This is a genomic window from Asticcacaulis solisilvae, from assembly GCF_017875235.1.
Classification (GTDB): domain Bacteria; phylum Pseudomonadota; class Alphaproteobacteria; order Caulobacterales; family Caulobacteraceae; genus Asticcacaulis; species Asticcacaulis solisilvae_A.
Genome location: NZ_JAGGMI010000012.1, coordinates 1 through 57,671, shown reverse-complemented (window position 1 = coordinate 57,671; position 57,671 = coordinate 1). Strand labels below are relative to the sequence as shown.

The 57,671-nt window shown below is 61.3% G+C and carries 41 protein-coding genes (1 of these 41 running past the window's edge); 20 read left to right on the top strand and 21 right to left on the bottom strand.

Going from position 1 to position 57,671, the window contains the following annotated elements:
• Both J2X24_RS17785 and J2X24_RS17780 read left to right on the top strand, forming a co-directional pair.
• Positions 1 to 61 carry the 3' end of a TonB-dependent receptor gene (locus J2X24_RS17785; protein ID WP_209724592.1) on the top strand. It extends 2,639 nt beyond the left edge of the window, so only the last 61 of its 2,700 coding nucleotides appear in the window; its start codon lies off the left edge, out of view; it ends in the stop codon at positions 59 to 61.
• A gap of 78 nt (positions 62 to 139) precedes the next feature.
• Positions 140 to 835, top strand: coding sequence for a DUF6445 family protein (locus tag J2X24_RS17780; RefSeq protein WP_209724590.1), 696 nt, complete (start codon positions 140 to 142; stop codon positions 833 to 835).
• Here the strand turns inward: J2X24_RS17780 and J2X24_RS17775 are convergent.
• Positions 832 to 2,340, bottom strand: coding sequence for a tryptophan halogenase family protein (locus J2X24_RS17775; RefSeq protein ID WP_209724588.1), 1,509 nt, complete (start codon positions 2,338 to 2,340; stop codon positions 832 to 834). The genes J2X24_RS17780 and J2X24_RS17775 overlap by 4 nt on opposite strands.
• Positions 2,341 to 2,522: 182 nt before the next feature.
• Between J2X24_RS17775 and J2X24_RS17770 the strand changes: the two genes are divergently transcribed.
• Positions 2,523 to 4,796 carry a S9 family peptidase gene (locus J2X24_RS17770; protein WP_245344905.1) on the top strand — a complete coding sequence of 758 codons (2,274 nt, stop codon included), beginning with the start codon at positions 2,523 to 2,525 and terminating at the stop codon, positions 4,794 to 4,796.
• Positions 4,797 to 4,809: 13 nt separating this feature from the next.
• On the opposite strand, the gene J2X24_RS17765 is transcribed toward J2X24_RS17770, so the two are convergent.
• The gene (locus J2X24_RS17765; RefSeq protein ID WP_209724586.1) at positions 4,810 to 6,309 is read right to left on the bottom strand and encodes a glycoside hydrolase family 27 protein; all 1,500 of its coding nucleotides are present in this window, start codon (positions 6,307 to 6,309) and stop codon (positions 4,810 to 4,812) included.
• Between the two features lie 75 nt (positions 6,310 to 6,384).
• On the opposite strand from J2X24_RS17765, the gene J2X24_RS17760 reads away from it, so the two are divergent.
• From J2X24_RS17760 to J2X24_RS17750, 3 genes are all read left to right on the top strand, one after another.
• Complete coding sequence (locus J2X24_RS17760; RefSeq protein WP_209724584.1) at positions 6,385 to 8,385, top strand: glycoside hydrolase family 97 protein; 2,001 nt, start codon at positions 6,385 to 6,387, stop codon at positions 8,383 to 8,385.
• 386 nt (positions 8,386 to 8,771) lie between these two features.
• Positions 8,772 to 11,540 carry a DUF5695 domain-containing protein gene (locus tag J2X24_RS17755; protein ID WP_245344899.1) on the top strand — a complete coding sequence of 923 codons (2,769 nt, stop codon included), beginning with the start codon at positions 8,772 to 8,774 and terminating at the stop codon, positions 11,538 to 11,540.
• 86 nt (positions 11,541 to 11,626) lie between these two features.
• Complete coding sequence (locus J2X24_RS17750) at positions 11,627 to 13,033, top strand: amino acid permease (protein WP_209724582.1); 1,407 nt, start codon at positions 11,627 to 11,629, stop codon at positions 13,031 to 13,033.
• A gap of 243 nt (positions 13,034 to 13,276) precedes the next feature.
• Here the strand turns inward: J2X24_RS17750 and J2X24_RS17745 are convergent, their stop codons facing one another.
• The 3 genes from J2X24_RS17745 to J2X24_RS17735 all read right to left on the bottom strand — a co-directional run bounded on the left by J2X24_RS17745 (position 13,277) and on the right by J2X24_RS17735 (position 16,070).
• Positions 13,277 to 13,939: a GntR family transcriptional regulator gene (locus J2X24_RS17745; RefSeq protein WP_209724580.1), complete on the bottom strand. Its 663-nt coding sequence runs from the start codon at positions 13,937 to 13,939 to the stop codon at positions 13,277 to 13,279.
• Between the two features lie 176 nt (positions 13,940 to 14,115).
• Positions 14,116 to 15,129, bottom strand: coding sequence for a 4-hydroxyproline epimerase (locus J2X24_RS17740; protein ID WP_209724578.1), 1,014 nt, complete (start codon positions 15,127 to 15,129; stop codon positions 14,116 to 14,118).
• Between the two features lie 26 nt (positions 15,130 to 15,155).
• Positions 15,156 to 16,070, bottom strand: a complete 915-nt coding sequence (locus tag J2X24_RS17735; RefSeq protein WP_209724576.1) for a dihydrodipicolinate synthase family protein — start codon at positions 16,068 to 16,070, stop codon at positions 15,156 to 15,158.
• Between the two features lie 80 nt (positions 16,071 to 16,150).
• Between J2X24_RS17735 and J2X24_RS17730 the strand changes: the two genes are divergently transcribed.
• Both J2X24_RS17730 and J2X24_RS17725 read left to right on the top strand, forming a co-directional pair.
• Positions 16,151 to 17,377 (top strand): NAD(P)/FAD-dependent oxidoreductase, encoded by a 1,227-nt coding sequence (locus J2X24_RS17730; protein WP_209724574.1) that lies wholly within the window; start codon positions 16,151 to 16,153, stop codon positions 17,375 to 17,377.
• A 9-nt stretch (positions 17,378 to 17,386) separates the two neighbouring features.
• On the top strand, positions 17,387 to 18,565 hold the full coding sequence (locus tag J2X24_RS17725) for a M24 family metallopeptidase (RefSeq protein WP_209724572.1): 1,179 nt from the start codon (positions 17,387 to 17,389) through the stop codon (positions 18,563 to 18,565).
• Here the strand turns inward: J2X24_RS17725 and J2X24_RS17720 are convergent.
• Positions 18,562 to 19,572: a cupin-like domain-containing protein gene (locus J2X24_RS17720; protein WP_209724570.1), complete on the bottom strand. Its 1,011-nt coding sequence runs from the start codon at positions 19,570 to 19,572 to the stop codon at positions 18,562 to 18,564. The genes J2X24_RS17725 and J2X24_RS17720 overlap by 4 nt on opposite strands.
• Before the next feature lie 138 nt (positions 19,573 to 19,710).
• Between J2X24_RS17720 and J2X24_RS17715 the strand changes: the two genes are divergently transcribed.
• Together J2X24_RS17715 and J2X24_RS17710 are read left to right on the top strand one after the other, a co-directional pair.
• The gene (locus J2X24_RS17715) at positions 19,711 to 22,665 is read left to right on the top strand and encodes a TonB-dependent receptor domain-containing protein (RefSeq protein WP_209724568.1); all 2,955 of its coding nucleotides are present in this window, start codon (positions 19,711 to 19,713) and stop codon (positions 22,663 to 22,665) included.
• A gap of 89 nt (positions 22,666 to 22,754) precedes the next feature.
• Positions 22,755 to 25,049 (top strand): Tat pathway signal protein, encoded by a 2,295-nt coding sequence (locus J2X24_RS17710; protein ID WP_209724566.1) that lies wholly within the window; start codon positions 22,755 to 22,757, stop codon positions 25,047 to 25,049.
• On the opposite strand, the gene J2X24_RS17705 is transcribed toward J2X24_RS17710, so the two are convergent.
• Together J2X24_RS17705 and J2X24_RS17700 are read right to left on the bottom strand one after the other, a co-directional pair.
• Positions 25,046 to 26,086, bottom strand: coding sequence for an Ldh family oxidoreductase (locus J2X24_RS17705; protein WP_209724564.1), 1,041 nt, complete (start codon positions 26,084 to 26,086; stop codon positions 25,046 to 25,048). The two genes, J2X24_RS17710 and J2X24_RS17705, sit on opposite strands and share 4 nt — an antisense overlap.
• Entirely contained in the window at positions 26,086 to 27,840 is a 1,755-nt protein-coding gene (locus J2X24_RS17700) for a DUF885 domain-containing protein (RefSeq protein ID WP_209724562.1), read from the bottom strand. The genes J2X24_RS17705 and J2X24_RS17700 overlap by 1 nt, the downstream gene beginning before the upstream one ends.
• A 110-nt stretch (positions 27,841 to 27,950) precedes the next feature.
• On the opposite strand from J2X24_RS17700, the gene J2X24_RS17695 reads away from it, so the two are divergent.
• The 5 genes from J2X24_RS17695 to J2X24_RS17675 all read left to right on the top strand — a co-directional run bounded on the left by J2X24_RS17695 (position 27,951) and on the right by J2X24_RS17675 (position 36,728).
• Positions 27,951 to 30,344 carry a glycoside hydrolase family 127 protein gene (locus tag J2X24_RS17695; protein WP_209724560.1) on the top strand — a complete coding sequence of 798 codons (2,394 nt, stop codon included), beginning with the start codon at positions 27,951 to 27,953 and terminating at the stop codon, positions 30,342 to 30,344.
• A complete protein-coding gene (locus tag J2X24_RS17690) occupies positions 30,341 to 31,921 on the top strand; it encodes a family 43 glycosylhydrolase (protein ID WP_245344897.1) in 1,581 nt (526 codons plus the stop codon). The genes J2X24_RS17695 and J2X24_RS17690 overlap by 4 nt, the downstream gene beginning before the upstream one ends.
• Before the next feature lie 38 nt (positions 31,922 to 31,959).
• Positions 31,960 to 34,812 (top strand): glycoside hydrolase family 127 protein, encoded by a 2,853-nt coding sequence (locus J2X24_RS17685; RefSeq protein WP_209724559.1) that lies wholly within the window; start codon positions 31,960 to 31,962, stop codon positions 34,810 to 34,812.
• Positions 34,813 to 34,836: 24 nt separating this feature from the next.
• Positions 34,837 to 35,640 (top strand): hypothetical protein, encoded by an 804-nt coding sequence (locus J2X24_RS17680; RefSeq protein ID WP_209724556.1) that lies wholly within the window; start codon positions 34,837 to 34,839, stop codon positions 35,638 to 35,640.
• Between the two features lie 131 nt (positions 35,641 to 35,771).
• On the top strand, positions 35,772 to 36,728 hold the full coding sequence (locus J2X24_RS17675) for a class 1 fructose-bisphosphatase (RefSeq protein WP_209724554.1): 957 nt from the start codon (positions 35,772 to 35,774) through the stop codon (positions 36,726 to 36,728).
• A 96-nt stretch (positions 36,729 to 36,824) separates the two neighbouring features.
• Here the strand turns inward: J2X24_RS17675 and J2X24_RS17670 are convergent, their stop codons facing one another.
• The 11 genes from J2X24_RS17670 to J2X24_RS17620 form a co-directional block, all read right to left on the bottom strand.
• Positions 36,825 to 39,671 carry a DUF4982 domain-containing protein gene (locus tag J2X24_RS17670; protein ID WP_209724552.1) on the bottom strand — a complete coding sequence of 949 codons (2,847 nt, stop codon included), beginning with the start codon at positions 39,669 to 39,671 and terminating at the stop codon, positions 36,825 to 36,827.
• Between the two features lie 244 nt (positions 39,672 to 39,915).
• Positions 39,916 to 40,476, bottom strand: coding sequence for a GNAT family N-acetyltransferase (locus tag J2X24_RS17665; protein WP_209724550.1), 561 nt, complete (start codon positions 40,474 to 40,476; stop codon positions 39,916 to 39,918).
• Complete coding sequence (gene pseG / locus J2X24_RS17660) at positions 40,469 to 41,455, bottom strand: UDP-2,4-diacetamido-2,4,6-trideoxy-beta-L-altropyranose hydrolase (protein ID WP_209724548.1); 987 nt, start codon at positions 41,453 to 41,455, stop codon at positions 40,469 to 40,471. The genes J2X24_RS17665 and pseG overlap by 8 nt, the downstream gene beginning before the upstream one ends.
• 3 nt (positions 41,456 to 41,458) lie before the next feature.
• Complete coding sequence (locus tag J2X24_RS17655; RefSeq protein WP_209724546.1) at positions 41,459 to 42,463, bottom strand: ketoacyl-ACP synthase III; 1,005 nt, start codon at positions 42,461 to 42,463, stop codon at positions 41,459 to 41,461.
• Positions 42,460 to 43,206 carry an SDR family NAD(P)-dependent oxidoreductase gene (locus tag J2X24_RS17650; RefSeq protein WP_209724544.1) on the bottom strand — a complete coding sequence of 249 codons (747 nt, stop codon included), beginning with the start codon at positions 43,204 to 43,206 and terminating at the stop codon, positions 42,460 to 42,462. The genes J2X24_RS17655 and J2X24_RS17650 overlap by 4 nt, the downstream gene beginning before the upstream one ends.
• Positions 43,203 to 44,333, bottom strand: coding sequence for an AMP-binding protein (locus tag J2X24_RS17645; RefSeq protein WP_209724541.1), 1,131 nt, complete (start codon positions 44,331 to 44,333; stop codon positions 43,203 to 43,205). The genes J2X24_RS17650 and J2X24_RS17645 overlap by 4 nt, the downstream gene beginning before the upstream one ends.
• A 2-nt stretch (positions 44,334 to 44,335) precedes the next feature.
• Positions 44,336 to 44,572: a phosphopantetheine-binding protein gene (locus J2X24_RS17640; protein ID WP_209724539.1), complete on the bottom strand. Its 237-nt coding sequence runs from the start codon at positions 44,570 to 44,572 to the stop codon at positions 44,336 to 44,338.
• The gene (locus J2X24_RS17635; protein ID WP_209724537.1) at positions 44,569 to 45,399 is read right to left on the bottom strand and encodes an alpha/beta fold hydrolase; all 831 of its coding nucleotides are present in this window, start codon (positions 45,397 to 45,399) and stop codon (positions 44,569 to 44,571) included. Before J2X24_RS17635 ends, J2X24_RS17640 begins: the two co-directional genes overlap by 4 nt.
• The gene (locus J2X24_RS17630; RefSeq protein ID WP_209724536.1) at positions 45,396 to 46,154 is read right to left on the bottom strand and encodes an SDR family NAD(P)-dependent oxidoreductase; all 759 of its coding nucleotides are present in this window, start codon (positions 46,152 to 46,154) and stop codon (positions 45,396 to 45,398) included. Before J2X24_RS17630 ends, J2X24_RS17635 begins: the two co-directional genes overlap by 4 nt.
• Complete coding sequence (locus J2X24_RS17625) at positions 46,151 to 47,269, bottom strand: aromatic ring-hydroxylating oxygenase subunit alpha (RefSeq protein WP_209724533.1); 1,119 nt, start codon at positions 47,267 to 47,269, stop codon at positions 46,151 to 46,153. The genes J2X24_RS17630 and J2X24_RS17625 overlap by 4 nt, the downstream gene beginning before the upstream one ends.
• Position 47,270: 1 nt before the next feature.
• Positions 47,271 to 48,338 carry a 3-oxoacyl-ACP synthase III family protein gene (locus J2X24_RS17620; RefSeq protein WP_209724531.1) on the bottom strand — a complete coding sequence of 356 codons (1,068 nt, stop codon included), beginning with the start codon at positions 48,336 to 48,338 and terminating at the stop codon, positions 47,271 to 47,273.
• Positions 48,339 to 48,494: 156 nt separating this feature from the next.
• Here J2X24_RS17620 and J2X24_RS17615 point away from each other — a divergent pair, with 156 nt between their 5' ends.
• Together J2X24_RS17615 and pseF are read left to right on the top strand one after the other, a co-directional pair.
• The gene (locus J2X24_RS17615; RefSeq protein WP_209724529.1) at positions 48,495 to 48,716 is read left to right on the top strand and encodes an acyl carrier protein; all 222 of its coding nucleotides are present in this window, start codon (positions 48,495 to 48,497) and stop codon (positions 48,714 to 48,716) included.
• 166 nt (positions 48,717 to 48,882) lie between these two features.
• The gene (pseF, locus tag J2X24_RS17610) at positions 48,883 to 49,578 is read left to right on the top strand and encodes a pseudaminic acid cytidylyltransferase (RefSeq protein WP_209724528.1); all 696 of its coding nucleotides are present in this window, start codon (positions 48,883 to 48,885) and stop codon (positions 49,576 to 49,578) included.
• 17 nt (positions 49,579 to 49,595) lie between these two features.
• On the opposite strand, the gene J2X24_RS17605 is transcribed toward pseF, so the two are convergent.
• Complete coding sequence (locus J2X24_RS17605) at positions 49,596 to 50,504, bottom strand: methyltransferase domain-containing protein (RefSeq protein ID WP_209724526.1); 909 nt, start codon at positions 50,502 to 50,504, stop codon at positions 49,596 to 49,598.
• Positions 50,505 to 50,565: 61 nt separating this feature from the next.
• Complete coding sequence (locus J2X24_RS17600) at positions 50,566 to 51,723, bottom strand: FkbM family methyltransferase (protein ID WP_209724524.1); 1,158 nt, start codon at positions 51,721 to 51,723, stop codon at positions 50,566 to 50,568.
• 848 nt (positions 51,724 to 52,571) lie between these two features.
• On the opposite strand from J2X24_RS17600, the gene J2X24_RS17595 reads away from it, so the two are divergent.
• The 3 genes from J2X24_RS17595 to J2X24_RS17585 form a co-directional block, all read left to right on the top strand.
• On the top strand, positions 52,572 to 55,232 hold the full coding sequence (locus J2X24_RS17595) for a TonB-dependent receptor (RefSeq protein WP_245344887.1): 2,661 nt from the start codon (positions 52,572 to 52,574) through the stop codon (positions 55,230 to 55,232).
• A gap of 253 nt (positions 55,233 to 55,485) precedes the next feature.
• A complete protein-coding gene (locus J2X24_RS17590) occupies positions 55,486 to 56,730 on the top strand; it encodes an MFS transporter (protein ID WP_209724522.1) in 1,245 nt (414 codons plus the stop codon).
• 306 nt (positions 56,731 to 57,036) lie between these two features.
• Positions 57,037 to 57,671 (top strand): sugar-binding domain-containing protein (locus tag J2X24_RS17585; RefSeq protein ID WP_342591099.1); only part of this gene is annotated, 635 nt, incomplete at its 3' end.

The following is a 57,671-nucleotide window of genomic DNA, read 5'->3' as shown; positions in this document are numbered from 1 at the left end:
CCCGATGGGCATGCGGGTCCAGGCCCGGACCATCCAGCTTAGTGCCCGCTTCCGCTACTGATAGCCGGCGGATATGTTAAAGAAGCAGCCTGCCGGAAACGGCAGGCTGTTTGCGTGTCGACGATCAAGGATTAGGCTCATGAAGGTCACCATCCACTCGCTTGGTAACGAAGGCAACAAGCTCATCGTCATCGACCAAGCCGTGCCGGCCGCCGATGGCCTGATCGCCATGGCCGCGATGGGCGAACCGTTTCGCGACGTAACGGCCAGCAGTTATCCGGGTATTCGCCGCGTGCTCAGCCCGGCGCACGAAGCCGAGCGCGACTATGTCAACTTCCTGTGCAACCTCGCCGGGCCGGTCATGCACGATGTGTTCGGCATCAAGCGCTTTGCCGTGGACCATGCGGCGTTTTCACTGATGACCAAGCGTCCGTTGCAGGCCAATCCCCTGACGCGGATCCCGCACTATGATGAGATCACCCAGGTCAAATATGCGCTCCTCCATTTCCTGACTCCGGTATCCCAGGGCGGAACGGGTTTCTATCGCCATCGTCGCACGGGCTTCGAACGCATAACGGCCGACCGCAAGGACAGGTTCCATGAAGGCCTGCGCGAAGATTGGGCGGATTACGGAGATCCTCCCGAAGCCTATATGAGCGGCTCGGACAAGGCCTATGAGCAAACCGGCTATTTCGAAGGTGTTTTTAACCGGCTGCTGATCTATTCCGGCGCGCTTCTGCACACGGCGCAGATACCGGAGGCGTTCGCCTACAGCGCCAGTCCAAGAACGGGCAGGCTTACGGCCAACCTGTTCCTGACCGTCCCACAGCCCTAGACAGGAACGAGGTTGGGCGACGGGCAGGCCTTGGCAAGGTAGGCCTCGTGGCTGGGCATGGCGGCAGCAAGGCCGGCTGTGCCTTCGCGAATCCGGTCCATGCGCCAGCGGAACTCATCCTGCGGCATAATATCGGCGAGCGGATGATACGACGCCGGTTCCATGCCCTGGCCGACCAGGATGGCAAACCAGCTGGCCTCCTTGAAGAGCTCCGCGTCACGCACCAGCGGCTGGTTGTGCGCCTTGAAGGACTCCAGTCGCTGGGCCAGACTATCGGGGATGTCCATGTGCTTGCAATAGGCCCAGAATGGCGTGTCTTCGCGCTCGGTGACCTTGTAGTGCGCGATCAGGAAGTCCTTGACGTTGTCATAGTCGGCAAGCAGATCGTCATTGAAACACTTGCGCTGGATCGCCGTAATGCCGTCGCGCGGGAAGTATTTCAGCAAGGTCATGATGGCTTGCTGGACCAGCCAGATCGAGGTCGATTCCAACGGTTCCAGAAAACCGGAAGCAAGACCCATGGCGACGACATTGCGGTTCCACATCTGCCGGCGATGGCCTGTCTGGAAACGCACGACGCGCGGATCGGCCTGGGCCGGGCCATCGAGCCGTTCAAGCAGCTTTGTCGAAGCCTCATCTTCGGACATGTATTCCGAACAGAAGACGTAGCCGTTGCCCGTGCGATGCTGCAGCGGAATCCGCCACTGCCAGCCGGCTTCACGCGCGGTTGAGGTGGTATAGGGGGCCGCCGGGCCGACCTTATCGCACGGCACGGCCGCGGCGCGGTCGCACGGCAGCCATTTCGACCAGTCCTCGTAGCCGCTTTTCAGCGTCTGTTCGATCAAAAGGCCGCGGAAACCCGAGCAGTCGATGAACAGGTCGCCTGCGATCACCTGGCCGTTCTCAAGGACCACGCCGGTGACATCGCCGCTTTCAGGGTGCTGTTCCACACGGACAATCTTGCCTTCACGCCGAACGACACCCAGCTTTTCCGAATAGGCACGTAAGGTTTTGGCATAGAGCGAGGCGTCAAAATGGAAGGCGTAGTTGACGCGCGGCGCCTTGGGGTTGATCTCCTCGATCCGGCCGAAACGGTTCTGGCGCGCCGCCATGGTCTGGGGATTGAACAGGCCGAAGTCGCCATTACCGCCGGCCTTGCGGTAACGCATCAGATGATGGTTGAAATTGACCCCCATGTCGATGCCATAGGCGCCGAAAGGGTGGAGGTAGTCGCTGCCCTCCGCCGTCCAGTTGACGAAGCGAATACCGAGCTTGAAGGTGCCGTTGACGGCCTTCAGAAACGCGTTCTCCTCGAGGCCCAGCATGGCGTTGAATTCCTGAATCGGCGGGATGGTCGCTTCGCCGACGCCGACAATGCCGATCTCGTCGGATTCGACGAGAGTGATGCTGTAGCCCGCACTGCCAAAGGCGCGCGTCAGCGCCGCCGCCGCCATCCACCCCGCGGTGCCGCCACCGACAACAACGATCCTGCGAACAGCGCCCATGATAAACCTCTGAAGTCCCTGCAAACCTTAGATATGAAGTCATCGCCGGGCCAGTGTCAATCTTACAGTATATCGTATAATTTATTTGACTGAGTTGATATCTATGCGAAAACTCGTCGTGTTGGCGTGGGGCTTGGAACCGCCGACCGAGCATATTTCCACTTAACCGGAAGGTTCCTCCCATGCGTCTCCGCTCCCTGATGTTCGCTGTCTGCGCCACCGCCCTGATGGCGGCGCCCGCCATTACCGCTTTCGGTCAAATCCCGGCGGCTGCGGCCACGCAGGACCCGCGGGCGGCGAAGGCCGAGATGTACATGTCGGGCAAGATCGGCGCGCTGATCACCGACCTCAATATCGGCGCACGCTTTGTGGGCGGCGGCAAGGGCGTGGTTTATCGCCTGGGCAAGCGCGGGGAGGGGCGTTTTCTTCTCGCCGATCCGCACACCGCCACGACGCGCGAACTGGTCACCGAAGCCGTGCTTGTGCCTCTGCTAACCGCACAAGGCGCCAAGATTGACGGTCCCGCCGATATTCGGCTGCAGGACTATGACCTTGAGACCAAGGTGCTGAAGGTATCGGCGTCTGGACGTGACTGGCTCTATGATACCGGCACGGGCGCGTTGAAAGCCGCAGAGGCGCCGGCGAAACCCGACGGCGTCGTCTCGCCTGACGGCAAGTGGAAGGTTGTCGCGCGTAATTACAATCTGTGGCTCATCGAGGTTGCGACAGGCAAGGAAACGGCGCTGACCGTCGACGGCAGCTATGATCGACGGTACGGTCAGAATTATCCGCTGCTTGGCGATATGGTCGCCGCCAATTCCGAGACGCCGTCCAACGACGTGTCGGTGCAATGGTCCCAAGACTCCAAGAAGCTGCTGACCTACCGCCTGGACCGCAACGGCAGCTATATCTGGCATGCCGTCCAGCAGAACCCGGCCGGCAGCCAGTTCGCCCGCGAATTCTCCTATGTCTACCCGACGGCCGGCGCCAAGGACGTGCCGCAGATCCATCCAATCGTCGTCGATCCGGCCGAAGCCATCAAAGGCAATGCCGCCATCACTGCCATCGATGCGCCAGCGCAGTCACTGCTGTGGCCGGGCGATCCGGCGCTCTACTGGGATGAGGGGCGCGTCATCTACGAATGGCAGCAACGCGGCTATGGTGAGGTCCGCCTTTATGAAGCCGATCCGGCCACAGGCAAGGCCGAAATCCGCGTTCGCGAAGCGCTGAAGCCGCTGGTCACCGTGACCTCGACCGCTATCCGCAATACCTCGGAGCTGGGCGGCTATCTGGTCATCTCGGAACGCTCCGACTGGGCGCAGCTCTACTACATCAAGCGCGGCGAAGACCCCGATGGCGGCAAGGCGCTGACCAAGGGCAACTGGGAGGTCACCGAGATCACCCATATCGCCAAGAACGGTCCGATCCTGGTCACTGGTATCGGCCGTGAAGCTGGCGTCAATCCGTACTACAAGAGCCTCTATCGCGTCGATCTGAGCGGCAAGATCGTCAACCTGACACCGGAGCCATTGGATCACGAGACGCGCGTGTCGGATGACGGCCAATGGATCATCGACCGCATGTCGTCACCGATCGAGCCGACGCGCACGCTCCTGCGCCGGGCGTCGGATGGCGCCATCATCATGGAACTGGGCCGCGCCGATCCGGCGGCGTTGCTGGCCACTGGCTTTACAATGCCGGAACCGTTCGAGACTTTCGCTTCCGACGGCAAGACGAAGCTCTATGGCATGATCCACCGCCCGGCCAATTTCAATCCGTCGAAGTCATACGCGGTGATAGAAAACGTCTATACGGGTCCGACGACGCATCGTTTCGGCGAGTCCTATGACGACAACGTCGTCGCGGGCCTGAATGGTTTGGCGCAATGGGGCGCCATCGTCGTCACCATCGATGGGCGGGGCACGTCGCAGCGCGGCAAGGCCTTCCGACTGCCGGCCTATCAGAACCTGGGCGAGGTCGGTCTCGATGACCACATCCACGTCCTGAAGGCCATGAAGGCGAAATACCCCTACTTCGATCTTGACCGCGTCGGCGTCTATGGCGGCTCGGCCGGCGGCTACGACACAGCGCGCTTCGTCCTGCGCCGTCCGGATTTCTACAAGGTAGGCGTCGCCTCGTCAGGCAATCACGACCTTCGCCTCGACAAGGCGTGGTGGCCGGAAGTGTCGATGGGCATCGCCGACGACGCGACCTGGGAGCGTAATTCCAACATCTCCGTCGCCGGCAATCTCAAGGGCAAGCTGATGCTCATCCACGGCGATATCGACGACAATGTGCCGGTCGCGGCGTCGCTCAGGCTATCCAATGCCCTGATCAAGGCCGGCAAGCCGCACGAACTGGTCATCCTGCCGAACACAAACCACGCGGTCATGCAGCCCTATTACTGGAACAAGCTGACCAGCTTCTTTGCGACGCACCTGATCGATGTGAAGTAAGGAAGGTGCGCGCTTAGCGCACCTTCACCAGCACCGCGCCGTGGGTGGGCACTTCGTAACTGAAGCCCGCTCCGGCCGCAGAGTCGGTATGTGCCCATAGGTCGCGCACGTTTGATGCGCCAGCCAAGCCGATATCCGACCAGGCGCCCTTAAGCGTCACCGGCGCGTCGCCACGGTTGAAGAAGCCGACAGCCGTTGATCCGTCGCTCAACTTTTTGCTCCAGATTTCGGTCGTGCCGTCCTTCTTGACTGGCAAGCCTTGCGTGCCGGCGGGGTCCTGGTCGACGGCGATGACTTCGCGATTGGTCAACAGCGCCACAGTTTCCGGCGTCATGGTACGCAAGTCGTTGCCGAGCAATAGCGGCGCCGCCATCAGCGCCCACAGCGACATATGCGTCTTGTATTCGTCGTGTGTCATCCCGCCATTGCCGACCTCGAGCATGTCGGGATCGTTCCAGCCATTGGGGCCGGTGTGGTTCGGCTTGCCATTAGCGTCGAAGCCGATCCACGACATGCGGGCATAGTTGTCTTCGATATCGCCGGTCGTGCGCCACAGATGGCCACCGACATCGCGGCCCCACGACCCGACATCAAAGCGGCCGTATTGGCAGAGGCTATAGACGATATCGCGGCCAGTCGCGGCCAGGGCCTCGCCCATCTGTTGATAGGTGGCGTAGACCGTTTCCTTGGTATTATAGAAGGCCTCGCCGGAGCAGAGGTCGTACTTCAGATAGTCGATGCCCCATGCCGCCCAGGTTTTCGCATCCTGTTCGACATGACCGTAGGAGCCTTCATAGCCGCCGCAGGTCTTTGGGCCCTGCGAGCTGTAGATGCCGATCTTCAAACCTTTGGAATGGACATAGTCGGCCAGGGCCTTCATGTCCGGGAACTTTTCGTTGGGCTGGAGTACGCCTTGTGCGTCGCGCTTGCCCTGCCAGCCGTCGTCGATATTGATATAGACATAGCCGGCGTCGCGCAGGCCCGAACTGACCAGGGCGTCGGCGATTTCTCGCACCGTCTTGTCGTCGATGTCGGTGGCGAACTTGTTCCACGAATTCCAGCCCATCGGTGGCGTGGCGGCCAGGTTTTTTTGCGCAATAACGCGATGCGGGGGCAGGGGATAGGTCGGGAAATCGAGCGCCTTGATCTCAGCTTTCGTGCCCTTATGGGCGGTAATGTCGAAGTCCTGGTACCAGAGCTTGCCGGTCATGCGCAGCCCCTTGTCGTCCTTGGCGATGACGATGTCGGAGGGCGTGAGTCGCGGATTGCCGTTATAGATCTGGAAGATCAGCCGGTCACCATCGGCGCGCAGGTCCTTCATCGGCAGATCGCCGTACCAGCGCGAGGTAATAGTGCCGGCCAGCTTGCCGGCTTCTTCTTTGATGACAACACGGGTAAAGTCAGGATATTTCGGCGAGCTGTCGAAGACATATGCGCCTTCCGGTGGCGCCGCCATGGCGCCGTGCGCCAAAGCCCATCCGCTGATCAAGGTAGCCGTCAAAAGCCCGCGCATCGCGATCCTCCTTTACATCGTCATATCGTATACAGTATCCATATTTATCCATTCGTCCATCCGAAAAAGGTCCGCATGTCCCGCTCCCTGATCCCCCTGCTGTTTCTTATGGCTGCCGGCGGCGCTTCGGCCGAAACCTGGACGGTGACTTCGCCTGACGGCCGCAATGTCGTGACGCTTGATCAGTCGGGCACGGACCTGCCGGCATGGTCGGTAACGCGTGATGGCTCAGCCGTGATCGCGCCATCGGCGACCGGCCTGCGCACCGATGTGACGGGCTTTGGCGTCAAGGGCTTCACGGTCGTCGACGCCAAGACCCGCAAGGTGAACGAGACCTACGCCATTGTGCTTGGCAAGGCGAAGACGGCGCCCGATGTCTATACCGAGACGCAACTGACCTTTCAGGAAAAGGAAGGCGGGCGGGCGATCGGCCTGATCGTGCGCGCCTATGATGACGGCGTGGCGCTGCGCTACGTTCTGCCTAAGCAACCTGGCTTCGAAACCTTCGGCGTCTACGGCGAAAAGACCGAATTTTCGTTCGCGAAGGATTACGACTGCTGGGGCCTGAATATCGGCAAGTACCACAATGCCCACGAAGGCGAGTTCGATCCGGTCAAGTCGTCGCTGATCCGCGACCACTACCTGCTCGACTCACCGCTGGTGTGTAAAACCGGCGAGAAGGAGACGGCCTTTGCCATCGCCGAGTCGGATGTCAAAAACTATCCGGCGACCTTCTACACGCGCAAGGGCGACAACGGGCTGGGTATCGCCATCAAGCTTCCCCCGCGCCTCGACAGCGATTCGATCAAGCCTTACGTCGCCAAGATCACCCAAACCGAGGGCGAATTCCGCACGCCGTGGCGCGTTGTCATGCTGGGCGACAGCGCCCGCGACCTCGTCTCGTCCAACCTGGTGGCGACGCTCGGCGAGCCGTCGAAGATCCAGGACACCTCATGGATCAAGGGCGGCAAGAGCGCCTGGGACTGGTGGAACGGCTTCAATGCGCCGGTCGCCAAGCCAGGCATCAATACCGAAACCTACAAGGCCTATATCGACTTCGCCAGGGAGATGGGGCTTGACTACATCCTGATCGACGAGGGCTGGTACACCGGCTCGTCCACGCGCCCGCGCAACGGTTCGGACGTTACCAAGCCGATCCCGGCCGTCGACATGCCGGCCATCCTCAAATATGCCAAGGAACGCAATGTCCGCGTCATGATCTGGCTGCAGTGGCAACAGCTCGACTGGCAGATGGAGGAGGCGTTCGCGGCTTACGAAAAATGGGGCATTGCCGGGGTCAAGATCGACTTCATGGATCGCTCCGACCAGGACATGGTCGACTATTTCCACAAGGTGCTGTCAAAGGCGGCCGACCATAAGCTGCTGGTCGACCTGCACGGCGCCTATGCCCCAAACGGTCTGGTCCGCACCTGGCCGAACTACATCACCCAGGAAGGCGTGCTGGGCGCCGAGTACAATAAATGGACAACGCGGATCACGGCGCGCCACAATGTGACGCTGCCCTATACGCGCATGATCCTGGGCCCAATCGACTATACGCCGGGCGGCTTCGCCAATCGGACGCCGGAGACGTTTGAAATCCATGAGAACCGCCCGCTGACCATGACGACGCGCGGCCAGGCCATCGCCATGTACGTCGTCTACGACAGCCCGCTGGTCATGGTCTCCGATGCGCCACAAGCCTACAAGAAGGCGGATGGCTCGTGGGAAGAGGGCGTCGATTTCATCCGCGACGTACCGGTGAGCTGGGACGAGACGCGTGTGCTTGCCGGGGATATCGGTGAGTATATTGTTACCGCCAGACGCAAGGGCGATGCCTGGTATATCGGCGCCATGACCAACGAATCCGGCCGCACGATCGAACTGCCCCTGAACTTTCTGGGCGACGGCCAATACGAAGCAAGCGTCTGGCAGGACGGCGCAACGCCGATAACACTCGACCACAGCGCGCAAGCCGCCACACGCGATACGATTATTACCCTGAAGCTGGCGCCATCAGGTGGGGCAAACTTGCGCATCAGTCCAAAGACTAAGATTTTGAAAAATAAGCGCTAAATTCCCATTGCTATAAAATGGTATAATATATACTTGACGCCGACAGGGGGGCATGGTTCTCTTAGTGCGGTCGATACCTCCTCCGGGGTCGTCAAGGTTAGGCTGAAGTGTTTCCGCGGGTGGAGCATCGGCGACGCAAAGCTGTAGAATAATCATTCTGCCGTCGGACTGCGTCGTAAGGTCTTCACCCGCGCGTACGCGTTAAGTTTCGCCTATCCCTGATCTTCGGATCATCGACCCTTGCCGGTTATCCGTTTTGCAACTCCCTGCGGCGGTTTTTCTTGGACGGGATAAACTTCGGCGTCCGTCGTGCATGTCTTATGTCCTGGCATGACGGGCGCTTTTTTATTTCGGGCCGATCCCGCCGGGCCGAAGGAGCCTTTGAGATGACGTCCCCCTTCCGCCTATTCACACCTCTTCTTGCCGCCATGATGGTCGCCTCCACCGGGGGGAGCACGCAAGCTCTGGCGCAGACCGCAAACGCCGTCCTGCCGTGGAATACGCCGGAAGCGCAGACAACGCTGTTCGAAACCAAGGAATTTGACGGCGCCTTCCAGACAAGCTCTCAGACACTGGTGGCGCTGAAGCCGAAGGGGCAGGGCGGATTCGACTACCTGCCGTCCAACCGCTTCACCCAGCGCACCGGTGACGGCTACTACCGCCTGGGCGACCTCGACCTGCGTGTCCGCCTGGCAGGCGACACGGCCTGGCAGGACTATTCGACCGCCTTCAAGCGTGGCGTCATCAAGCCACTGCGGGCCGGCAAGGGCGTCATTGCTTCAGCCGACATCTCCGGTGCCTTCGCAGGGACCCTCCCGCTGAAGGTCGTGCGCACCTGGGCGGTCGACAAAGGCCAACTGGTGCTACGTTTCGCTGTCACGAATCCGGGCAAGACCGCCGTCGAGATCGGCGGCTTCGGCGTGCCGATGGTCTTCGACAATATCATCACCGGCCGCCACCTCGAAGAAGCGCACGACGTCGCCTCCTTCTATGACCCCTATGTTGGCCTCGACGCCGGCTATCTCCAGGTCAACCGCCTGAACGGGAAGGGGCCGTCATTGCTGGTCCTGCCGGACACGCAATCGGCGAAGTTCGAGCTCTATAAGCCGATCCTCAATGAGCGCACGCCCGACAAGGCGATCAAGATCTACAGCGATCCCGAACCGCGCAACATGACCTTCGAAGGCTTCTATAGCTGGATGGTTGCCTCGAAGGGCTTTACCGATGAATGGAAGGACGCCCAGCAGTGGAACGAGACCACCTCGATCACGCTGAAGCCCGGCGCGACTTCCACCTATGCCTTCCGCTTCGTGCTGTCGCCATCGATCCGTGAGATTGAAACGACCCTGACGAAGAATGACCGTCCGGTCGCCGTCGGTCTTCCCGGCTATATTGTACCGACCGACATGCCGGCCTCGCTCTTCCTGAAGGCTAGGCAACCCGTCAAGGCGATCGCCCAGTCGCCCGAAGGCGCGCTCGATATCTCCGCCCCGATCAAGGCGAAGGACGGCTGGCTGAAATACACAGTCACCGGCAAGATGGCCGGCCGAGTGCGTGTGACCCTGACCTATGCCGATGGCTCGCGCCAGGCCATCCACTATCTCGTCACCAAGCCGGAGGCCGAGAAGGTCGCTGACATGGGGCGCTTCCTGACGAACGAGCAATGGTACGAAAATCCCAAGGACCCGTTCGGTCGCAGTCCGTCAATCATGGGCTATGACCGCGATAAGAACCAGATCATCACACAGGACAATCGCGTGTGGATCTCGGGGCTGAGCGATGAAGGCGGCGCCGGTTCGTGGCTGGCCACCATAATGAAGCAGCTCGACAATCCGACACCGGAAGAGGTGGCCAAATTCGAGCGCTTCGCGTCGGAAACCCTGTGGGGCGACATTCAGGTCTCCGAAGGCGAGGACAAGTACGGCGTGCGCAAGTCGGTCATGTTCTATGACCCCGCCACCATGCCCGAAGGCACCTATGACCCGGCACTGAACTGGAAAGTCTGGTCGGCGTGGGACCGCAAGGGCGCCGCGGATCTTGGCCGCTCCTACAACTATCCGCATCCGGCCGCCGCCTGGTGGACGCTCTATCGCCTCGGCCGCTACCATCAGGGCCTGGCGACCAAGGAAACGTGGCAGACCTATCTGACGCGCGCCGCCGAGACGACCAAGACCATGATGACCAAGGCGCCGTACTACACCCAGTTCGGCCAGATGGAAGGCGACGTCTTTGTCTACATCCTCGAGGACCTCAAGCGCGAAGGCATGAGTGATCTGGCCAACGAGGTCCAGGCGCTGATGAAGAAGCGCGCCGACCACTGGCAGACGCTGAAATATCCGTTCGGTTCGGAAATGCCGTGGGATTCGACCGGTCAGGCCGAGGTCTATATGTGGGCGCGCTATTTCGGCGACCAGAAGGCGGCGGATTCAACCCGCGAAGTCATCCTGGCATACGATCCAACCGTCCCGCACTGGGGCTATAACGGCTCGGCGCGCCGTTTCTGGGACTTCCTCTATGCCGGCAAGACGTCGCGCATCGAGCGTCAGCTGCACCACTACGGTTCGTCATTGAACGCTGTGCCGCTGTTCGACGCCTACCGCGCCAATCCCAAGGATTTCCACCTGCTGCGCGTCGCCTATGGCGGCCTGATGGGTTCGCTGACCAATATCGACGATCAGGGCTTCGGCTCGGCGGCCTTCCACTCCTTCCCGGACATGATGAAGTTCGACGGCATGAACGGTGATTACGGTATGAGCTTCTTTGGCCATGCCGTCGCGGCGGCCTCCTACCTGGTTGACCATCCGACCTTCGGCTGGGTCGGCATGGGTGGCATCGTCACGGAAACCCCCGATACCATCACCTTAGCGCCGAAGGACAGCGCGCGCAGCCGCGTCTTCGTCGCGCCGGCCGGGCTGTGGCTGACCCTCAAGGCGGGAAAGATTGAGACCGTCAGCTACAGCCCGTCCACCGGCAAGGTCACCCTGACCCTGGCGCCTGCGACGTCCACCACGCCGCAGGCCTTCCTGGATGTCGAAGTGACCACCAAGGACGGCCACGGCTACGCCCCGGCATCGCTTCAAGCCGGCCCACGCGGCGGCTACGCCATCCCGCTCGGCGCAGTTGCCACCCCGGTGGAGCTGATGCCGCAAAAATAAAGTTACTTTTGAGAGGATCGCGGCTTGGCTGCGGTCCTTTTTTCGTTCACCCTGTCCGTCAAAACGACAAGAAATAAAGGAAACCCATGGGATTGTTCGGACCCTTAAAGCCCTTGCAGCGCGCCGAAGAGGACGGCAAGGCCCTGGCGAAGACCCTGAGCTGGCCACACCTGATGGCGCTCGGCATCGGCGGCATTATCGGCACAGGCATCTATACCCTGACCGGCGTCGGCGCCGGATTGGCCGGACCAGGTGTCATTATCTCGTTCGCGCTTTGCGGACTGGTCTGCGCCTGCGCGGCCCTGTGCTACACGGAGATGTCGACCCTGATCCCGACGGCGGGCTCGGCCTATACCTACAGCTATTCGAGCATGGGCGAGATTGTCGCCTGGATCGTCGGCTGGGCGTTGATCCTCGAATACTCCCTGGCCTGCTCGACGGTTGCCGTCGGCTGGTCGGCCCACCTGATCGGTTTCCTGGAAGAGGCGGCGGGTTTGAAACTCCCCGCGGTCCTGCTGGCCGGCCCCTATGCGGGCGGCCTGGTCAACCTGCCGGCGGTTCTGGTGTCGCTGGCGGTCATGGGCCTGCTGCTGATCGGCGCGCGCGAAAGCGCCACGCTCAACATCCTTCTGGTCATCATCAAGATCGTCGCCCTGGGCGCCTTTATTGTCCTCGGCTTCCCGGCCATCCAGGGCGGCAACTACGATCCCTTCATGCCGTTCGGCTTCATGGCGCATGAGATCGGCGGCGAGAAGTTCGGTGTAATGGCTGCCGCCGCCATCGTTTTCTTCGCCTTCTTCGGCTTCGACGCAGTCTCGACCTCGGCGGAAGAGGCCAAGAATCCTGGCCGCGACCTGACGGTCGGCATCCTGGGTTCAATGGGTATCTCGACCCTGATCTACATGCTGGTCGCGGCCGTCGCCATCGGCGCCGTCGGCTATCAGGACATCTCGTCTTCGGGCGAGCCCTTGCCGCACGTCCTGCGCACCCTGGGGCAGCCGCTTGTGGCAACGCTGGTCGGCGGCGCGGCCATTGTCGCCCTGCCGTCGGTCATCCTGGTCATGATGTACGGCCAGAGCCGGATTTTCTTCGTCATGGCGCGCGACGGCCTATTGCCTAAAGCCGTGGCCGCGGTCAACAGCAAGGGTTCGCCGGCGCTGATCACCCTGATCACCGGCATTGCGGTCGCCCTTGGCGCCGGTTTCGTGCCGCTGAAGAAGATCGCCGAACTGTCGAACGCCGGCACGCTGATCGCCTTTATCGCCGTGGCGCTGTCGATGATCATATTGCGCAACAAACTGCCGAATGAACCGCGCAGCTTCAAGGTGCCGTTGCATTGGGTCGTCGGCCTGATCACTATCGGCGGCTGCGCCTTTATCTTCTCGAGCCTGCCGGTGCAGAGCCAGGGCTTCACCCTGATCTGGATGGTCGTGGGCCTCGTCGTCTACTTCGCCTATGGCCGGTGGAACAGCGTCCTGCGCAAGGCGAAATAGGCCGGTAGGCAAGCAAAAAAGGCTGCGGAGCGATCCGCAGCCTTCAGGCTACTGACAAACCCCCTATCTTTTTTGAGAAGGGCCAATTGCCACAATTTGATTCCGATATGTTCACCGCTTGATTCCGAGACGTTCCGTGAATCAGGTGGCAATATACCGCATGAAAATTGTCCACAGACTTTGTCAGCAGCCTGAAGGCTGCGGAGCGATCCGCAGCCTTTTTCGTATCTGACGATGGCCGACTTACGCCGCCGGGTTCTTCTCAAGCTCGAACTGCTTGCGCAGGTCTTCCAGGGTCGAGTTGATATGATCGTACATCATGCCTTCGACGACCTTGGCCTGGCCGGCCGCCCAGGCTTCGTACATGGCGGTGTGTTCCTCATGGGCGCGGCTGTCGCGACCGGCCGGCTCCAGGTGCTTTCCGACATAGCGTTCGGAAATCAGGTTCAGGCGTTCAACGACCTGGATGGTCACCTGGCGCTGGATCGGGCGCACCAGGGCCATGTGGAAGTTGCGGTTCATCTTGCCGACCTTCGAACGGTCGGAGCCGGCGGCCTCATCGAGCGCCAGCAGGGCGTTATGTGCCACCTTCTTGTCGGCGTCGGTCGCCTTCTTAGACGCCAGGCCCACGGCTTCCGGCTCGATCTTCAGGCGCAGGGCGTAGACCTCCTCGACCTCATCGAAGGACAGGGAGCGGACGAAGAAACCGCGATTGGTGATGTAGAAGAGCAGGCCGTCCTGCTCGAGACGGGCGAAGGCCTCGCGCAGGGGAATCTTGCTGACGCCGAGTTCGGCGGCCAGGGCGTCCTGGCGAATGGCGGTATCCGCCGGCAGGTCACCTGAAATGATCCGGTCGCGGATCAGTGCATAAATTTGCTCGGACAGGGTTTGTACGACAATAGCCATGCTTTATCGGCCTCGATTCATCTGTGCAGTCTGCACCGATTGGTACGCGTTACAATATTATTCAACTGATTATATTGTATACAGATATGTGAATTTTCGTTGAATGCGACATTTCTGACGCGGGAATGAAAAACATTGGAAACTTTTGCGACGGTCGTGACGCCGCGCAAAAAAGTCTAGAGAACCTGAAAGCCCTGCCAGAAGGTGTCTTCGCGGTCGATCCAGATCGTATTGAACCCGGTCGAAATTGCGCTGCCTTCAATCGACGGAATGATCGCGACCTGATCGCCCAGCCTTGTTTCAGCCTCGACCTTGCCGATGAAACGGCTGCAGATATAGCTTTCGTGCACGAAACTCTCGCCGACCTTCAAACGCCCCGTGGCGTGCAGATGCGCGATGCGGGCCGATGTCCCCGTGCCGCAGGGTGAGCGGTCGATGGCGCGTTCGCCGTAGAAGACGGCATTGCGGCCGTCGGCGCCGTCGTGCCTGGGCTTGTCGGCCCACAGGACGTGGCTGACGCCACGAATGGTGGAATCCATCGGATGGATGGGCTCGTAGGCCGCGCGCACCAGCTCGCGAATCGTTCGGCTCAGCTCGATGATTCGCGCCGCGCCCAGGTCGTCCAGGCCGGTGTAGGCGACATTTTTTGTTCCTTTGGCAGGCTCGATAATGGCGTAGTAGTTGCCGCCGTAGGAAACGTCGACTGTCAGCGCGCCAAAGTCAGGCACATCGATCTCGATACCCGTCTTGGCCAGGTAGGCGGGAACATTGGTGATCTTGATCGCCGTGACCTTGGGACCATTGGTCTTGTATGCAATATCGATGACGCCGGCCGGCACGTCCAGCTTGAGGCGTCCCGGTGTGCGCGGCGTGATCAGGCCGTTTTCCAGCGCGAAGGTGACAATGCCGATCGTGCCGTGCCCGCACATGGGCAGGCAGCCCGAGGTCTCGATAAACAGGATGCCGGCATCCGTATCGTCGCGCGTCGGCGGGTACAGAAAGCCGCCGGACATCATGTCGTGGCCGCGTGGCTCGAAGCACAGCCCGGTCCGGATCCAGTCGAAGCGCGTCAGAAAGTCCTGACGGCGCTCTGACATGGAGTTGCCCTTGAGGAGCGGGGCGCCCCCCGCAACGAGGCGGACCGGATTGCCCGCAGTATGGCCATCGATGGCAAAGAAGGTATGGCGCATAGCGGACTCGTGCAGGAAGGTAGATATTACGCCGCTTTTACGATCTTCAGGCTCGGGCGGGAAGCCGCTGCCTTTTCGACCATGGCGGTGACTTCGGCGCGGCGCGCACCGGTCAGCGGCATGCGCGGCATGCGGACGCGTTCCGAACCGCGGCCCATGATCTGCTCGGCCAGCTTGATCGACTGGACGAGGTCGTGCTCGGCGTCGAGGTGCAGCAGCGGCAGGAACCAGCGGTAGATTTCGCGGGCCGTGTCGATGTCGCCGGCTTCCAGCGCCTTGACCAGCATGACCGATTCGTGCGGGAAGGCCGAGGTCAGGCCCGATACCCAGCCCTGGGCGCCCAGAAGCAGGCCTTCGAAGGCGACGTCGTCGAGACCGGCGAAGAGGACATAGCGGTCACCGAAGGCATTGTGCATATCGGTGAAGCGGCGGGTGTCCGGCGTCGATTCCTTGACGGCGACGATGTTCTTGACCGGCTTCAGCGCTTCCAGCACCTCATTGGTGATGGCGACGCGGTAGGCCGTCGGATTATTATAGAGCATGATCGGCAGCTTGGTGGCTTCGGCGACCTGGGTGAAGTGCGCGATCAGTTCTTCAGTGCGAGGCACATAGACCATGGCAGGCAGCAGCATCAGACCGTTGGCGCCCAACGCTTCGGCGTCCCGCGCCCAGGCACAGGCGAGCGGCGTGGTCAGTTCCGACACGCCGGTGACGACCGGCACGCGGCCGGCGACGACTTCGACGATGGCCTTCAGCAGGGTGCGCTTTTCGTCGGCGGTGAGGGAGTTGTTTTCGCCGCAAGTGCCCATGGCAATAATGCCTGTCACACCGTCACGGATAAGGTCGTCAACGACACGCTGCGTATCCGCGTAGTCGATCGAAAGATCTTCCTTGAACTGCGTGGTTACCGCCGGAAAAACACCGCGCCAGTCGATTCTCATTAAAAATGCTCCATGAACCCGTATACAGGTTATACGGTATACTATATGCGATAATGCTGTGCAACAAGGATGATTAAGGTATGGACGTAATTGTGGTCGGCGGCGGGGTGGTGGGCCTCAATATCGCCTTGTCGTTGCAGGCGCAGGGTCAGACGATCACACTGATAGAGCGCGAGCGCAACCGGACGTCCGCAAGCTACGGCAATGCCGGCCATATCGCCATCGAACAGGTCGAGCCCCTGGCGTCGATGGCGATGATTCGCTCCGCCCCCGGAAGACTCTATCCAAAAGGCGCGCTGGCTCTGCCGCTGAGCGCCATTGCGCACTGGTTGCCATTTTCCCTGCGGCTGCTGCATGCAGCGAAGGCGTCGCGATTCGCCGCCGGCAAGGCGGCATTGTCTGCCGTGGTCGCCCAGGCCATGCCGGCGTGGCACAGGCGGATGGCCAATATCGGCGCGACCGACCTGCTGCGCACCGACGGACACTATATAGTATGGGAGAGCGCGGAAAGCGCGCGCAAGGGGAGGGCGGCCTGGACTGCCGCCGACACCGGAACTGCGATCTTTCACGACGCGACGGAAGCGGAACTGCGTGAACTGTCCAGCATAACAAGCACCCCCGTCCATGGCGCGATCCGCTTTGAAAACACCGGTCAGATCATCGACAACCGCCGCCTGCTCGAAGCGCTGGAAGCGGCGTTTGTGGCGCGCGGTGGCGTGATAATCACGGCGGACGTCGCGAACATAACAGACGGTAACGCGCCGCAGGTCCGCTTGAGCAGCGGCGACGTCGTGCCGGCAAGAAAAGTCGTTGTTGCGGCCGGTGTCTGGTCGAAGGCTCTGCTCGAGCCCCTGGGCGTCACCATCCCGATCATCGCCGAGCGCGGCTATCATATCCAATCGCCCGTACATAAATGGCCGAAGGGTCTGCCACCCGTCGTGTTCGAGGACCGGTCAATGATCGTCACCGGTTTCGAAGGGGGCCTACGCGCCGCCAGCTTTGTCGAGCTGGGTCATGTGTCGGGGCCGCCCGACCGGAGCAAGTGGACCCGCCTGCGCCGCCACGTTTCCGAGCTTGGCCTGCCCTTCACCAACCTGTCGAGCGCCGACGAGTGGTACGGCGCCCGCCCGACCCTGCCGGACTACCTGCCGGCGATCGGCAGACTGACGCCTGAGGGCAATGTCTGGTATGCCTTTGGCCACCAGCATCTCGGTCTGACTCTGGCGGCCATCACCGGCGAAATGGCGGCCGATATGCTGTCCGGCACGCCTGCGCCAACCGCCTTTTCGCTAAAGCGCTTCCAGTAGGATATTGTAATGATCGGCTCTTCGACCATTCAACACGAACTCGCCGCCCTGACGCCGCCAGAGCCTGCGCCGCTCATTACGCGCGATGAACGCCTGGCGCGGCTCGACAAGGCGCGACGGTTAACAAGCGAAATGGGCGCCGGTGCGCTGCTGGTCGGGGCAGGGGCGTCATTACGCTATTTCGTCGGCCTGCCCTGGGGCGCGTCAGAACGCCTGATCGGCCTGCTGCTGCCGGTCGATGGCGATCCGATCCTCATCTGCCCCTATTTCGAGCGCGGTTCGGTCGAGGCCGACACGCAGATCGCAATGGACTATCGGCTGTGGCACGAGCACGAAAGTCCCCATGCCCTGATCAGGCAGGCGCTCGGCGACTGGGGCGTGACAAAGCTTGCCGTCGATCCGGCCATGGCGTTCGAAATGGTCAGCCGTCTCGGCAAGGAGACGGGAGCCGAAATCTTTGAGGCCTCGTCGGTCATCAATGGCTGCCGCATGTACAAGTCGCCGACCGAACTGGCCGCCATGCAGCAGGCCAAGTCGATGACGCTTCAGGTCCACCACGCGACGTCGCGGATCCTGCACGAAGGCATCACCGCGGCGGAGGTCACCCAGTTCATCGAGGCCGCCCACCGCAAGTTGGGCGCCGCCGGTAATTCCTTCTGCATCGTCCAGTTCGGGCGTGGCACAGCGTTTCCGCACGGCCTGCCAGGCGTGCAGACCCTGCGGGAAAACGACCTCGTCCTGATCGACACCGGCTGCTACGTCCAAGGCTATTCGTCGGATATCACCCGTACCTACGCTTTTGGCAAGGTGGATGAGGAACACCGCCGCATCTGGGACATCGAAAAGGAAGCGCAAGCGGCCGCATTTGCTGCGGTTAAGGTCGGCGCGCCATGCGAGACCGCGGATTATGCTGCGCGGAAAATTCTTGCGAAATACAAGCTCGGCCCTGACTACGACCTGCCGGGGACGCCGCATCGCACCGGCCACGGCATAGGCCTCAACATCCACGAACCCGCCTATCTGGTGCGCGGCGATAAGACGCCGTTTGCACCCGGCATGTGCTTCTCCAACGAACCGATGATCGTCGTGCCGGATCGCTTCGGCATCCGGCTGGAAGACCACATGTATGTCACCGAAAATGGCGCGAAATGGTTCACGGAACCGCAGGCGGCCATCGACCGGCTTTAATTATTGAGGTTCTGCCGCAGCACGCGTTTGATCTGGGCGATGCGTTGCGGTGTCATCTCACCCAGCGTACCGCGCTCCTGCGGCGTGAGGTGCGCCAGCGGCGCCTCGCTGAAAATGTGATAGTCGAATAACGCCTTCCAGATTGCCTTGCGGGACGACGGCTGATCGCGCAGCGCCAGCACCGCGTGGAACAGCGCGTCATAGGCTTGAGCCGCCGCCTTCGGCGCATCGTCCCACCAGTAGTTGATCATAACGTTGAAGCGCGCCAGCGACCGGACCTGATGCCACCAGCCGAAAGGGATATATAAGACGTCCCCGGCTTCGAGTTCCGCTATCTGGACAGCGTCCTGCGCCAGTGCAAAGCGCGGATAGCGTTCCAGGTCCGGGTTTTCCGGGTCGACCATGCCGACCGGCACGCCGCCGATCGTCCGGTCGAACGGTCCGGGATAGAGGTTCGGCAGTTGCTCGGGCGGATAGAGCATGACGCGACGTCTGCCCGCCACCACGCAGATCAGGTTCTGGTTCAGGTCGTAGTGGACGCGGGTCACCGTCTCATTGCCGATCCAGATGCGCGGCTCGATGCCCGGCGGCAATAGGTCCAGGCGATGCGTATCGCGGACCGCCGGCAGGTAGCGATGCAGTTCCGCTGACTGAATGAAGATGGATTGCGGTGCGGCCGATGATCGCTCGGTCTTCAGGTTATTGAGCACCTGGCGCAGCGGCGCCGGACCAAAGCGGAAGTTCTCGCTGCGGGTGTCGGCGCCGTAGAAGAAGTGTCCCTTGATCTCCGGCGCGCCGACATAGACGCCATAGGGATCGCCGCGATCGTGGGACAACAGGTAATCGATCAGCGCGTCGTCGGAGCCAAATGCCATCATCGGCCAGCCCGAAAGCAGGCCCTTGAGTACGGCGGGCTGATTCGCTGGCTGGATGTCATTGGCGAAACGTTCGGGCGTTACCCCGGAAAACGCAGCGACCACGTTACGCGCCGTCTCATAAGGTGACATAAAAGCATCACACCTTTCATAATTGTATACTATATTCGGAATATTATATAACATATATTGACGTTATATAGGGGTGGTGATTTTCTCCCTCGCATCGCTGCTGCCCTTTGGAAGCAGGCAACCGGGGAAGAGGATACCATGAATAAGAACAGGAAAGCCCTGATATTGGCGGGCGTCGCCTTCACCGCCATAACATCGGGATGGTCCGTCAGCGCCGTGACCGCCACGGCGCAGGAAACAACGGCGGACGCGACCGACGCACAGGTCGTCGTCGTGACGGGTACCCGTATCCGCAAGCCAAACCTGAAAAGCGCTTCGCCGATCACGACGGTCGATGACCGCGAAGTGAAGCTGCAGGGCGCCACCGCCATCGATTCGGTCCTCAAGACCCTGCCGCAGATCGAAGCCGGCAATAACGAAAACCAGTCGAACAATTCCGATGGCACGGCGGGTGTCAACCTGCGCAGCCTGGGCGGCAACCGCGCCCTGGTGCTGATCGACGGCCAGCGCTTCCTGCCGACGCTCGGCGTTGACCTGAACTTCATTCCGTCGTCGCTGGTCGAACGCACCGACGTCCTGACCGGCGGCGCCTCGTCGGTCTACGGCTCCGACGCCATGTCCGGCGTCGTCAACTTCATCATGCGCAAGAAGCTGAACGGCATCCGTTTCGATTCCCAGTATAGCATCTATCAGCACACCAATGACGACGACTATCTGCGCGGCGTCCAGACGGCGGCCGGCATCACGCCCGCCAAGGAAAATGTGTGGGACGGCGCCAAGTACGACTTCAATATCGCCGCCGGCGCCGACATTGCCGACGGCAAGGGCAATGTCACCGGTTATTTCGGCTATCGCAAGATGGAAGCCGTGACCCAGGACGCGCGCGACTATTCGACCTGCGCACTGGAATTCACCGACAGCACGGGCTCTGCCTTCAAGTGCGGCGGGTCCAGCAACCACGCCTACGGCCGTTTCCGTCCGATCACCGGTCCCAACGCCAACAAGGACTTCGCCAACTCAAAGGACGGCACCAAGACCTGGGTCCCCAACGATTCGTCGTTCAATTACAACTACGCGCCGTCGAACTATACGCTGCGCAATTCCGAACGCTACAACGCCGGCGCCTTCGTCAACTATGACGTCAACGAGCACATCGAAGCCTATGGCAGCTTCATGTTCATGGACGACCATTCGGTCAGCCAGGTTGCCCCGTCGGCCATCTGGTCAGGCCGACCGTTCACCGTCAACTGCGACAACCCCTTCCTGAGCGACCAGCAAAAGACCATCCTGTGCGGCTCGACGACCTCGACGGCCGACGCCACGACCCAGGTGGTTTATCGCGCCGCGACGGGTCCCGGCCGCCGCAACGACATGCGTCACACCGACTATCGCCTGGCCGGCGGCTTCCGCGGCGCCATCAACGAGACGTGGGACTACGACGTCAACTATATGTACGCGACCACGATCGGCCAGTTCAACTATCAGAACGACATCAACCAGGACAAGGCGGCGCAGGCGCTGCAGGCCGTCATGGTCAACGGTACCGTCGTCTGTAAGGACACCTCCAAGGGCTGTCAGCCGATCGACGTCTTCAGCGCCAAGGGCCCGTCGGAAGAAGGCTATGCCTTCATCTATGCGCCGACCTTCACACGCAACGAGCAAAGCATCAACGTCTTCAACGCCTTCGTCACCGGCGATCTGGGTGACTACGGGGTTCAATCGCCTTGGGCCAATGACGGCGTCGCCATCGTCCTCGGCGTCGAAAGCCGCAAGGAAGCGATCGACGAGAAGCGCGACCAGACCCAGCTCGACGCGGGAACCGCCGAAGCGCACGGCAAGATCACGGCGGACGAATATTTCGCCGAACTGGAAGTTCCGCTCATCAGCGACAAGCCGCTGATCCGGTCGCTCAGCACTTCGCTCGGCTACCGCTCATCCACTTACAACTCGGAATCGCCGACCGCCAAAGGCGCCGAGAAGAAGACCGAGACCTACAAGATCGAAGCACGCTATTCGCCGACGCCCGACATCCTGTTCCGCGCCAGCTATAACAAGGCCATGCGCGCCGCCAATGTCAGCGAACTGTTCGCTGCCCAGGCCGTCGGCAATGTCGGCCTGATCGACCCCTGCGCCGGCCCGACGCCGTCCAAGTCCCTGAGCGATTGCGCCCGCACCGGCGTGACCTCGGCCTGGTATGGCAATATCGAGCCCACACCCGCGGACGTCGGTTCGGGCCTCGGCGGCGGCAATCCGGACCTCAGCCCGGAAGAGGCCAAGACGACGACCTACGGTTTCGTCTTCACGCCCCAGAACTCGCCGCTGGCCCTCAGCGTCGACTACTTCAAGATCCGCATCGATGGCTATATCGGCTCGGTCGATCCGCAGGTTTCGGTTACCCAGTGCGTCGAAACCGGCAACCCGTTCTACTGCAGCCTGATCGTACGTAACCCGACGACAGGCGCCCTGTTCGGCTACAACAAGGCCAACGGTGGCTACGTCGTCAACACCAATATCAACACGGGCTTCCTGGAAACAACCGGCGTCGATGTGACGGCCAGCTACAACCTCGAAACCGAGCGGATGTTCGGCAAGGACTATGGCGGCATCAGCTTCTCGATGGTCGGCACCGTGCTGAATTCGCTGGAAACCGAAGTGCTTCCGGGCCTCGGCTCCTATGACTGCACCGGTCTGTTCGGCGGGACCTGCGGTCAGCCTTCGCCGAAGTGGCGTCACAACCTGCGCACCACCTGGACCCCGGCATGGGAGTCCATCTGGGCGCCGACCTCGATCTCCGTCAACTGGCGCTACTTCGGCAAGGTCGACCTGGCGACCAACACCGACGACCAATACCTGAGCGGCACCAAGTCCACGCTCAACGCCGAGATCGAAGCCTACAACTATATCGACCTGGCCATCAGTAAGAACCTGCCCAAGGGTCTGGTCCTTCGCCTCGGCGTCAACAATCTCTTCGACAAAGATCCGCCAGCCATCATGGGTGGCCTGCTGGTCGAGAACGGCAACGGCAACACCTATCCTAGCACCTACGATCCGCTGGGCCGGATGTTCTTCATCGGTCTCAGCGGCGCCTTCTAAGGTGTCGGGAGTTTAGAGTCCCCTGAGGCGCTGCCGGTTCGTCGGCGGCGCCATTTTTTTGCCGGGAAGCAAATCTTCAGGAGCACATCATGCCCATCCACCGCCGCAACTTCCTGGCCGGTTCCGTCATCGCCGCAACAGCCGCGGCCGCCGTTCCCGCCATTGCCCTGCCGCGATTGACGCGGACCTTCGACGTCAAGGGCCACACGAAACTTTCCGAATTCGACGGCTGGACCGTCTATGAAGACCAGACCCAGAGGGAGGGGGTCATCACCTTTGTTCACGGCGATGAAGCGCTGGTGCTCACCAAGCGCTTGTCAGCCTGCTTCGACGACATCACACCGCAATATCTGGGCCTGGCGCTCAAGGATATCTGCCTGGCCGATGCCGATCTGCTGGCCGACAAGCTGCTGCAAAACGGCGATCCGGACCCTGAAGAGGTGCGCCGCGCGGCGCCGCCGGCCGGCTGGAATTTCAAGGCGAACGAACTGGGCACACGCATGGCCTGGACCAATTTCGTCGGCACGCGCCAGCAGGGCGACACCATGCCGGTCTTCCCGAACGGCCGGGTGCGCGGCTATCGCCCGGAACACGACTTCCCCGAACTGGTCGGCGACGAGATGGCCAAAAAACGCTGGGAAGGTCTGCTGGGCGGCTGGCTGCCGGCAATCCACAAGATCATCGAGGTGTCGCCGACGCGTTATTACGACCTGCTGATCTTCGCCAATGTCCGCGCCACCGATCCTCTGATCGTCCAGACCTGGCATCGCACCGTTCAGTATGACAATGGCAAGCCGGTCAAGACGGCCTTCGCCCATTCCTATGCGCCATTCCCGCCGCGCCGGACCGTGCCGGAAGCCGCCGCCTTTTATCGCGGCCTGCTCGATTTCGCCGGTTACTGGGAGGCGGAGGTCAAGGACCAGGCGCCGGTTACCCTGCCGGACGAAAGCCTCGGCGACATGGTCACCCACGCCTTCGCCAAGGAGCTGATCACGCGGCCGGGTGGCGATTATCCGAAATATGGTGTGGTCGATCGCGACTATTTCGGCCCGGAATATGACGGCTTCCAGGACATTTTCACCTCGTCGCTCTACGCCAATCTGGAATGGGGCCGGTTCGCGCAGGCCAAGGCCGTCATCGACAACTATTTCGATCAGTTCACGTCTGATGACGGCATGATCAATATGCGCGGCCCGGAAGTGCCGCAATTTGGCCTGAGCCTGAGCCTGCTGGCGCGCTACGGCCTTTACACCGGCGATGTCGCGACCCTGCGGCGAATCTCCGGCAAGATCGCGGGCAAGGCAGCGATCCTGACCGAACTGCACGATCTCAGCCTCAAGAAGCAGGCCAGCGATCCGGGCTTTGGGCTGTTGGACGGCTGGAGCGAATCCGATGCCTGCCTGCACCCTGATCCGTCCTTGTGGTGGAAGCCTTACTGGAACAATTCCGCCTTTGCCGTGCGCGGCTGGCGCGACCTGGCGCGGATCTGGCCATTGATCGATCCGGAGCGCACGGACCTCGCCAAGGATTGGGAGGCGCGTGCGACACAGCTTCAGGCGCAACTGGTGAGAGCGGCACGCGCCAATGTGCGCAGCGACCTCAAGCCGCCTTATCTGGCCGTCCTGCCGGGAACCAGGCTGACCCATCGCGAAGCCTATGCGCAAGCCGCTCAAAAGAAGCAGCGGACCGAACAGGGTTGGGCGCACCGCGTCTATGCCGAAATGCTGCACGCCGATGTCCTGCCGGATGACTTGGCTCAAACCGTCATCGACGCCGTGCGCGGCCATGGCGGCACCTGCATCGGCGTGGTCGCCAACATCACCCGCGCGAACGAAACCCACCGCGATCAGTTGGGCTTCGTCTCGTACGGCTACGCCCAGCAACTGCTGCGGTCAGGGCGGATTGAGGAATACCTGCTGTTCCTGCATTCGCACCGTTACCACTCGCACACGCCGGGGACCTGGGTGGCGGGGGAGGTGACCGGCATTACCGGTGACCTACCGCTCTATTGCATTCCCGCCCAGCTGACCATTCCGAAGCTGGTGCGCTGGATGCTGGTTTTCGAAGACTCCGATCAGGACGTGCTGCACCTCGGCCGCGCGATTCCGCGTGACTGGCTTAAGTCCGGCAAGCCGATTGAGATCAAGGGTGCACCGACGCGCTGGGGACCGGTCGATTTTACCGTGCAAGGCGACGCCTCAGGCAAACTGTCGGCCAAGGTCGCTTTCCACGGCCAGGCCCGTCCGGCGCAGGTCCAATTGCATCTGCGCACACCCAAGCCTGTGCGCAGCGTTAAACTGAATGGCAAGGGCGCGAAGATGCAGGGTGAGACGGTTGCCTTCGCTGCGCAAGGGTCTTCTGCATTCGAAATTACGGCGTCCTAAAAAGGACGGGACGCCGTTTCCGGATCGAGCATTGCCGTTAATTGCTCGTGCAGTTGGCGGGGAATGCTGATCGCGTTGGATGCCGTGTTACGCGCCCGCGCCTCATAGCGCCGCTGCGAAGGCAGGCGTGCCCCTTGACCAAGAATCGCATCGAACAGGGCTTCGGCGCGGCTGGAATGCACAGCGTGCTCAGCGCCCATGAAGATCTTGGGGTCGAAGGCCAGGATCAGCTCGCCGTGATAGGGGGTCGCGCCAGCGCCCTTGTCATAAGCCATGGATTCGAGACTGAGCAGATCGCCGATCATCGGACCCGCCATCAGCTCGATCATCGCCGACAGAGCCGAACCCTTATGCCCGCCGAAGGTCAGCATGGCGCCATTCATGGCTTCGGTCGGATCGGTTGTCGGCAGGCCGTCGCGGTTCAAGCCCCAGCCTTCGGGAATGGGCTTGCCGGCGCGGCGATGCAACTCGATCTCGCCGCGCGCAGCCGCACTGGTGGCAAAGTCAAAGACAAACGGATTGCCGTTTGGCCGCGGCCAGGCAAAGGCCAGCGGATTGGTGCCAAAGACACCCTTGGTGCCGCCGTGTGGCGCGACCCAGGCATGCGACGGCGTCATGGCCATCGCCACCAGGCCTTCATTGGCAATGGCTTCGACCTCGGGCCATAGCGCCGAGAAGTGATAGCAGTGGTTGATGGCCAATGCCGCCAGGCCGGTTTTGCGCGCCTTTTCGATCAGCACTTCGCGGCCGGTCTCATAGGCCAGCAGCGAATAGGCGCCCCGGGCATCGGCGCGGACCAGTCCCGGCGCGACATCGGTGATCACTGGCCGCGCGTCCGGCGACACCTTGCCGGATTTCAGCGTGTGGACGCAGACCAGCAGGCGATAGAGGCCGTGGGAATGGCACTCGTCGCGCTGACAGGCCCAGATGGTACGCGAAATGGCGCGGGCATGATCGGGAGCAAAGCCGTTGGTTTCCAGCACCCGGACGGCGAAGTCGAAGGCCTCGTCGAGCGCGAGGATATGCGTATCAGACATCAGTCGTTATCCGCGTACGGGCTCTTGCCGCCTTCCGCAATAAAGCGGTCGATGCGTGCCTCCAGCACCGGCAGCGGCACCGAACCCAGTTCCAGGACCGTGTCGTGGAAGGCGCGGATATCGAACTTTTCGCCAAGCGCCTTTTCCGCCTTGGCGCGTGCCTTCCAGATGGCCATTTCACCGAGATAATAGCTCAGCGCCTGACCGGGCCAGGCGATATAGCGGTCGGTCTCGGTCGTGATCTCGTGCTCGCTCAAGGCCGTATTGTCGCGCATGAAGCTCATGGCCTGGTCGCGCGTCCAGCCCTTGGCGTGGATGCCGGTATCAACGACCAAGCGGGCGGCGCGCCACATCTGATAGCTCAGCATGCCGAAGTGCTCATAGGGGGTTTGATAGATGCCCATTTCGACGCCCAGGCGTTCGGCGTAGAGCGCCCAGCCTTCGCCATAGGCCGAAATGTACGTATGCTGACGAAACGCGGGCAGGCCCTTGTTTTCCATGGCCAGCGGCATCTGGAAGGCGTGGCCGGGCGCCGCTTCGTGCAGAGTCAGGGCCGGGATCGAATAGAGTGGGCGCGCCGGCAAGTTATAGGTGTTGACCCAGTAACCACCCGGACCGCCACGGCCGCCGGTGTAAAAGGGCGCCAGCTCAGGCGCGACCGGGAAGATGCCGAAACGCATGCGCGGCTGACGACCGAAATAGTCGCCCGACTTGGCGTCGAACAGCTTGGCAGACCACGCGGCGCGGTCGAGCAGGTCCTGCGGCTTGGTGACGTAGAACTGCGGATCGGTGCGCAGGAAGTGGAGGAAGGCCTTGAGATCGCCCTGGAACTTGACCTCCTCCATGACCGCGGCCATCTCGGCGCGGATCTTGGCGACCTCGTCGAGGCCGATCTGGTGGATCTGTTCCGGCGTCAGGTCCAGCGTCGTGTATTCACGACTCTGGGCGGCATAGAAGGCCTTGCCGTTCGGCAGGTCATAGGCGGCAATCGACGATGTCGCCTTGGGACCATATTCCTTGGTGATGAAGGTCAGGACCGACTGGTGCGCCGGAATGACGCTCTTGTCGATCGCTTCCAGCGCCAGCTTGCGCAGTTCTGCCTGTTTGTCAGCCGGAATGCTGGCCGGCATCGACTTGAAGGGCAGGTAGTAGGTGTTGGCCTCGCCCTTGGCGTCAATAACAACCGACAGCGACACGTCACGCCCGACCAGCGACACCTTTGGCACAGTGAAACCGCGCTTCATGCCGGCGCGCATATTGTCCATGTTCTGGGCGAAATAGCGCGGCATATCGTTGAGCTTGACGAGATAGGCGCGGTAGTCCTTTTCGGTGCGATAGGTTTCGCGGCCCATATAGCCGAGGTCACTCCAGAAGGAGGTATCGCCGGCCAGCGGGCGTTCATAGGTCTTGAATTCCTGACCGGCCAGAAGAGTCTCGATTTGAAACTGATAGATCTGGTAATTGACCTGATCTTCGGGCGTGAGCGCCTTGACGTCGATGGCATCGAGCTTCTTTTTGACATCGCGCCAATAGACGAGCTTCTTTTCCTGGCCGGCCTTCGACACATCGGGCAGGCCATTGGTCGATTGCGCTGCGCCGTCCTCACTGGCTGCCTGCTGGCTCGACCGCCAATCCCACTCAGAGGTATAAAGCGCCTTGAAGGCCTCACCGGCGGGAACCGGCGTGGCCGCATGCGCGAGCGGTGAGAGCGACAGAACAGCGACAGCGACGGAGGCGAACAGCAAGGCTTTCATGGCAGCGGCGGTCCTTATTAAAGCGAAGCAAATGGGAGTTGCTTCAAAATAGTATACCGTATATCACTAAGGTGCAATCCCGTTGCACAGCTGACGCACAGAGGTATCCGATGACCGCCGCCCGTTTCACGACTGATCGCCGCAGCCTGCTTCGGGGCACCGCCGTCCTGACCCTCCTCAGCGCCACCGGCGCCACAGCCTGGGCCGCGGAAACCTTGCCGCAGGGGCCCACGCCTATCCGCCTGAACGATGTGCGTCTTCTGCCGTCGCCCTTTCTGACAGCCGTCGAGGCCAACAGCAAGTACTTGATGTTCCTGTCGCCGGACAGGCTGCTGCACAACTATCACAAGTTCGCAGGGCTCCCCGTCAAGGGCGAAATCTACGGCGGCTGGGAATCGGACACGATCGCCGGCGAGGCCCTGGGCCACTACCTGTCGGCCTTGTCGCTGATGTACGCCCAGACCGGCAACACAGAATGCATCACCCGCATCAACTATATTATCGGCGAACTGGAAAAGGTCCAGGCGGCGCATGGTGATGGCTATGCCGCCGGCTTCATGCGCAAGCGCAAGGACGGCTCGATCGTCGACGGCAAGGAAATCTTCCCGGAAATCATGGCCGGCGATATCCGCTCGGCCGGTTTCGACCTCAATGGCTGCTGGGTACCTTTCTACAACTGGCATAAACTGTTCGCCGGCCTCATGGACGTCCAGATTTATGCGGGTATCGACCGCGGTATTCCGGTCGCCGTCGCCTTGGGCGGCTATATCGAAAAGGTCTTTGCCGCGCTCAATGACGAGCAGGTGCAAAAGGTCCTCGACTGTGAACACGGCGGTATCAACGAGTCGTTCGCCGAGCTCTATACGCGCACCAATGACGTCCGCTGGCTGGCCCTGTCCGAGCGCATCTACCACAAGCGCATCCTCGATCCGCTGACGGCCCAGCAGGACAAGCTGGCCAACAACCACGCCAATACCCAGGTGCCGAAGCTGATCGGCCTGGCGCGCCTCTATGAAGTGACCAGGAAGCCCGGCTATCGCGACGCCTCCAACTTCTTCTGGGAGCGCGTCGTCAACCACCATTCCTTCGTCATCGGCGGCAATGCCGACCGCGAATATTTCTTTGAACCCGACACGATCGCCAAGCACATCACCGAGCAGACCTGCGAGAGCTGCAACACATACAACATGCTGAAGCTGACCCGGCATCTGTACAGCTGGTCGCCGAACGCGTCGTGGTTCGACTATTACGAACGCGCCCACCTGAACCACATCATGGCGCATCAGAACCCGAAGACCGGCATGTTCGCCTATATGGTGCCGCTGATGTCGGGCACGGCGCGCGAGTTCTCGACGGAAGAAAACTCGTTCTGGTGCTGCGTCCTGTCGGGTATCGAGAGCCATTCCAAGCACGGCGACAGCATTTACTGGCAGTCAGCCGACACGTTCTATGTCAACCTGTTCATCCCGTCCAAGGTCGAATGGAAGGCCCAGAAGGCCGCGTTCGAACTGACGACGAAATACCCCTATGACGGCCAGGTCGCCTTCAAGGTCGGCCAGCTTTCGGGCGCGAAGACCTTTACAGTCGCCGTCCGCATCCCGGATTGGGCCAAGACGCACACTCTGCTGGTCAATGGCAAGCCCGCTCTCGCCAAAGCCGACAAGGGCTATGCCCTGATCCGCCGCAAGTGGAAGGCCGGCGATGTCGTCACGCTCGACCTGCCGATGGATCTGCGTTTCGAAGGCACGGCCGGCGACGACAAGGTCGTGGCGCTGCTGCGCGGTCCGATGGTTCTGGCCGCCGATCTTGGTGCGTCGGATCAACCGTGGGAAGGCGATGCGCCGGCCCTGGTCGGCGCCGACCTGCTAGGTTCGTTCACGCCGGTCTCGGTCGAAGAGGCCGTCTATAAGACTAACGGCATTGGCCGTCCGGGCGACATGACGTTCCGGCCCTTCTACTCACAATATGAGCGCCGCACGGCCGTCTATTTCAACCGCTATAACGACGCCGAATGGGCAGAGGCACAGGTCGCCTATCGCGCCGAACAGGAACGTCTGAAAGAGCTGGCAGCCCGCTCGGTCGACACCATGCACTTAGGCGAGATGCAGCCCGAGCGCGACCACAACCTCCAGACCTTCGGCAACTCCTATCCGGTCGTCTATCGCAACCGCAATGGCCGCGATGCCCGCACCGGCGGCTGGTTCACCTTCGAGATGAACGTGAAGAAGGACGGCAAGGAGGCCGGCCCGCTGGTGCTGGAAGCGACCTATTGGGGCTCGGAATTCAACCGCAGCTTCACGATCGAGATCGACGGCACGGTTATCGCACATGAGCGCCTGTCGGGCCGCCAGCCAGGCGCCTGGGTCGATGTCGATTATCCGATCCCGCTTGCACTGACCAAGGGCAAGTCGAAGATTACCGTCAAGTTCAACGCCCAGGAAGGCAAGACGGCTGGCCCGGTCTTCGGCGTCCGCCTGTTTACCGCCGCGGCGACAAAGGCATGATGATGCGTTCGTTCTACACCGCCGCGCTTCTGCCCCTGTTGGCCGCCTGCGCTACGGCGACCGCCCAGCCCGCGTTGGAAAGTCGTGCTGTTCACGCCGCGCGCAATCCGATCCTGTCGGACGGTGCCGATTACACGACCGATCCGGCGCCGCTGGTCGCCGATGGCAAGCTGTATATCCTGACCGGCCGCGACATCGCCGAAGATGGCGTCAATGATTTCATCATGCCGGAATGGCAGATGCTGGCGACGAGTGATCCGACCTCGGGTGACTGGACCCACTATCCGCACTTCCTGAAGCCTGACGATGTCTTCAAATGGGCGACGCCCGGCCGCGCCTATGCCGCGCAGATTGTTCAGGGGCCGGACAAAAAATATTACCTTTATGCCCCGGTCATGCAGGCCGGCACGACCAACAAGGATGGCTTCGCGATCGGCGTCGCGGTGTCTGATACCCCGACAGGTCCGTGGGTCGATGCCCACGCATCAGGCCCGGTCGTGTCGCAATCCTATCCGGTCGCCAACACCATCCAGAACATCGATCCGACCGTGATTGTCGACGACGACGGCCGTGTCTACATGTATTGGGGCACGTTCGGCCGCCTCAAGGGCGTCGAGCTCGAAAAAGACATGGTGACCTTCAAAGGCAACATTGTCGACGTCACCACCCTGACCGGCTTTTTCGAAGCGCCGTGGATCTTCAAACGTAACGGCACCTACTACATGGCCTATGCCGGCAACAAGGCGGGGCCGACGTCGGAATGCACCCAGGCCGTCTACTATGCCTGTATCGCCTACGGCACGGCGTCGTCACCGCTGGGACCATGGACGTATCGCGGCGTCATGCTCGATCCGGTATCGTCGACGACATCGCATCCCGGCATCGTTCCGTATAAGGACAAATGGTATATTGCTTATCACACGGCCGATGCGAAGGACGGTGGCCATTTCCGCCGCAGCGTCGCTGTCGATGAGGTCTTGTGGGACGACAGCGTTTCACCTGCCGCTATCAAGAAGGTGGTGACCACGCCCGTCAAGCCGACCATGACGCCGCCACAGCGCAATGCCGCACCGGCCGCCACGGCAGCCTCGTCAAATGAGCCCGTGCCTGTGCAGTACTGGCTGGGCGCGCTGAAAGACGGCAAGGTCCGTCAGACCCCATTGCCACCCGACTATTGGGGCAGCTGGACCGGCAACCACCCCAGGCAGCAGTGGATCGAGTACCGTTGGGAGGAGCCTGTCACGCTTAACGGTTCGCGCATCTGGTTCTTTGCCGACCAGCCCGTCGGCTCCGGTGTCGGTGTCGCCCCGCCGAAGGCCTGGCATCTCGAATACTGGACAGGTTCGGCTTGGACCGCCGTCCGGGCCACGACAGCCTATGGCAATGCGCCTGAGACCTTCAACGTAGTCGACTTCGCGCCGGTGACAACGCGTTGCCTGCGTGCGGTGCTCGACGCCTCGACCGATGGCAAGACTTTCGCCGCATTCGGCGTACAGGAATGGGAAGCCCTGACGCCGGATGCCAAACCCCAATCGGTCCGACCGATGCGCGCAGCCGCCGCCCAAATCTGCAAGTAACCGCCTGTAAATAAGAAAAGACTCTGGAGAGAGACGACATGACCCGACGTGTATTTACCGGCCACACCTGTGTCGCCGAAGCCTGCGATTGTGGGGTCAGCCGTCGCTCCGTGGTTACGGCCATGTCTGGTGCCGCAGCCGCAGCGACATTCGCGACCTGGTCGGCGCCGTCGTTTGCTCAAAACAGCAAGCCGGTGAACCTGGCCAAAGTCGCCACACCGTCGACCTCCTATAATTCCGGCGACACCAAGGTCATCGCCCTGAACGATGGCAGCGTCCCTCGCGATTCCAATGACGTCGAAAAGGGCATGTACGGCAATTGGCCGAAGACCGGCACCGAGTGGGTGCAGTACGACTGGAGCCAGCCGGTCACGACCAGCACAATCGACGTCTATTTCTGGGTCGACGGCCAGGGCGTCGGCCTGCCGAAATCCTATCGCCTGCTCTACTGGGACGGCGCGGCCTTCGTGCCGGTCAGGAATGCCAAGGGATATGGCCTGGGCAAGGATGCGTTTTTTACGACGACTTTCGATCCGGTCACCACGGACAAGCTCAGGCTCGAAATCGTCTCGGACGGCACACTGTCGACCGGCCTCCTGGAATGGCAGGCCTGGAGCCACGGCGCCGTGCCGGCCTTTGCACCGGCTGTCGTTGCCGGCGTCGATCGCATCGTCGTCATGGGCGGAAAGACCTATCTCAACGGCAAGGCGGAATGGCTGACCGAGGGCGGCGATGCCGGTGTCTTGTGGCGCAAGGTTTCGGGCCCCGGCACGGTGACCTTTGCCGACGCCCTGTCGGCCAATACGACCGCGACCGTGTCGGTGACCGGCGACTACGTCCTCGAGCTGACGGCCCACGCCGGCGGCAAGGTCAGCAGCTCGAAACTGCGCCTGCGCGCCACGGAAGCGCCGCCGGCCAAGCGCCTCGATGTTGTCTACACGCGCAAATATGCCATTGATAATCCGCTGTGGAACGCCCGCGCCAAAGCATTGATCGTCAACTGGATTCCACACGTTATCGACTATTGCGAGCGCACGGACCTCAAGATCGGCAACGGCGGCATCGACAACTTCATCGAGGCGGCCAAGAAAAATCGTGGCGAGCCGCACGGCGCGCATAAAGGCTATGTCTTCTCCAACGCCTGGGTACTGCAAAACGTCGAAGCCATGTGCATCGCCCTGATGGTGGATCCGCAGGGCGACGCCGAGATGATTGCTGCGCAGCAAAAGATGCGAAAGACGATCGACCGCTGGATCCCGATCATCCTGGCGGCGCAGGAACCCGACGGCTATCTCCAGACCGCCAAGACGCTGGCGGCGCCTGGCGCCTGGGACGAGCGTTGGGACCCGGCGCACCGCGCTGACCACGAAGGTTATATCGCCGGCTATTTCATCGAGTCGGCCATCAACCACTACACCCTGACCAATGGCCAGGACCTGCGTCTTTATAACGGCGCCAAGAAGCTGGCCGATTGCTGGGTCGCCAATATCGGCCCGGGCAAGAAGGACTGGTACGACGGCCACCAGGAAATGGAGCAGGCGCTGGTCCGCTTTGGCCGCTTCGTCAACGACGTCGAAGGTGGGGGCAGGGGTGACGCCTATGTCTCTCTGGCCCGCTTCCTGCTGGAGTCACGCAGGGGCGGCCAGGAATACGACCAGAGCCACCTGCCGCCGGAACAGCAGTATGAAGCGGTCGGGCATGCGGTGCGCGCCGTCTATTCCTACTCGGCCATGGCCGACATTGCCGCTGAAACCGGTGACGTCGATTACCAGAGCGCGGTCATGTCGCTGTGGGACAACATGGTCAACCGCAAGTACTATATCACCGGCGGCATCGGCAGCGGCGAGACGTCCGAAGGCTTCGGCCCGGACTATTCGTTGCGCAATGGCGCCTACTGCGAATCCTGTTCCAGTGCAGGCCTGATCTTCTTCCAGTACAAGCTGAACCTGGCCTATCACGACGCCAAGTACGCCGACCTCTACGAGCAGACCATGTATAATGCGCTGCTTGGCGCAACCGACCTGGAAGGCAAGAGCTTCTGCTACACCAATCCGCTGGTGAACACCGAACGCACCCTTTGGCACGTCTGTCCGTGCTGCGTCGCCAACATCCCGCGTACGCTCCTGATGCTGCCGACCTGGACCTACGCAAAGGACGCGGAAAGCCTTTACATCAACCTGTTCGTCGGCTCGACCATCACGGTTGATAATGTCGCCGGCACTGATGTCGAGATGGTGCAACAGACGCGCTATCCATGGGACGGCGCCATCGCCATCACCGTCAATCCGAAGCAGAGCAAGACGTTTACCGTGCGTGTGCGCATCCCCGACCGCACGACCAGCGAGCTTTATGAGCTGACGCCTGTCGTCAAGGGCGTGAAGACGCTGAAAGTGAACGGGAAGGCCGTTCAGGCCAGGATCGAGAAGGGCTATGCCGTCATCACCCGCCAATGGCAGAAGGGCGACACAATCGCACTCGACCTGCCGCTGGCGGTTCAGCGTATCAAGGCCGACACCCGCATCGCTGCCAATCGCGGCCGGGTGGCGCTCGCCTATGGACCACTGGTCTACAATGTCGAACGCGCCGATCAGCCTGACATCGAACAGACCTTGGGTGAGGGACCGCTCAAGGCGGAGTGGAAGCCAGATCTGCTGGATGGCGTCATCGCCATCAGCGGCAAGTGGGCCGACGGTTCACCCATGCTGGCTGTCCCCAACTATGCGCGCATGAACCGCGTAGGCCAGGCGGCGGACATCGGCACGGGTGATGTCGACTTCGCCCCGGGCGCGACGACGTCGGTCGCCGCGACGCCTGTCGCCCAGGCCGAGGTGGGGCCAAGGGTCCGTTTCACCGGCTTGCAATCACAGGTTTGGATAAAGGGGCGGGCCTAAGGCCTGGAAGAAAGAGGGGACAATATGATCCGCATACTGACGACCATTGCGGTAACTGCGTTTCTGGCGGTTGCACCGCTGGCAACGGCTCAGCACGCGCCGGCTTCCGCCACGACCGAGACAGAGGTTGAGGATGATTTTAATCCGGTTGTCGTTCAGGTAGCCGGCCCGGGCTCGCTGCGCAAGATGGCCGACAAGGCCGGCTATAGGGGCGCGGCTGCCGCCGAATATCTTTTCGTCGTGCCGCAGGGGGTGAACATCCTGGGCGCGGCAGGTGGCAGGGGCAGCTCACGGGACGGCGGGCCCGCGCTCATCAGCGGCGAATGGCCAGACGACGCGGAAATCTGGCTGCTGGTCCGCGGTAACGTCTATGGCGGTGGCGGAAGCGGCGGTAACAGTGGCTCACCGGTGGCAACGGATGGCGGCAAGGGCGGCGACGCTATCGTGGCGCAAAGCCCGATGACGATCACAATTCTGAAAACAGGCTCGATCAAGGGCGGCGGCGGCGGCGGCGGTGGCGCGGACGGGGCTCCGGGTTACGGCGGCAGCGGCGGCGGTGGCGGTTTTCCCAACGGCGAACCTGGCTTGGGCGGCAGCCCCGAACCCAGCGAAGGCACCTTTGTGGGCGGCGACATGGGGCGGCCAGGGACAATCGCCGGCGGTGGCCAGAGCGGGCGGCGCGGCAATCCCGGCGGTAAGGGCGGTGACGCCGGCATGCCGGGCGAGTCGGCAAGGCGTGTCGGCGGATCGCCTGGAAACGCCATCCGCAAGAACGGCTTTGACGTCACCGTTCTGAATGGCGGCCATATCTATGGCGAAACCTTTTAAAACCTGAGGAATGGCCTATGGGAGGGTTGACTTTGGGAGAGGCGGCTGCACATTCGCGTCATGGACGTGAAAGAGCTTAAACAGCCAACAGGCGTCCGCCTCCCATATAAAAAAGCCTTCTAAGGACTCAAATGCCAGCCACCCTCAACGCCTATCTGAGCGATCGCTCCGCTCTGCCTGCCAGCCTGAAAACCCTGATCGGCCTGCTGGCCGACACCTGCGCCGTGATCGGCCGCACGGTCAACCTGAGCGCCGTCAACGACCTGCAGGGCGCGCTGGGTCAGGAAAATGTCCAGGGCGAGGAGCAGAAGCAGCTCGATGTCATCGCCAACGACATCATGATGGAAGAGGCGCGGTGGCAGGGAACCGTGCGCGGCCTGGCATCCGAAGAAATGGAAACCTTTGTCGGCTTTGACAAGGGCGAATATCTGCTGATCTTCGATCCGATCGACGGCTCCAGCAATGTCGACGTCAACGGCGTCGTCGGCACCATCTTTTCGGTGCTCAAGGCACCGCAAGGGGCTTTGTCCGAAAGCGATTTCCTGAAACCCGGCCGCGAACAGGTTTGCGCCGGCTATGCCGTTTATGGGCCGCAAACGATCCTGGTTCTGACGGTCGGCGATGGCGTTTCGGCCTTTACGCCCGATGAAAGCGGCCAGTGGATCCAGACCAAGGCCGCGATGACGATCCCGGCGCAGACGCGCGAATTCGCCATCAACATGTCGAACCATCGTCACTGGCACGTCGGCATCCGCCGCTATATCGACGAATGCGTTGCCGGCAAGGACGGCGCGCGCGGCGTCGATTTCAACATGCGCTGGCTGGCCTCGATGGTCGGCGATGTCCATCGCATTTTGACGCGCGGCGGCATCTTCATGTATCCGGGTGACGTTAAGCGTCCAAATGGCAAACTGCGCCTGATGTATGAGGCAAATCCGATTGCGCTGCTGATCGAGCAGGCAGGCGGCCAGGCGACCGATGGCACGAACCGCATTCTCGACCTCCAGCCGACCGGCCTGCATCAGCGCACCGGCGTGGTATTGGGTTCGGCTGAAGAGGTCGCGCGGGTCGCGGAGTACGCCGGCTAGAGCGATATGCCAAAAAGTGTGCAGCGGTTTTTGGCCAAATCGCGATAAAGCAATAACCTAGAGCATGATGGCGGTTCAACCTAAACGCATCATGCTCTAGTTCGCTGGCCCCAGGATATCGGCTTCGACGATACTGAGGACGTGCCCGGTCTTGACCTTTTCGGCGCCGGTCGAGGCGCCCTGTCGATCCGTGGTGACTTCGATGATGTTCCCGAAGCCATCGCGGTCTTCGGTCGGAGCCGTCAGGGCGATCTTCAGCCTGCGCCCGCTCTGAACCGGGAAGTCGAGATCGACATAGCCGAGCGACTTTTCCGGCGTGCCCTGATAGACGACCTTGTCGTCGAGCGTGATCTTCAGCGGATAGGTGCGTACCCGCCAGCCGGTCATCCGCAACGATACGCCCGAGATTTCCTGAGCCGTGCCAAGGTCGTACTCGATCCATGCCGTGCCGGCTGTTCCGTCGGAGTTCCAGGTCGATCGTTCGTCGTCGTCGTGAGACTTTACCGCATCCGCCGGGTTGGAGCCGGCGGTGATTGTCGCGACCGTCACGCCGCGTCGCGCGGCTGAGAAGGAAGGTGTCAGGGGCGTCGGGCCGCGCTTCAGATTGACGGGTTGCGTATCTTCGGCGAACACCGGGCTCAAGCCGTCCTTGACTGCGATGGCCTTGGTCGCCGTCGTGATGGAAGCCGGCGTCAAGCCATCAGCGGACGCTTGCAAGGTGACCTTTCCGGCTTTGGTGGTCGAGCGGATCAGTACCCGGTTGATGCCGCCTTCGACCGGCAGGCGGGTGGAGAGAACGTAGTTGGTCGACTTTTTCTTGTCGGCCACGCCTTCGTCCTGGGCGATGCCTCCCTTCCAGACAGCGGCGCCGTCCAGCTTGAAGTTGATGGCGTTGAAGGCTATCGGCACGCGGTCGCCGTCCTTGTCCACGACCTCGACATCGACCAGCATCAGGTCGGCGCCATCGGCGACAAAGCCGCGCGGCCCGGTAATCGGCGTCAGCTTTACGGCGGCCGGCGGACCCGCCGTCTTGCGGGTGTCCTCGGAAGTCTTGCCGTCCGCGTAGGTGGCCACTGCCTTCAGTTCGCCGGGTACAAAGGCGATATTCTTGAAAGTGAACAGGAAACCGTCCGACTTCTCGCCCTTGCCCAGGGATCGTCCGTTGACGAACAGTTCAACGCTGTCGCCATTGGACGCCACGAAGATGTTCTTGGTCACGCCGGCAGCATAGGTCCAGTGGCCAATGATATGGGTATGATAGCCTTCGGAATTGACCCAGCCGTCCCACATCACCTTGTGGACCCACAGGCTGTCCTTCGGCAGCCGCACGGCATCGACTTCTCCAGAGCGGCGGTAGTTGTTGTCACCGCGGAAATGCGAATTGCTATCGGTAAAGCCGATATTGACGCCGCCGGCGCTAACGCGCTCACCGGTCCCCGGGCGATAACGGTAGAAGTCCCACCAACGCTTGACGTTCTCGGTGGCGATCGTCTCGACATTGCGGTTATAGGCCGGACTGTCCTTGTGCAGCGGCGGCGTGAAGTCGTCCTGGTAGGCGCGGGCGGCTTCGTCGCGCGAATACTCCATGGCCCACAAAGGCTTGGACTTGCTCTTGTTGATATAGAGCATCTCGCCGCCATATTCGGCGATTTTGGAATCGAGCATTTCGCGAGATCCGACGGCGCGGCCGCCGTTTGGATCATACTGGTCGCGCACGGCCTTGATCCTGGCCATGTGGTCTTCGGTAATGCCCTTGTTGCCGCCTTCGTAAAACAGAATCGACGGATTGTTGCGGTTATAGATGATGGCATCGCGCATCAGTTCGACGCGCAGGTCAAAGCGCCGGTCCTGGGGATCGCCTTCGCTGTCGCCCGCCGGCATGGCCTGGATCAGGCCCAGACGATCGGCGGACTCGATCTCCTGCTTGCCGGGCGTGACGTGCATCCAACGCACCAGATTGCCATTGCCCTCCAGCATGAGGGTGTTGCCGAAGTCCGATACCCACGGCGGCACCGAGATGCCGACCGCCGGCCATTCATTGGTTGAGCGCTGGGCATAGCCCTTCATCAGCAGGGTGCGGCCGTTGAGTTTGACCATGCCGTCCTTGAATTCTGTGGCGCGGAAACCGGTGCGGGTATCGACGGCATCGATAACCTTGCCGTTTTCGGTCAGCGTCGTTGTGACCGTATAGAGATAGCCGTAGCCCCAGCTCCAGAAGTTGAGGCCGCCAACCCGTTGCGAGGCTTTGAGCATCGCCGTCTGGCCAGCCTTAAGCGTCTGGGCGCCGCCATCAAAGGCCGCCACGCGCTTGCCGTCGAGATCGCGGATTTCGACGCCGTAGGTGAGGGTACGGTCGGCCGCCGTATCGTTGCGCACCTCGGATTCGGCGGTGATGGTTGCTGACTTGCCCGCGATATCGTAATCCGAACCATAGACATAGACGCCTGTGCTGTTCAGTGATGACCATAGCGGCAAGGTCTGATAGACGCCACCGGTCAGGTGCAGTGTGACCGGTTTATTGATACCGCCGTAATTGGCGTAGAAGTTCTTGTCCGCCCACTGATAGCGTGTGCCTGTGCTGCGTTCGCGCGCCGCCCAGTCATTGTCGACCCGCACGGCGATGACATTGTCGCCCGGCAGCAGGGCTTTCGAGATATCGAAGCCAAAGGCCATGACGCCGTTTTCGTTGAAGCCGATCTTTTCGCCGTTGACCCAGACATCGGCGACGTGGCGCACGCCTTCGAATTCGACCAGGACGTGCTTGGGTTTGGCCCCGGCCGGAAGCTTGAAGTGCTTGCGGTACCAGGTGATACCAGTCGACAGCTCATGGATGTCCTTGGCGAACGCTTCTTCTTCATTGAAGGCGTTCGGCAAGGTGACGCTTTTCCAGGCCTTGTCGTCATAGACCGCGTTGGCGGCTGAGGCGTCATCGCCCGTCTTCATCTTCCAACCCTGATCGAAACTGAAGCTTTGCCGGGGCGATGTCACCGCCGTTGATGCGCGATGTGCCAGAGCCGGTGAGGCCAGCACAAGGGCTGTCGTGGAAAGCAGAAGAGCCGTTCTGAAAGCGCGCATAACATCCTCAAGTGGCCTGACCATTTAGGCCACCTGTAACTTAAGGTGCGCAAGTGATCAAGTTTGATCGGACCAATTATGCATCTTTGTGCGCGAAAGTGACCAAATTGGTCTATTCGGTCTCTATGCCGTCCCAGTTGCGGGTGTCGTGGAACTTCCGGCGAAATGCCCGCCATTCCTCAGCCGATTGCTCGAAGATATGCAGGTCATGACGGACACCGTCCTTGAGGGTGTGGTCCTTCAGGACGCCGACGTGGCGATAACCGTTGAACTGCTGCGCCCGGACGGTACGGTCGTTCCATGCGATCACATGGTTGACCAGCTTGTGCAGGCCCATGGTGAAGAAGGCGTGGTTGAGGGTGCCAACGAAGTTGTAGGCCGACAATTCGCGCGGCACATCCATCGCGCCGACATAGACCCCGATTTCGCCGATCTGCGAAGCCTTATCCGTCACGGTCACCGACGCATAACCGACATCGCGGCCCTCGATGCGGATGATGGCGTGCTGATAGTCGTCGCGCTGGTTCGTGCGCTCGATCCAGGCTTTCTGCCGTTCGATATCGTAGGGCACGTCGGTCAGCATATACCGCGTAATATGCGGCGCCGTACGCCAGTCGAGCAGCAACTTGGCATCATCGGCCGTCGGACGGCGGTAGGAAAGAAATTTAAGCACCGAACATGGCCTCCACGATACGTTGCGCGCCCTTACCGTCGACAATCGCATGGCCGCGAGCGGCGATGGCCTTCAGCCCGTCCGCATCGTCGAGCAGGGCGGCAACATGGGCCTCCAGGTCGTCGGGCAGCCCCTTGCGGACATCGATGACCGGGAAGGGGCAGGCCTGAAGGGCGGCCGCCTGATTGTCGTAGACGACCAGAACCAGCGCCGGCAGCGCCATGGCAGCGACCTCGCCGACACTGCCGCCGGCCGCTGTCACGACCAGGGTCGCGCCGGCCAGGACCTCGGCCACGCTGGCCGGGTCGACTAAACCTTCGATATTCGGCAGGAAACGCGCCGTTTCCTGCAGCAGGCCGATATGGGCATTGGCTGGTCCGGCTATCACGCGGACTTTCATGTCCGGAAAGGCATAGTGCAGCCGTTCCGCGACCACGACGGTCAATCCACCCGGATCGCTGCCACCGAACATGACAGCGATAAAGGGACCGTCAGTTACCGGCTTATGCGGTATCAGGAATTCCCGGCGAATCATGGCGTAGTCGGCGCCCAGCAACAGGCCGGCGTGGGTTTTGTTCCCGTAGCCCATGTCAAAGGCGGCCTCAGCGGCATTGATCAGCAGGTCGCAGTCGTAGGCGTCAAAGGCATTGAGGTCGTCGACCACGGCAAGCCGCGCGAGCGCGTGCAACTGGCTGTGGTAAGCCTGCGTTGCCTTGTAGCTGTCAATTATCAGCCAGTCCTGGGAAGCTATTCCGCAGGCGGCAATGGCATCGGCATCCTGCCCCAAGGGCGTCCGGATCACCTGTACCACGGCGCCAATGGTGGCGGCGCGGTGACTGATCGCCGGAACCTCCTCGCTTACCAGGAAGGTAACGGCAATATCGCGGCCACGGGCGTCTTCGGCCACCGCGAAACAGCGCATGAAATGGCCCATGCCGATCTGCGCGGACGCTTCGGTACGGATGAACAGCCGGGCCATGGCTCAGGCCACGCGAACGATGTCGTGGACAGCCGGCGCTTGCGTGCGCCACACGGCCGTCGACCACGACCAGCCGACCCCGAAGCCGCACATCAGGAAGGTCTGTTCGCCGCGGACGGGGCGATTGGTCAGGTGATCGCAGACCGCCAGCGGGATCGAGGTCGACGACGTGTTGCCGAAGTCGCGGACGGCATAGACCATCTGATCGTCGCTGGCTTTGATCTTGTGACCCAGCGTCTTGAGCATCATGGCATTGGCCTGATGCAGGATAACGTGGTCGACGGCCTCTATGGCGATGCCGGCGGTCGTCAGGGCGCGTTCGACCGACGGCGCCACCTGCTTCAGCGAAAAGGCCATGACCTGGGTGCCGTCCATGAACAGCTCCGGCTTGCCCGGTTCCGCCAGGCCGCCGGTCTTTGAGATCAGATAGGGCGCGCCCGATCCGTCAGAACCCAGATCAAAGGCAATCGATCCGTGTTCGGACAGCTCAAGCGCGGTGACCGCGACGGCGTCGCCGAACAGCGGCATCAGCGCGCGATTGGTCTCGGAGATCATTCGCGTCGTAATGTCGCCGCTGACCAGAAGGGCACGGTCAATGCCCGCGCCCTGCATCATCGCCGCCGCCACCGACAGGCCGTAGACGTAGCCGGAACAGCCCAGCGCGAGGTCGAAGGCGGCAACATGCGTGCCCAGGCCCAGCCTGTGCTGCATGACGCAGGCGGTGGAGGGCAGGGGATAGTCCGGGGTCTGAGTAACGACGATCACAAGGCCGATGGATGCGCGGTCCCATTCGAGCTTCGCCAGCAGATGTTCAGCGGCGATGCAGCCCAGATCGGACACGGTGTGCGCGTCCGCCACCGGACGGCGCTCGATGCCCGTGGCCTTTACGATCTTGGCCATGACCTCTTCGCCAAAGCTTAAGGCAAGATCGGCGTTTTCGCTCACCCGTTCGGGCAGGGCGGTCACGATCCCTTTCAGCGCGGGCGCTTTGGCGACAAAGCTGGTCAACTGGTCAGCCCTCCGTCGACCGTAAGGACCTGGCCGGTGATGAAGGCCGCATCCTCCGACAGCAGGAACCTGACGAGGTGCACGACATCCGACAGGTCACACAGACGCCCGAGCGGCGTGCGCCGGACGATCTGGTCAAGCTGCTTGTCATCCAATCCTTCGGACAGGGCGGTTTTCATGTAGCCGGGCGCCACCGAGTTGACGGTGATGCCCAGACGCCCGACCTCGCGCGACAAGGCGCGGGTAAAGCCGTCCATGCCGGCCTTCGACGCTGCATAGGCGGTCAGGCCGGTATAGCCGCGCGACCCGGTGATGGACGAAATATTGATGACCCGTCCGGCTTTGCGCGTCTTCATCATCTGGCGCAGGCCGGAGCGCGCCAGGCAGATGGCGCCGGTCAAATTGACCTGAAGCACCTTTTCGATATCGGTCACAGGCAAGGTGGACAGAATGCCTTCAACCGACATGCCGGCATTGTTGACCACTCCCCACAGGCGCTGCCCGTCGAAGTGCCTGGCGGCGTCGATGACAAAGGCATCGATCGCCGTCGTGTCGCCCATATCGACGCCAGCCCACAGGAACCTGCCGTCGTGGACCTCGACCAGGGCTTTCAGTTCGTCATTGAAGCTGGTGCTGCATCCGGCAACGCCATAGCCGCGCGCCAAAAGGTCACGCGCCAGCGCCAGGCCCAGCCCTCGGCTGACCCCGCTCAGCAACAGCCATTTCGATGTCCCCTCGGTCATACGGCTCTCAACTTCTTGCCTGTTGCCCCAATGTCCAGCGTGTCGACGAACCGCAGCGATGCCGGACGCGCGGCGCGTGGCAATTCCGCCAGGTGTGCCTTGATCTTCGGTTCCACTTCACCGGAAAAAGGTTTCAAAACAATGTCCGCCGTCAGCACGTGGCCGGTAATGGGGTTGGGCTTCGGCGTCACTCGCACGTCCTGGACGAAGGGCAGGGCCAGGAGGTGGGCTTCGACCGTTTCCGGGAAGACCTTGACGCCGCCGACATTGACCATGGCGTCCATACGTCCCTTGAACAGGACACGGTCACCGGACAGTTCGACGACATCGCCCGTGTCCCAGACCTGGTTTTGCGCCATGCCGCTAGCCTTCGGGTTTTCGACGCGCAAGGTATCGTCGGCCGACAGGGTAAGCTTCAGACCATTCAGCGGCTGGTAGAGCCAGTCGCGCGGAAAGCCCGCGCGGCCGTCGGAGACGCTGAACACGGTTCCGACCTCGGTCGTCGCATAGATATGTCGCAGAGCGGCCTGAGGGAAACGGTGTTTCAAGCTGTCCAGCAGCGGCTGATCGACCGCCTCGCCGCCGAGCGTAATGCTGCGCAAGGACAGGGGCGCGTCCCCCAGAGCCATCAGGAAGGCGCGCCAGAAGGTCGGCGTGCCCGACACGTGCGTCACGCCGGTGCTGGCGGCGATCCGCGCCATTTCCGAAACCGGAGCGCCCGGCGCCGGCGCGACCAGGACATGCCCGCCCATCATCGCCGACAGTATGACCTGGACGCCGGCGAAGGCGCCGGGATTGTAGGTCAGGAGCCAGCGCGCGCGCTCACCCTTACCCGCGGCGATCCGCGCCGCCAGATGGGCGACGCTATAGCCCGCCCATTTGGGCTTGCCCGTCGTGCCAGAGGTCTGCAACCACACCCTGCCGTCCCCCGCGCTGGCATCGGGTGGCGAAGCGGCGTCGCGCAGCAACCACGCGTCTTCGCCCGCCTCGGCGGCCAGCAGCGCGCCTATGACGCCGCGCGTGCCGGCCTTGGCGACGTCAACGACACCGCCCTTGGGCGTCAGTGCGCTGGCGCCAAGCGTGCGCGAACCGATCAGTTCAAAGCGGGGATTGAGGATTGCCGGCATCTCTAATCGCCGAACAAAGCGGCCAATTCTCCTGCCGTGTGGAACAGCACGAAGCCGCCCGCAAAGGGCGTTAGGCCGGTCTTTTCTTCCAGCGTTACGACCAGGGTAGCCAGGTCCAGGCTGTCGATATCGAACGGCCCGTTGAGCAGCGGCGTATCGGCAGTGATCTCGCCGGTGGCCGCCCCCTTGTCGCCAAGCATCTGCGTCAGTTCGGTCTGGATGAGGGCAAGTGCGGTCATATGGACCCCTGAGGAAGAAAAGCTTTCAAAGCGGAAACGACGGCGCCGGAGGCTTCCATGTGCGGCAGATGGCCTACGCCATCGAGAACATGGAGCGCGCTGCGCGGCGGCAAGCGATCGGCGGCCGGCATGGGGATTAGCCGGTCGCTGCCGCCCCACAGGATCATGACCGGCACCCGGATCCTGGACCAGTCGAACCCTTCTGGCGACAGGGCCAGGCCATAGGTCTTCGCCTGCCCCAGCAGGCTGTGCAGGGCATGGCGCCGGTCATCAGCGCGCGCCGCTTCGGTCAGTGAGCGTACCAACCCTGGGATAAGATTAGCGCTTTGCGGCCCGAGCAGGTGCTCCGCCAGGGCTTCAGCGCGGTTCGTATCGTGCAGGAAGGCATCCAGCCGGTCGTGGTGGAAATCGCCACCCAAACCCGCCGGCGAAATCAGCCCCAGTGAGCAAACGCGTTCGGGATGCGAGAGCGCGAATCCAAGCGCGATCTTGGCGCCCATGGAATGGCCAACCATGTGGGCGTCGCGGATATCCAGCGCATCGAAGGCTTCATCCAGCCAAGCGGTCATGAAGGCAAGCGTCGCTTCGCCGACATCGGCAGTCGTACGGCCATGGCCGGGCAGGTCGATGGCGACGATCCGGTATTGCGCCGCCAGCGGCACAAGACAAAGCTGCCAGGTGAGAAGATCGGCGCCGAAGCCGTGCAGGAAGACCACGCATGGACCATCGGCGCGGCCCATTTCGAGATAACTCAGCGGGCCATGGCTGTGGGTTTCGCACAGTGACAGGGCGATCTTGCGCGACGGTTTGGCAGCGGCTGCGGTCATGCCAGGAAGCCTCCGTCGACATTCAGGATCGAGCCGGTGATCCAGCGCGACGTGTCGGCCAGCAGGAAGGCGATGGCCGCGGCGACATCGTCCGGCTGACCGAGGCCAAGCGGATGCATGTCGACGACACGCTTGAAGTTGTCTTCGGACAGGATGGTGCGGAACTGGTCGGACATCGGCGTATCCACCATGGCCGGCGCCACCGCATTGACGCGCACGCCGTCGCGGACCAGTTCGACGCCCAGCCCCTTGACGGCCGAGACGATGCCGCCCTTGGACGAGGCATAAACGACATTGCCGGGCGCCGTCTTCAACGCTGCCGAAGAAGAAACATAGACGAGCGAGGCATTTGCGCCATGACAGGCCTTGAGGCGGAAGGCCTGGGCCAGCATCAGCGAGGCACCGAGGTTCTGAGTCAGCACATCCATGACGAAGGTCGGGTTGATTGCCTGGATCGGCTTGGTCGCCTGGACGCCGGCGCAATGGGCGATGCCGTTCAGCGGCCCGATCTCGGCACACAGTGCCTTCAACCACGGCACGATGGCGTCCAGTTGCGCCAGGTCGAAGGTACGGCCGACATGGCCGTCGCCTTCAAGCTGTCCAAGCAGGTCGGCCAGCCGTTCTTCGTTGCGGCCGGAGGCGACGATCCGGGCGCCCAGCTTCGACAGATAGATGGCGGTCGCCTTGCCGATACCGCTGGTGGCACCCGTAACGAGGATGGTGCGCCCTTCGAGCGACATTGGATTAAAGGTCACGGCGTCACTCCGTCCATGTAGCGGGCATAGGCCTTCTGGAAATGCGCGATCCTGCCTTCCAGTTCACCCAAAAGCGGCGCGCGTATGCCGGCTTCGCGCGTGCCGGCCTGGGCCACCGCGCAGATGGCGGCGTCTTCGTTGCGGACCTGAGCTGAAAAGGTCTTGAGGCTGTCGATGACCAGGCCGCGCGCCGCCCGGCCGTTGTTTCGGGCCAGCCACGAGGTCGAGTTGATACGTAGGGCTTCAGGCCCGATGGGGTCGAAGGTCTGGAAGGTCAGGAAGCTGCCGGCGGAGAAGGTGACGACGATGTTCGGGAAGATCAGGAAGTTGCCGTATTCAGGATAGACGGTCGACGGCTGGAGCTTGATGCTCTTGCCGACATTGGCCCACCACTTCAGCGAGCGCTCCTTCAGCTTGCCGACATAGCGGCTATGGTCGGCGTCCGTCGAAATCTGAAGGTCGATGCTGAGGATCAGACCGAAGCTGTCGGCATGGACCAGCGGCACATGATAGCCTTCGGCGGCATTGTCCATGCCGAGCTTCCAGTTGGCGGCCCAGTCATAGGACTCGCTTTCGAACCGGTCGGGGCAGACCTCGGATATGTGCTGCAGATCGTCGTAGAAGGAACCCAGGAAGGTCCTGAGATCGGGGCCGTCATTCGTCATCCGCACAAAGACGAAATGGCCGACCGTTTCCAGGGCGTAGGATTGCAAGGCGAGGGCGGATTTGTCCGCCTCGTTCAGCCCGAAGCTCTGTTTATTGAGCGGCACGCCGATGGGCCGGCCGCCCTCGTCGTAGGTCCAGCCGTGATAAGGGCATTGCAGGACGCGATTGCCGGATTTCGCGCACTGTATCTTCGAAAAGCGATGCGAGCACACGTTGCGGAAGGCGCGCAGTTCCCCGCCGAAATTCTGCACGACGATGCTGTGCGGGCCGATCTGCGCCGTCACGAAGTCGCGGTCGTTCGCCAGGTCCTCGGCGAAACCGACGCACAGCCACGACGGCTTGAAGACGTGCGCGATCTCCGCCGCCAGCACGTCCGGGCGCCAGTAGTAGTCCGCCGGGATCTGGCCCAGCCGGGACTGATAGGTCGTGACGGAAGCCGCGTCATCCATGTCAGGCCAGTTCCACCACTTGCGGCGCGTTCATAGGCCCCATCTTCAGCTTCATGGCGCTCCACGACCAGCCGACGCCAAAACCCATCAACACGATGTCACGCGGCCGGTCGAACGCGCCCGCCAGCTTGTCGGCGATCGTCAGCGGAATCGAGGCCGACGACGTGTTGCCGTAGGTTTCCATGGCGACCGGCACCTTGTCTTCCGGCAGGCCCGACTTCTTGCGCAGGTGATTGAGCATGAAGACATTGGCCTGGTGGAACAGGACGTAGTCGATGTCGTCGATGGTCGCGCCCGAGGTTTCGAAGATCGACTTGACGAGCACCGGCACGTTCTTGAGCGTGAAATTGAAGACTTCGGTGCCGTTGAGGTGCAGGCGCGACTTGCGGAACAGTTCCGCGGCCTTTTCCGGCGCATGCGGTTCGTCGGGGGGCAGGAGGGGCAGCCTGAGCGCGCCGGCCTCGACCATGATGTGCGCCGCGCCCGAACCGTCCGTGCCGAAGACGCCGAACATGTCGGCGGCGGCCGGATCAAGTTCCAGCGCCGTGGCCGAACCGGCATCGCCGAACAAGGGCACGGTGGCGCGATCGTCCTTGAGCAGCTTGGACGTCGATACGTCGCCGGCCAGCACCAAGGCGCGGGCCGGGCGGCCGGTGACTTTCAGGGTTTGCATCAGGCTGGCCGCCGTCCACAGACCGTAGGCGTAGCCCGAACAACCGAGATTGATGTCGAACGCCAGACACGATCCCAGGCCAAGACGCGATTGCAGGGCACAGGCGGTTGCGGGAATGACGTAGTCGGCGCTCTGCGTCACCATGATCAGCACGTCAATGGTATCGCGTTCCCAGCCCAGTTCCTCGATCAGCCCATCGGCCGCCTTTTGGCACAGGTCCGATGTCATCACGTCCGGCCGCGCGATGCGGCGTGACCGGACGCCGATGGAACCGATCAGACGCTCGCGCTCAACCGCATCGGGAATCAACCCTTCCTCTTCCAGTGTCCGTGAGAGGGCAGGGACACAGGCGCGGATGCCCCGGACGCTTACGCCTTTCAGTACGGCTTCGGTCATGGAAATTCCCGGTTGGAGGCTCGTTATTTTCGGCGATTCCGGCAACGGATGCCAATCACCTCTTCGCGCTCAACCTCGCATCTATGGTTTAAGGGAATGTTGACGGAAATGCGCTTTATTAACCGTAAGCGTTATTCCTATGAAGGACTGAAACCTATGGATAAACCCGCCTTTTTCGCGGCCGTCGCCGAAATCCTCGAAGCCGACCCGTCGGGCCTGACGGGCGAGGAACAGATCAACGATGTCGGCAACTGGGACAGCCTGTCGGTGATTTCCTTCGTTGCCATGGTCGATTCGGACCTCGGCCAGATCGTCGACGGCGAGAAGCTGAAGGACGCCAAGACGCTCAACGACCTGGCCGCGCTGGTAGGCCTTTAGAGCGAAATGCCAAAAAGTGTGCAGCGGTTTTTGGCTATATCGCGAAAAAACAAAAGCCTAGGGCATGATGACGGTTCGGATTAAACGCATCATGCTCTAAGTCTGGCCGCCTTCGCGAAGCGCCTGATCCGCACTTGTCCCCATACATGAACAGGCTGGTCTTCTCGTGAAAAAGCTTTGCGTTATCCCGGCGCGCGGCGGCTCAAAACGCATTCCGCGCAAGAACATCAAGTCTTTCCACGGCCAGCCGATGATCAGCTATTCGATCCGGGCCGCGCGCGAATGCGGATTGTTCGACACGATCATTGTGTCGACGGACGACGAAGAAATCGCCGAGGTCGCGCGCGCCCATGGCGCGGCAACGCCGTTTGTCCGGCCAGCGGACCTGGCCAATGACTACGCCGGCACCGGCGCCGTAGTGGTCCATGCCATCCAATGGTTCCGTGACCAGGGCATGGCCTATGACGCCACCTGCTGTATCTACGCGACCGCTCCCCTGATCGATCCTGAGAAGCTGAAAGAGGGGTGGGCGCGGTTGTCCGAACCCGGCCGTCGCTTTGCCTTTTCCGTGACGTCCTTCCCATTTCCCATCCAGCGCGCGCTGAAACAGACAGCCAACGGCAGCGTCGATATGTTCTGGCCGGAAAATCTCAGCAAACGATCGCAGGACCTTGAGCCGGCTTATCACGATGCGGCCCAGTTCTACTGGGGTTGGTCGGATGCGTGGGTTAACGGCGAAACCGCGTTTTCGCCGATATCGGCGCCAGTCATCCTGCCACGGACCCATGTCGTCGATATCGATACGCCCGAGGATTGGGAAGTGGCCGAAGTCACCTATCGCGTTCTGAAGGGCTTGGCGTAGGCGCTTGCGCCCGGCGATCACGCCTGTGTTTTCTTCGTGGCAACGAAGACCAGGCCATGGCCGAGAAATCCGGTCTTTTCCGCAAACAGGTTGGGCAAGGGATAGGCGATATATTTCTTGACCCAGGTAATGACGGACGCCGTCGTTTTTGCCACGGCAGCCGGCTTGAGATGTTTCAGTATCCAGGCACGCAGGCCGAAGGTAAAAACGACGCCATAGGGTGGCGGAAATCCGATGTAGACCACGTCGAGCCCAGCCTCTTCGAGCGTGCGCCTAAGCGTGGCGCGGGTAAACTGGTTGATGTGTTCGGGCCAGGCCAATGCGATAGAGTGCTTGCCGCGAATATAGCGCGCCAGTCCGTTATAGTTGGGTACTGTCCCGAGCACGGTTCCCGATGTCTCCATGTGTGTACAAACGGCAGCCAGAAATTCGCGGGGGTACTTTATGTGCTCCAGGACCTCGAAAACCGTGAACAGGGCCAGTTCGCCTGGCATCTCATCAAGACTTAGATCGACAATTTCGGCTTCGAACAAACGGCGTCCGACAGACTGCGCGTGAGGATTCGTTTCAATACCCAGGCTGGTGAAGCCCAGAGACATCTGAGCAGCCACACCGATGCCCGCGCCCGCGCCAAAATCAACAGCCTTGCCAGTCGCACCCCTTTTCCCCGCACGGTCCAAGAGGCCTTCGATCAACTTTGCCCGATCGGCGACAGCCCGTACATAGGCGGATTCATCCGCCTCCGAATTATAAAGCCCACGTTCTTTGTAATGCCGTTCAAGAAAAGAGTCCGAAGGATAGGGATGCATGGCTATAAAACCGCAATCCCTGCACCGTGCCGTATGGAACTCCGGGTTCGTCAGGGCATACTGAAACGCAAGCTGCCTGCGCTGGCACGAGGGACAAGCATTGTCGTCCTTTTGCATAGAGTCTCCTTACACAGGCTGGCCGCGGAAGCCGCCCCATCGGTAATGCCGAAGTCGACCTTCAGGTCGCGTAGATAACCGTGTCATAGGCCAGCGGCGAATAGTGCCGCAGGGAAAAGCTATAGTCGTCGCGAATCGCACCTATGGCCTCGAACAAAGTCACCAGGTCATCGTGCTTGTGATAGGCGCAAATGGCCAGTTTCGGCTTATGGCGGCGGATGGTGGCCGCGGCCCCCGCCAGCGCATTTACCTCCGCGCCTTCGACGTCGAGCTTTATCACGGTCGGCGCGCCGACATCGATATCGTCCAAAGCCACAAGATCGACCTTCACCTCGCCAGCGTCGCTGATACGGCCACCGTTGTCGGTCCGGTGTTGCAGCCTCAAGGTATCCGGTCCGTTCCATAGCCCCACGCTGTGCAGAGTGACACGCTCCATTTGGGCTGTTTTTGCGGCGAAGGCGGCGGCAACGGCCGGATCGAGTTCGAAAGCGTGAATGTGACCGTAGCGGTTCTGCGTCTTGGCGGCGAAATCCCTGGCGGTATCACCGTCATAGGCGCCGCCATCGACGAGCACTTCCAAATCGTGAAGGGGCATTACGTCCGGCTCGAAATAGATTGCCTTTTCGGGCTTACGAATGCCATCCAGCACCTCGGGCGCCCAGGTCAGACGATACAGCAGCACAGCGTCAAGTGTTTTCAGGCTCAGGGAATCACGCAGATGGCGCCGCGCCGTATCGTACGCTGCCTGGACCGAGTTCAGATCTTGGAACGCACCGATGAAATCAAGGCTCGGGCCAGCTTCGGCGACACCCGGCCACAAGGCCAGCACCTCAAAGTAAAACAGCAGCGGCACGCCCGCCGGCCAATTGGCGCGAAAATGGTCAAGCGCGCGTTCCGAACCGCAGCACAGGATACCGATCGCCTCCGGGTTAGCCCGCAGCACGTCAGGCAGTTGCCCGTCGCCGATCACCGGTACGCCGAAGCTTTCCGTTCCGGCCTTAGCGTTATCGAGCAGTGCGATGACATTGCAGCTTTTCAGGCAGCCTTCGACGAACGGCGCGGCCAGCACCGAACCCGCACCGACGAGAACAAGGGGGCGGCGCGGCAGGTCGAGCGCACGTTTGCGTTCGCGCCATGCATCCAGCGCGGCGGTAAAGGCGGAAGCGCCAAAGTCGATCTGGCCGGGCTCGAACAAGCCCAAACGTTCCATGAGGTCCATGCGCGACTCCTTTGTGGGGACGCTATGCCATTATCCTTAACAGCACCTTTAGCCAGAAATGCCCCGGTAAAACCTCATCGGTTCGTTCAGTAGCAAGCGGTCGCGAGACCTGGAACCCGCATACCACGACGGGGCGCAGTTCTTCTGGGGAGGTCGGCGAAGTGACTTATTGCGTGCTGAAGGGCTGACCTAACGCACCGATAACCAGCCGCGAGCCACCATCAATTTGTCTTCTCGCCCGTTTCAACTTTGTTGCGTCAAGTTATCAATGAAGACAACGATTTGAAGGTGCCCGCCAGGCCGTGATTGGAAAGGGCAAGGCCGGCGTTTAAGCGGAGCACACGTCTTATCGGTGCAACCTTAGCGGTTTAGCCCAAAGCGGTTGCGTCACAATGCTCCCGCCCGAGGTGAATGGAAACGTAAGGCTCGGCAAAATAAACAGCTTTAATTTCAGTCATACCCACCAAAAGTATGATTTAATTATGACGATGTTCAACCTTTCGCATCACGTCGTTATCTTTGTCTTGTTATGAATTTTAACCCTGACGGCGTCTTGCCCTAGAGTCTGATCGATTTATGTGTCTGTTATTAATAAAAATAATTTAATTCACAGTTGCAGATTCGGCCACATTATAGCAGTGTCGCAAATCGGACACATGGCATTAATTTTGTCCTACTATTTGAAATTGACCCTATACATTTAATCATATTGTCTTACAAATCACCCGGCCTGGCGGCCACAGCCGGCGAAAAGACAAATAAGATACTCAGGAAGGTTCATTATGAGACCCACATTGCGACTTTTTGCGTCCGCATCGATCCTTTTGCTTGCCACGCAAGGGGTGGCGATGGCTCAGACCGCGGAAAATTCCGAGCAAAAGACAGAGCAGTCCAAAGATGCGCAGGATGAGGCGGTCGTCGTCAAAGGCTATCGCGCCAGCATGCGGTCCGCGCAGGTCATCAAGCAGCGGTCTGATTCGATCATCGACGCTATCGTTGCCGAAGACATCGGCAAGCTGCCGGACGTAAACGCAGCCGAATCGCTGGCACGCCTGCCGGGCGTGCAGATTTCCCATGGCAGCGATGAGGGCAGCGGCGTTCTGGTGCGGGGCCTGCCGGACGTCGCCACAACAGTGAACGGCCGTGACATTTCGACCGCCGAATTGCGTCGCGTCCAGATGCAGGACTTTCCGTCCGGCGCTTTGGCCGGCATGGAGGTGTACAAGTCCGGCACCGCCGATCTGCTTGAGCCGGGCCTGGCCGGCCTGATCAACGTCCGCACGCGCCGTCCGTTCGACTTCAAGGGTTTCGAAATCGATGGCGCCATCCGCGAGACCTACAACGACCAGAATGACAAGTTCAACACCAACGGCAACCTGCTGATCACCGATCGCTGGTCCACCAGTCACGGTGATTTCGGCGCCCTGGTGAACCTGTCCTACACCGAGCAGGATTTTCGCAACGCCGTGCGCTGGGCGGATGGCTTTATCGGCAGCGCGACGGTCGGTGGCCAGACGATCCGCTTCCCGAACTCGGCCGGGGTGTACATGGATACCGGCCACCGCTGGCGTCCGTCCGCCAACGCGACCCTGCAATGGCGCCCGAACGACAAGGTTGAGCTCTATGCCGATCTGCTGTGGCAGGCCTATCGCGCCGAACATGCCAACGACTGGGCTCAGGCCCCGCTGTGGAACGGCACCAAGAGCAATATCGTCATGCAGGACGGCACCAACCAGGTGCTGAGCATGACCAATACCGGTGGCGACCCGATCCAGTTCTATCGTTCGACCGGCTTCGATCGCACCGACACGCAGCAGATCGCGGTGGGCGGCAGCTATACCAACGGCAGGCTGAAACTGTCGACCGACCTGGCCTATACGAACAGCCTGTATTCGAACTCGGCCTGGAGCCTCGATTCGGCGATCAAGCAATCCTATCCGATCAATGTGAACTTCGTCTCAGACGGCGGCGTGGCATGGTCGGCCCCGGGACTGGATGTATCGGACCCCGCCAACTATATCTGGCGCGGCTATTATGAAAGCATCTACAAGGTCGGCGGCAACGGCATCCAATGGCGCGGCGACGCGGTCTATGACACCGACTGGAGCTTCTTCAAGCAGGTGAAGGCCGGCCTACGTTATTCCGACCGCAACGCCTATGCCAGAAGCAATGATCGCTATGCCTGGGTGCTGCCGCTCGCCATACCGTTCACCTCCATTCCGGTCGGTGACCTCTCCCTGACGCAGGATACCTTCCGCGGCGGCGAGCATGGCTTCCGCAACTATCTGCAGCCTTCGCGCGACGGCATCGTGGATAACCGCCAGGGCCTTCTCACGTCGACCCGGGCCGCCCTGGCGCAACTCGTCGCGCTTAATCCGACCGACCAGGGCTGGAAAAATACGCAAGCCCAGTGGCAAGCCGATCTGATGGGCTATAATCCTTACCGCGGTTTCACGGCGAAGGAAGCCACCTACACCGGCTATGTCCAGGGGCGTTACGAGACCCGCTTCTTCGGTTCTGATGTTGACGGTAATATCGGCGTACGGGTCGTCAATACGGTCGGCGAGTACAGCGGCAACTCCACCGTGACCTGGAATGGCGTCACCGAAGCGGTGCCGCGCACGATCACGCAGAACTACACCGATGTACTGCCCAATATCAGCATGCGCCTGCGTCCGAAGAATGACATGCAGATCCGCCTCGCCGTCACCAAGACACGCACCCGCCCGGACTTCGGCCAGCTCAACCCGGCCCTGAACATCTCTCAGAACGTCCAGACCGGCACGATCGATCCGTCACTTCCGGACGCCTATGGCTCAGCCGGCAATCCGGATCTGAAGCCGCTGACCTCGATCAATTACGACGTCACCTGGGAATATTACCCATCGTCGAATACGTCGGCCAGCATCGCCGTCTTCTATCATGACCTGGACGGCTTCATCAGCAACTACACCCGCCGCGTCGATGACCCGGTCTATGGTGACCTTCAGGTTTCGCGTCCCGAAAACGCCGGTACTGGCGCCATCAAGGGTATTGAAGTCGCCGGCCAGACCTTCCTCGACTTCCTGCCAGGCGCCTGGAGCGGCTTTGGCATCCAGGCCAATGTCACCTATCTTGACGCCTATAACCAGTTGCCGGCGGCCATCGATGCCGAAGGGGCGATGGTCAAGATTCCGGGCGTCTCCAACTGGAGCTATAACCTGGCCATCTTCTACGAGAAGGACAAGATCTCCACGCGCCTGTCGTACAATGGCCGTTCGCGCTGGATCAACGGTTACGACAACCGGAATGCGGGCGTCGAGGGCGAGGGTACGGAGGCGGTCAACCGGCTGGACTACTCGTTCAACTACTCACCGAACGATACCTATACGATCAACTTCGATATCTCGAACATCCTGGCCGAGCCGTTCCATAACTACCATGTCTATGAGGCTGGCAGGAAGTTTGTCCGCGATATCCGCGACGAGGGGCGGTATTTCGGTCTCTCTGTTCGATTTAAGTATCACTAAGTTTCACGGAGTGGGGGCTCTCAGAGCCCCCATTTTACTTACAGCCCTGCCTCGACGCTAATGTCCGGCCGGAGTGATATTTGAGCATGATTATTAATCGTACTAATTTTTTGCCTTGTGACGTTTTTTCTTGTCCTTTCGCGCGATATGGCGTTAGTTAAGCGTAAATAATATGATTTGTTTGCCTCGGGCGTGCAGTTGGTCGGACTTGGATGAGGCACAATATCGACGCTAGCGTTGCGGGACAGAGCTGGTGAAACCATTGTTCGTCCGCCCGGTAGGTGCCGGCATTCTTGTCAGGCAGGCCGCTTTTTACGCCATCCTATGCGCGGGCACGGGCGCGAGCCTGCCGTTCCTGCCGTCCTGGCTTGGGCACTACGGAATGTCTCCAACGGAGATCGGCTGGATACTGGCCATTCCGCTCCTATGCCGCGCCGTGACCGGGCCGCTTTCCGGATTGTGGGCGGACCGCTTTATAAGGTACCGAACGCCGCTCCTTGGCCTGGCGCTCGCCGCTGCCGTGGCCTATGGCCTGATGGCGCTTACGCCCCTCACGGACCTTAAATCGTTTTACATTCTGGCCGGCCTGTTTGGGATCGGATTTACGGCTGTGGCGAGCGCTACGCCGCTGCTGGACGCCATGACCATGCAACTGGGGCGTAGCGAGCGGTTCAGCTTTTCGTGGGTGCGGGCCGTGGGGTCCGGAGCCTTCATCTTCGCCAGCATCTGCCTTGGCTACATGCTGCGGAATGTCGGTGTGGACATCGTGCTCGGCTGGATGGTCGCCTCCGCCTGCCTGATGGTCGTGGGAGCGAAATTTTTGCTGCCCCCGAACGCGCGGATCGATCCGTCCCTTTTGCCGCGGCGCGATCAGCCAAGCCTGGCGCGTCTGCGCGCGCTTTGGGGCAACGGCGCCTTTGTGCTGCTTATTCTTGCCCTGGGGTGCCTCCAGGCGGCGCACAGCTACTACTACGCCTTCTCAACAATCATCTGGCAAGGCGAGGGGCTCTCCGCCACCTCCTGCGGATATCTGTGGGCGCTCGCCGTCGCGGCGGAACTGGTGTTCCTGAGTTTTGGCGGGCGATTGCGCCGTCGCCTGGGGCCCTGGCGCCTTCTACTGCTGGGGGCGGGGGCCGGCGTCTTGCGGTGGGGGCTGGCCGCGGTCGTCTCCGACTTTTGGCTGCTCTGGCCGCTGCAACTGCTTCACAGCCTGTCCTTTGTCGCCGTCTACCTTGCGGGCCTGGAACTGGTCTACATGCTCGTTCCTCCGGGGCACGAAGGCCTTGGCCAGGCGATAAATTCAGCATATGCAAGCGGCGCAATGACGGGTGTCGGCATGTTATTCTCGGGCATCATTTTCGAGAATTACGGCGTTCGGGGGTATGGATTCATGGCCATGCTTGCTGGTGTTGGGCTGTGCATCGTCGCCTGGCTTTATTTTGCGAAGCAGCCGCTTTTTTCGGCTGGCCGTTCCGGTATTCACGAATCGCGTTCATGAAATTAAGTGAATCCGGGCCTGTTCCGAGCGTCGATTAAAAGTGTGACTACTTATTCGCGGCGAGATATGCTGGCTGGCATTGCGTGCGCATTCATAACATATTCATAATAAATAATATTTTCCAGATTTACGAGACCGAGACGATAATTGCTGTGCGCGCATTTTGATTTTCAGCTTAGAAATTCGTTATTGCGACCATAAATAATATGATTTAATTCACCACAAGCCGACAGGCTGGAATGTTGCGCGCCGACAGGCGTCGCTTGCCGTTGTCTTTTCTTCACCTTGCTTCGCTTCGGGGGAAATATGCGTCTCTATCGCTCGCGCCTTAAATCAATGACGGCATTCGCAGTGTGCGCCGGGCTCGCCATTGCGATCAGCTCCTCGTTCGCGCATGCGCAGTCTTCTGCCCCTGCGGAATGGGAGCAGGCTGATGTTGTTTCGGTCAATCGCGAGCCGATGAAGGCGAGCTTCTTCAATTTTGAAAGCAGGGACCTGGCGCTGAAGGGCGACATGACGGGCTCAAGGCTTTACCGTTCGCTCGACGGCACGTGGGACTTTAAATATTCGAAGGGCGTCGACAACCGCCCCGTTGACTTCTACCGCGACGGTTTCGACACCGCGTCGTGGTCCAAGATCAAGGTGCCCGGCATGATCCAGGCGCAGGGTGACGGCGCCTTTGGCCTGCCGGAGTTCTGGAACATCAAGTATCCGTTCCCGGCCAATGAACCCTTCATCCCGCACGACATGATCGAGATCGGATCGTACAAGCGCGGCTTCGAGGTCCCGGCCAATTGGACCGGTCACGACGTCTTCCTGCATATCGGGGCAGCGGGCGCGGCCTATTACATCTGGGTCAATGGCGAGAAGGTTGGCTATTCCGAGGACTCCAAGCTTTCGTCGGAGTTCAACGTCACGAAGTTCCTCAAACCCGGCCAGAA

Bases quoted from the DNA above. Each gene is read 5' to 3' on its own strand.
- J2X24_RS17740 (WP_209724578.1), bottom strand. From the start codon at position 15,129: ATGCGCCATACCTTCTTTGCCATCGATGGCCATACTGCGGGCAATCCG.
- J2X24_RS17640 (WP_209724539.1), bottom strand. From the start codon at position 44,572: ATGACCGCACTTGCCCTCATCCAGACCGAACTGACGCAGATGCTTGGC.
- J2X24_RS17670 (WP_209724552.1), bottom strand. From the start codon at position 39,671: ATGAAGACGGGCGATGACGCCTCAGCCGCCAACGCGGTCTATGACGAC.
- J2X24_RS17620 (WP_209724531.1), bottom strand. From the start codon at position 48,338: ATGACCGAAGCCGTACTGAAAGGCGTAAGCGTCCGGGGCATCCGCGCC.
- J2X24_RS17635 (WP_209724537.1), bottom strand. From the start codon at position 45,399: ATGACCGCAGCCGCTGCCAAACCGTCGCGCAAGATCGCCCTGTCACTG.
- J2X24_RS17755 (WP_245344899.1), top strand. From the start codon at position 8,772: ATGACGTCCCCCTTCCGCCTATTCACACCTCTTCTTGCCGCCATGATG.
- J2X24_RS17615 (WP_209724529.1), top strand. From the start codon at position 48,495: ATGGATAAACCCGCCTTTTTCGCGGCCGTCGCCGAAATCCTCGAAGCC.
- J2X24_RS17625 (WP_209724533.1), bottom strand. From the start codon at position 47,269: ATGGATGACGCGGCTTCCGTCACGACCTATCAGTCCCGGCTGGGCCAG.
- J2X24_RS17695 (WP_209724560.1), top strand. From the start codon at position 27,951: ATGACCGCCGCCCGTTTCACGACTGATCGCCGCAGCCTGCTTCGGGGC.
- J2X24_RS17770 (WP_245344905.1), top strand. From the start codon at position 2,523: ATGCGTCTCCGCTCCCTGATGTTCGCTGTCTGCGCCACCGCCCTGATG.
- pseG (WP_209724548.1), bottom strand. From the start codon at position 41,455: ATGGCCCGGCTGTTCATCCGTACCGAAGCGTCCGCGCAGATCGGCATG.
- J2X24_RS17685 (WP_209724559.1), top strand. From the start codon at position 31,960: ATGACCCGACGTGTATTTACCGGCCACACCTGTGTCGCCGAAGCCTGC.
- J2X24_RS17720 (WP_209724570.1), bottom strand. From the start codon at position 19,572: ATGTCACCTTATGAGACGGCGCGTAACGTGGTCGCTGCGTTTTCCGGG.
- J2X24_RS17700 (WP_209724562.1), bottom strand. From the start codon at position 27,840: ATGAAAGCCTTGCTGTTCGCCTCCGTCGCTGTCGCTGTTCTGTCGCTC.
- J2X24_RS17600 (WP_209724524.1), bottom strand. From the start codon at position 51,723: ATGGACCTCATGGAACGTTTGGGCTTGTTCGAGCCCGGCCAGATCGAC.
- J2X24_RS17765 (WP_209724586.1), bottom strand. From the start codon at position 6,309: ATGCGCGGGCTTTTGACGGCTACCTTGATCAGCGGATGGGCTTTGGCG.
- J2X24_RS17605 (WP_209724526.1), bottom strand. From the start codon at position 50,504: ATGCAAAAGGACGACAATGCTTGTCCCTCGTGCCAGCGCAGGCAGCTT.
- J2X24_RS17745 (WP_209724580.1), bottom strand. From the start codon at position 13,939: ATGGCTATTGTCGTACAAACCCTGTCCGAGCAAATTTATGCACTGATC.
- J2X24_RS17725 (WP_209724572.1), top strand. From the start codon at position 17,387: ATGATCGGCTCTTCGACCATTCAACACGAACTCGCCGCCCTGACGCCG.
- J2X24_RS17690 (WP_245344897.1), top strand. From the start codon at position 30,341: ATGATGATGCGTTCGTTCTACACCGCCGCGCTTCTGCCCCTGTTGGCC.
- J2X24_RS17715 (WP_209724568.1), top strand. From the start codon at position 19,711: ATGAATAAGAACAGGAAAGCCCTGATATTGGCGGGCGTCGCCTTCACC.
- J2X24_RS17750 (WP_209724582.1), top strand. From the start codon at position 11,627: ATGGGATTGTTCGGACCCTTAAAGCCCTTGCAGCGCGCCGAAGAGGAC.
- J2X24_RS17705 (WP_209724564.1), bottom strand. From the start codon at position 26,086: ATGTCTGATACGCATATCCTCGCGCTCGACGAGGCCTTCGACTTCGCC.
- J2X24_RS17760 (WP_209724584.1), top strand. From the start codon at position 6,385: ATGTCCCGCTCCCTGATCCCCCTGCTGTTTCTTATGGCTGCCGGCGGC.
- J2X24_RS17735 (WP_209724576.1), bottom strand. From the start codon at position 16,070: ATGAGAATCGACTGGCGCGGTGTTTTTCCGGCGGTAACCACGCAGTTC.
- J2X24_RS17710 (WP_209724566.1), top strand. From the start codon at position 22,755: ATGCCCATCCACCGCCGCAACTTCCTGGCCGGTTCCGTCATCGCCGCA.
- J2X24_RS17775 (WP_209724588.1), bottom strand. From the start codon at position 2,340: ATGGGCGCTGTTCGCAGGATCGTTGTTGTCGGTGGCGGCACCGCGGGG.
- J2X24_RS17650 (WP_209724544.1), bottom strand. From the start codon at position 43,206: ATGACCGAGGGGACATCGAAATGGCTGTTGCTGAGCGGGGTCAGCCGA.
- J2X24_RS17645 (WP_209724541.1), bottom strand. From the start codon at position 44,333: ATGCCGGCAATCCTCAATCCCCGCTTTGAACTGATCGGTTCGCGCACG.
- J2X24_RS17730 (WP_209724574.1), top strand. From the start codon at position 16,151: ATGGACGTAATTGTGGTCGGCGGCGGGGTGGTGGGCCTCAATATCGCC.
- J2X24_RS17780 (WP_209724590.1), top strand. From the start codon at position 140: ATGAAGGTCACCATCCACTCGCTTGGTAACGAAGGCAACAAGCTCATC.
- J2X24_RS17595 (WP_245344887.1), top strand. From the start codon at position 52,572: ATGGCTCAGACCGCGGAAAATTCCGAGCAAAAGACAGAGCAGTCCAAA.
- J2X24_RS17680 (WP_209724556.1), top strand. From the start codon at position 34,837: ATGATCCGCATACTGACGACCATTGCGGTAACTGCGTTTCTGGCGGTT.
- J2X24_RS17675 (WP_209724554.1), top strand. From the start codon at position 35,772: ATGCCAGCCACCCTCAACGCCTATCTGAGCGATCGCTCCGCTCTGCCT.